Origin of the sequence: Maribacter caenipelagi, assembly GCF_004364175.1 — a bacterium.
Taxonomy (GTDB): domain Bacteria; phylum Bacteroidota; class Bacteroidia; order Flavobacteriales; family Flavobacteriaceae; genus Maribacter; species Maribacter caenipelagi.
This window is the reverse complement of sequence record NZ_SNZW01000015.1, coordinates 191,997-249,667: the sequence shown is the minus strand read 5'-3', so window position 1 is coordinate 249,667 and position 57,671 is coordinate 191,997. Positions and strand designations below refer to the sequence as shown.

At 36.5% G+C, this 57,671-nt stretch carries 47 protein-coding genes (2 of these 47 cut by a window edge); 33 read left to right on the top strand and 14 right to left on the bottom strand.

What is annotated here, in order from left to right:
* The 5 genes in view from DFQ03_RS11620 to DFQ03_RS11600 are tightly spaced (at most 23 nt apart) and all read right to left on the bottom strand, a layout consistent with a single transcriptional unit that may run on beyond the window.
* A protein-coding gene (locus DFQ03_RS11620; RefSeq protein ID WP_133673351.1) for an alpha/beta hydrolase crosses the window boundary here: on the bottom strand, positions 1–913 show its 5' portion. 254 nt of this gene lie to the left of the window's left edge; 913 of the gene's 1,167 nt are visible here — the first part of the coding sequence; its start codon is at positions 911–913; the stop codon falls past the left edge of the window.
* A 21-nt stretch (positions 914–934) separates the two neighbouring features.
* Positions 935–2,041, bottom strand: coding sequence for an alpha/beta hydrolase-fold protein (locus tag DFQ03_RS11615; protein WP_133673350.1), 1,107 nt, complete (start codon positions 2,039–2,041; stop codon positions 935–937).
* Positions 2,042–2,046: 5 nt separating this feature from the next.
* Entirely contained in the window at positions 2,047–3,219 is a 1,173-nt protein-coding gene (locus tag DFQ03_RS11610; protein WP_133673349.1) for an alpha/beta hydrolase, read from the bottom strand.
* A 23-nt stretch (positions 3,220–3,242) separates the two neighbouring features.
* Positions 3,243–4,817, bottom strand: coding sequence for a glycoside hydrolase family 43 protein (locus tag DFQ03_RS11605; protein ID WP_133673348.1), 1,575 nt, complete (start codon positions 4,815–4,817; stop codon positions 3,243–3,245).
* Between the two features lie 2 nt (positions 4,818–4,819).
* Positions 4,820–7,282, bottom strand: a complete 2,463-nt coding sequence (locus DFQ03_RS11600; protein WP_133673347.1) for a glycosyl hydrolase family 95 catalytic domain-containing protein — start codon at positions 7,280–7,282, stop codon at positions 4,820–4,822.
* Between the two features lie 354 nt (positions 7,283–7,636).
* On the opposite strand from DFQ03_RS11600, the gene DFQ03_RS19085 reads away from it, so the two are divergent.
* Positions 7,637–7,978: a zinc-binding dehydrogenase gene (locus DFQ03_RS19085; protein ID WP_262711562.1), complete on the top strand. Its 342-nt coding sequence runs from the start codon at positions 7,637–7,639 to the stop codon at positions 7,976–7,978.
* Positions 7,979–8,708: 730 nt separating this feature from the next.
* The gene (locus DFQ03_RS19080; RefSeq protein ID WP_243834486.1) at positions 8,709–8,924 is read left to right on the top strand and encodes an amidohydrolase; all 216 of its coding nucleotides are present in this window, start codon (positions 8,709–8,711) and stop codon (positions 8,922–8,924) included.
* 511 nt (positions 8,925–9,435) lie between these two features.
* Here DFQ03_RS19080 and DFQ03_RS11585 read toward each other — a convergent pair.
* Positions 9,436–10,128 (bottom strand): NUDIX hydrolase, encoded by a 693-nt coding sequence (locus tag DFQ03_RS11585; protein ID WP_133673346.1) that lies wholly within the window; start codon positions 10,126–10,128, stop codon positions 9,436–9,438.
* Positions 10,129–10,368: 240 nt separating this feature from the next.
* Between DFQ03_RS11585 and DFQ03_RS11580 the strand changes: the two genes are divergently transcribed.
* From DFQ03_RS11580 to DFQ03_RS11540, 9 genes are all read left to right on the top strand, one after another.
* Positions 10,369–11,925 carry an alpha-N-arabinofuranosidase gene (locus tag DFQ03_RS11580; RefSeq protein WP_133673345.1) on the top strand — a complete coding sequence of 519 codons (1,557 nt, stop codon included), beginning with the start codon at positions 10,369–10,371 and terminating at the stop codon, positions 11,923–11,925.
* An 11-nt stretch (positions 11,926–11,936) separates the two neighbouring features.
* Positions 11,937–13,919 carry a glycoside hydrolase family 127 protein gene (locus DFQ03_RS11575; RefSeq protein ID WP_133673344.1) on the top strand — a complete coding sequence of 661 codons (1,983 nt, stop codon included), beginning with the start codon at positions 11,937–11,939 and terminating at the stop codon, positions 13,917–13,919.
* Between the two features lie 20 nt (positions 13,920–13,939).
* Entirely contained in the window at positions 13,940–15,613 is a 1,674-nt protein-coding gene (locus DFQ03_RS11570; protein ID WP_133673343.1) for a ribulokinase, read from the top strand.
* Positions 15,614–15,617: 4 nt separating this feature from the next.
* Entirely contained in the window at positions 15,618–16,319 is a 702-nt protein-coding gene (locus DFQ03_RS11565; protein WP_133673342.1) for an L-ribulose-5-phosphate 4-epimerase, read from the top strand.
* Between the two features lie 15 nt (positions 16,320–16,334).
* Complete coding sequence (gene araA / locus DFQ03_RS11560; protein WP_133673341.1) at positions 16,335–17,846, top strand: L-arabinose isomerase; 1,512 nt, start codon at positions 16,335–16,337, stop codon at positions 17,844–17,846.
* 11 nt (positions 17,847–17,857) lie between these two features.
* A complete protein-coding gene (locus DFQ03_RS11555; RefSeq protein WP_133673340.1) occupies positions 17,858–19,039 on the top strand; it encodes an aldose epimerase family protein in 1,182 nt (393 codons plus the stop codon).
* An 11-nt stretch (positions 19,040–19,050) separates the two neighbouring features.
* Complete coding sequence (locus tag DFQ03_RS11550) at positions 19,051–20,670, top strand: sodium:solute symporter (protein WP_133673339.1); 1,620 nt, start codon at positions 19,051–19,053, stop codon at positions 20,668–20,670.
* A gap of 1,000 nt (positions 20,671–21,670) precedes the next feature.
* Positions 21,671–22,531: an acyl-CoA thioesterase gene (locus tag DFQ03_RS11545; protein WP_133673338.1), complete on the top strand. Its 861-nt coding sequence runs from the start codon at positions 21,671–21,673 to the stop codon at positions 22,529–22,531.
* Positions 22,532–22,836: 305 nt separating this feature from the next.
* Positions 22,837–23,424 (top strand): Crp/Fnr family transcriptional regulator, encoded by a 588-nt coding sequence (locus DFQ03_RS11540; RefSeq protein WP_133673337.1) that lies wholly within the window; start codon positions 22,837–22,839, stop codon positions 23,422–23,424.
* Here the strand turns inward: DFQ03_RS11540 and DFQ03_RS11535 are convergent.
* Positions 23,421–24,287 carry a bile acid:sodium symporter family protein gene (locus DFQ03_RS11535; RefSeq protein ID WP_133673336.1) on the bottom strand — a complete coding sequence of 289 codons (867 nt, stop codon included), beginning with the start codon at positions 24,285–24,287 and terminating at the stop codon, positions 23,421–23,423. The two genes, DFQ03_RS11540 and DFQ03_RS11535, sit on opposite strands and share 4 nt — an antisense overlap.
* A 140-nt stretch (positions 24,288–24,427) precedes the next feature.
* Between DFQ03_RS11535 and DFQ03_RS11530 the strand changes: the two genes are divergently transcribed.
* The 13 genes from DFQ03_RS11530 (at position 24,428) to DFQ03_RS11470 (ending at position 37,698) form a co-directional block, all read left to right on the top strand.
* Positions 24,428–26,242 carry an acyl-CoA dehydrogenase gene (locus DFQ03_RS11530; RefSeq protein ID WP_133673335.1) on the top strand — a complete coding sequence of 605 codons (1,815 nt, stop codon included), beginning with the start codon at positions 24,428–24,430 and terminating at the stop codon, positions 26,240–26,242.
* A 269-nt stretch (positions 26,243–26,511) separates the two neighbouring features.
* The gene (locus DFQ03_RS11525) at positions 26,512–27,288 is read left to right on the top strand and encodes a glucose 1-dehydrogenase (RefSeq protein ID WP_133673334.1); all 777 of its coding nucleotides are present in this window, start codon (positions 26,512–26,514) and stop codon (positions 27,286–27,288) included.
* Positions 27,289–27,402: 114 nt separating this feature from the next.
* Positions 27,403–28,617, top strand: coding sequence for an acyl-CoA dehydrogenase family protein (locus DFQ03_RS11520; RefSeq protein ID WP_133673333.1), 1,215 nt, complete (start codon positions 27,403–27,405; stop codon positions 28,615–28,617).
* A gap of 31 nt (positions 28,618–28,648) precedes the next feature.
* Positions 28,649–29,716 (top strand): phosphotransferase family protein, encoded by a 1,068-nt coding sequence (locus DFQ03_RS11515; protein ID WP_133673332.1) that lies wholly within the window; start codon positions 28,649–28,651, stop codon positions 29,714–29,716.
* 4 nt (positions 29,717–29,720) lie between these two features.
* The gene (locus tag DFQ03_RS11510) at positions 29,721–30,104 is read left to right on the top strand and encodes a DUF1330 domain-containing protein (RefSeq protein WP_133673331.1); all 384 of its coding nucleotides are present in this window, start codon (positions 29,721–29,723) and stop codon (positions 30,102–30,104) included.
* A gap of 122 nt (positions 30,105–30,226) precedes the next feature.
* Positions 30,227–30,982 carry an SDR family NAD(P)-dependent oxidoreductase gene (locus DFQ03_RS11505; protein ID WP_133673330.1) on the top strand — a complete coding sequence of 252 codons (756 nt, stop codon included), beginning with the start codon at positions 30,227–30,229 and terminating at the stop codon, positions 30,980–30,982.
* A gap of 6 nt (positions 30,983–30,988) precedes the next feature.
* Positions 30,989–31,759 carry an enoyl-CoA hydratase/isomerase family protein gene (locus tag DFQ03_RS11500; protein WP_133673329.1) on the top strand — a complete coding sequence of 257 codons (771 nt, stop codon included), beginning with the start codon at positions 30,989–30,991 and terminating at the stop codon, positions 31,757–31,759.
* An 82-nt stretch (positions 31,760–31,841) separates the two neighbouring features.
* Positions 31,842–32,843, top strand: coding sequence for an NADP-dependent oxidoreductase (locus tag DFQ03_RS11495; protein WP_133673328.1), 1,002 nt, complete (start codon positions 31,842–31,844; stop codon positions 32,841–32,843).
* Between the two features lie 111 nt (positions 32,844–32,954).
* Positions 32,955–33,932: an NADPH:quinone oxidoreductase family protein gene (locus DFQ03_RS11490; protein WP_133673327.1), complete on the top strand. Its 978-nt coding sequence runs from the start codon at positions 32,955–32,957 to the stop codon at positions 33,930–33,932.
* A 120-nt stretch (positions 33,933–34,052) separates the two neighbouring features.
* The gene (locus DFQ03_RS11485; RefSeq protein ID WP_133673326.1) at positions 34,053–34,790 is read left to right on the top strand and encodes an SDR family NAD(P)-dependent oxidoreductase; all 738 of its coding nucleotides are present in this window, start codon (positions 34,053–34,055) and stop codon (positions 34,788–34,790) included.
* 4 nt (positions 34,791–34,794) lie between these two features.
* Positions 34,795–35,259, top strand: a complete 465-nt coding sequence (locus DFQ03_RS11480; protein WP_133673325.1) for a MaoC family dehydratase — start codon at positions 34,795–34,797, stop codon at positions 35,257–35,259.
* A 76-nt stretch (positions 35,260–35,335) separates the two neighbouring features.
* Complete coding sequence (locus DFQ03_RS11475; RefSeq protein ID WP_133673324.1) at positions 35,336–37,156, top strand: AMP-dependent synthetase/ligase; 1,821 nt, start codon at positions 35,336–35,338, stop codon at positions 37,154–37,156.
* A 272-nt stretch (positions 37,157–37,428) separates the two neighbouring features.
* Complete coding sequence (locus tag DFQ03_RS11470) at positions 37,429–37,698, top strand: two-component regulator propeller domain-containing protein (RefSeq protein WP_243834485.1); 270 nt, start codon at positions 37,429–37,431, stop codon at positions 37,696–37,698.
* Between the two features lie 362 nt (positions 37,699–38,060).
* On the opposite strand, the gene DFQ03_RS11465 is transcribed toward DFQ03_RS11470, so the two are convergent.
* On the bottom strand, positions 38,061–38,537 hold the full coding sequence (locus tag DFQ03_RS11465; RefSeq protein WP_133673322.1) for a nucleoside deaminase: 477 nt from the start codon (positions 38,535–38,537) through the stop codon (positions 38,061–38,063).
* Positions 38,538–38,688: 151 nt separating this feature from the next.
* Positions 38,689–38,976, bottom strand: a complete 288-nt coding sequence (locus tag DFQ03_RS11460; protein ID WP_394346268.1) for a hypothetical protein — start codon at positions 38,974–38,976, stop codon at positions 38,689–38,691.
* A 174-nt stretch (positions 38,977–39,150) separates the two neighbouring features.
* On the opposite strand from DFQ03_RS11460, the gene DFQ03_RS11455 reads away from it, so the two are divergent.
* From DFQ03_RS11455 to DFQ03_RS11445, 3 genes are all read left to right on the top strand, one after another.
* Positions 39,151–41,058 carry an endo-beta-N-acetylglucosaminidase gene (locus tag DFQ03_RS11455; RefSeq protein ID WP_166637465.1) on the top strand — a complete coding sequence of 636 codons (1,908 nt, stop codon included), beginning with the start codon at positions 39,151–39,153 and terminating at the stop codon, positions 41,056–41,058.
* Between the two features lie 421 nt (positions 41,059–41,479).
* Positions 41,480–42,754 (top strand): ribonucleotide-diphosphate reductase subunit beta, encoded by a 1,275-nt coding sequence (locus DFQ03_RS11450; RefSeq protein ID WP_133673320.1) that lies wholly within the window; start codon positions 41,480–41,482, stop codon positions 42,752–42,754.
* Positions 42,755–44,551 (top strand): ribonucleoside-diphosphate reductase subunit alpha, encoded by a 1,797-nt coding sequence (locus DFQ03_RS11445; protein ID WP_133673319.1) that lies wholly within the window; start codon positions 42,755–42,757, stop codon positions 44,549–44,551.
* 221 nt (positions 44,552–44,772) lie between these two features.
* Here the strand turns inward: DFQ03_RS11445 and DFQ03_RS11440 are convergent, their stop codons facing one another.
* From DFQ03_RS11440 to pta, 5 genes are all read right to left on the bottom strand, one after another.
* Complete coding sequence (locus tag DFQ03_RS11440; protein ID WP_133673318.1) at positions 44,773–45,036, bottom strand: DUF6327 family protein; 264 nt, start codon at positions 45,034–45,036, stop codon at positions 44,773–44,775.
* 2 nt (positions 45,037–45,038) lie between these two features.
* The gene (locus DFQ03_RS11435) at positions 45,039–45,383 is read right to left on the bottom strand and encodes a phage holin family protein (protein WP_133673317.1); all 345 of its coding nucleotides are present in this window, start codon (positions 45,381–45,383) and stop codon (positions 45,039–45,041) included.
* A 4-nt stretch (positions 45,384–45,387) separates the two neighbouring features.
* Positions 45,388–45,717, bottom strand: a complete 330-nt coding sequence (locus DFQ03_RS11430; RefSeq protein WP_133673316.1) for a YtxH domain-containing protein — start codon at positions 45,715–45,717, stop codon at positions 45,388–45,390.
* Positions 45,718–45,918: 201 nt separating this feature from the next.
* On the bottom strand, positions 45,919–47,103 hold the full coding sequence (locus DFQ03_RS11425) for an acetate/propionate family kinase (RefSeq protein ID WP_133673315.1): 1,185 nt from the start codon (positions 47,101–47,103) through the stop codon (positions 45,919–45,921).
* Between the two features lie 10 nt (positions 47,104–47,113).
* Positions 47,114–49,207, bottom strand: coding sequence for a phosphate acetyltransferase (gene pta / locus DFQ03_RS11420; RefSeq protein WP_133673314.1), 2,094 nt, complete (start codon positions 49,205–49,207; stop codon positions 47,114–47,116).
* Positions 49,208–49,501: 294 nt separating this feature from the next.
* Between pta and DFQ03_RS11415 the strand changes: the two genes are divergently transcribed.
* The 6 genes from DFQ03_RS11415 to DFQ03_RS11390 form a co-directional block, all read left to right on the top strand.
* Complete coding sequence (locus DFQ03_RS11415; RefSeq protein WP_133673313.1) at positions 49,502–50,269, top strand: LOG family protein; 768 nt, start codon at positions 49,502–49,504, stop codon at positions 50,267–50,269.
* 57 nt (positions 50,270–50,326) lie between these two features.
* Positions 50,327–51,280, top strand: coding sequence for a L,D-transpeptidase (locus DFQ03_RS11410; RefSeq protein WP_133673312.1), 954 nt, complete (start codon positions 50,327–50,329; stop codon positions 51,278–51,280).
* Positions 51,281–51,363: 83 nt separating this feature from the next.
* The gene (locus DFQ03_RS11405) at positions 51,364–51,765 is read left to right on the top strand and encodes a hypothetical protein (protein ID WP_133673311.1); all 402 of its coding nucleotides are present in this window, start codon (positions 51,364–51,366) and stop codon (positions 51,763–51,765) included.
* Positions 51,766–51,843: 78 nt separating this feature from the next.
* Positions 51,844–56,181, top strand: coding sequence for a CusA/CzcA family heavy metal efflux RND transporter (locus DFQ03_RS11400; protein WP_133673310.1), 4,338 nt, complete (start codon positions 51,844–51,846; stop codon positions 56,179–56,181).
* A gap of 11 nt (positions 56,182–56,192) precedes the next feature.
* Positions 56,193–57,335 (top strand): efflux RND transporter periplasmic adaptor subunit, encoded by a 1,143-nt coding sequence (locus DFQ03_RS11395; protein WP_133673309.1) that lies wholly within the window; start codon positions 56,193–56,195, stop codon positions 57,333–57,335.
* Positions 57,336–57,410: 75 nt separating this feature from the next.
* On the top strand, positions 57,411–57,671 hold the 5' portion of the coding sequence (locus DFQ03_RS11390) for a thioredoxin family protein (RefSeq protein ID WP_133673308.1). Its footprint extends 180 nt past the window's final position; 261 of the gene's 441 nt are visible here — the first part of the coding sequence; its start codon is at positions 57,411–57,413; its stop codon lies beyond the right edge, outside the window.

Here is a 57,671-nt window from a genome sequence, read left to right as displayed (position 1 = left end):
CATCACTGCTGGGGTAGTTGGAAGTACCACTGAAACCTCCGTAAGAAGCAAAGGCATCCAAGTTGTTCATACAGATACGCATAGTTTGGTTAGCTCCCATGGAAAGTCCGGCGATAGCCCTTTGCGTACTGTCCGGTTTGGTTCTGAATTCAGCATCGATCATGGGAATGATTTCGGTCATCATTACTTCCTCAAAAGAGGAGGCAGGTCTGCCACCGGACTGACTTTTCTCTAGTTCATCCGGTCTGTAGGCATAACCGTTATCCATCACGATAATCATCGGTTCCGCTTTTTTATCGGCTAACAGATTATCCAAAATCAGATTGGTATGCCCCTGGGAGGCCCATCCCGTTTCATCCTCAAAACTGCCATGTTGTAAATAGAGCACAGGATAACGTTTGTTTGTTTCTTTATGGTAGTTGGGCGGGGTATAGACAAAACAACGCCTCCAAGCCTTGGTAATCTCCGAGAAATAGATTTTCTCTGAAACCAAACCATGCGGTACGTCTTTAAGGGCATAAATTTCTTTATCGCTGGCTGGTATTTCGATGCCGCTTCCCCATCTACCAGCGCCATAATAATACTTGGTGCCTGGGTCTGGAACGGATGCACCGTCGATGTTTAATTGGTAATAATGAAAGCCTTCATCTTGTGGAGCAGATTCCCCCGTCCACATTCCATTTGCATCCTTGGTCATTTCATATTTAACCCCTCCAATATCCAAACGAACATCTATGGCATTGGGAGCCAAAATCTGAGCCCTTATTTTTCCTTCCGAATTGACCTTCGGAAATTCTTTTCCGGGTTGATTGGTCACTGATGGCTGATACCCTTCACTTCTTTTAGATTGGGCAAAACTGTATCCATATCCAAATAATGTGATGAACGCCAGCGTAAAAATGCTTTTTTTCATGTTTTCTTGGAATTGAGCATTTTACTTGGTAAACAACTTAGGAGCCATTTCTTTCAAACTGCGTCGCCAGGTTTGAAATTCATGGGCTGTTCCTTCAGAAATATAAGAAGCTACTGGAAAACCAGCCTCTTTTAATTTTTCAGTAGCCGCTTTAATAGCCTCTGGACGTTCCTTACTACCACAGCTTAGAAATATAAGTTTAACATCTACTTTGTCCACATCTTCAGGAGCATAGGTGCCGCCGCTCAACAAGCCGTAATAAGAGAATACATCAGGTTTGTTCAGGGTAATCATTTTGGTTTCCATACCACCCATTGACAGACCTGCCATTGCTCTATGGGATGCTTCGGCTACCGTACGGAAATTTTTATCTACATAAGGAATAAGTTCATCTACCATTACGGTTTGAAAAGGGGTAATGTCAAAATTCCGTAGTCCCCCAAACTTTATTTCGTTTGTCATTCCGTAGGTCATTACAATGATAAAAGGTTCTATGGTGCCTTCGGCAATAAGATTGTCCATAATTAAATTAGCGTGACCTTGGTTGCTCCATGCGGTTTCATCTTCGCCCCAACCATGTTGCAGGTATAATACTGGATAATTTTTGTTTTGGTTTTGAGCATATCCAGGTGGTGTATAAACAAATGCGCGACGGGAAGTATTTGAACTTGGTGATGGAAATAAAATCTGTTCAACCTTACCGTGAGGAACATCCTTTAACGCATAGAAATCTTGGTCATGGGCAGGAATTTCTATACCGCTTTCCCAGCGTACGGAACCGTAATAGTTCTTGGCTCCTGGGTCGTTAAAAGTACCGCCATCTACATTTATGTGGTAGTAATGAAAACCCTCGTCCATAGGCCCTTCAGTAGTGCCGGTCCAAAAGCCGTCTTCACCTTTTTCCAATTTGGTGCCACCTCGGCCACCCAAGCCTAAACTTACCCTTACGCTATCCGCAGCAGGTGCCTCGATTTTAAAACGGGCATAGCCTTGGGAGTTTACCTGTGGATATTCCTTGCCCGGTTGGTTTTTCGTAGAAGGTTTAAAATCCTCTTTTACTGCTTGACCCAATGCAATAGTCGTACCTAGGCACAAAAATGATAATAATGCAATTTTATAGTGTCTCATGATTTTTAGTTTTTAAATAATAAGGGTGCGAATTCATATAAACTTCTTCTCCAGCTTTGCCATTCGTGGGCCGTATTTGGAGAAACATAGAAGTGGGTGTCCAAACCTTTTTCAGCTAATGCTTGTGTATTGGCCTTGGGATCACCACCAAAACCAGACCTTCTGTTCTCCAATTCAGAACTACCATAACTAATGAACAAGGTTTTTATCTCATCTTTAAAGGCAGGGAACTTTTCAATATCCTCCGGACTTATGCTACCACCGCTGAACATACCCACATACGAAAAGACTTCTGGATGTGCCAAAGTGACTATGCGCGTTTGCATCCCTCCCATAGAAAGACCTGCCATGGCTCTATGATTGGCATCAGGTATGGTTCTAAACTTCGCATCCACCATGGGAATAATATCGTTTAGCAAGGTGTTCATAAAATTACCTGCCCAGCCTTCTGGAGGCCATGTCCCTTTAGATCGGTCTGCTGAAGGCGAGTTTTCGGGCATTCGCCATGTTCCATTGTCCATTACAATAATGAAAGGTTCTGATTTGCCTTCTGCAATTAAGTTATCCATAATGAGGTTGGCATGACCTTGGCTAGACCATCCGGTTTCGTTTTCGCCACCACCGTGCTGTAAATAAAGCACAGGATATCTTTTTTCAAGGTTCTCCTGATATCCCGGTGGGGTATAGATAAAACAACGACGCAAGGCATCATTGGTCTTGGAGTAGTAAATATTTTCCCTGACCTCACCATGAGGTAAATTTTTTAGGGAGTAAAATTCATCATCCTTTGCAGGTATTTCAATACCAGAACCCCAACGGCTTGCACCATAAAAATAAAGACTCCCGGGGTCTGGTACGGAAGCTCCATCAATATTCAATTGGTAATAATGAAATCCTACATCCTGTGGGGCCGATTCACCCGTCCAAACACCATTTTCATCTTTTACCAAATCGTATTTTACAGCCCCAATATCCAATTGGACCTTATTGGCCTCTGGAGCGGAAATCTGTACACGGACCCTCCCTTCAGAATTTACTTGGGGATATTCTTTTTCAGATTGGTTGACCGAAGAAGGTTTAAAATCTTCTATGACTTTGTTGGACTGCTGGCCAAATCCTAAAGGAATATTGCCTGCAAAAGCAACTGCGAGTACTAGTAGCTTTATTTGTTGTTTCATAAGTGTTGTTATTATTAAGGTTGCTAATTCATTTCTGTCAATTCATTTTTTATTCGGAAATAATCGAAATCTACAAAGCCACCCGTTTGGGCAGTAGCGTAGTTAAAGAGTCCAAAACGATAGCCCATAAAGTGGGGTAGGGTATAGGACATTTTCAAAGTGATTCCTATACTACTCCAATTTTTACCGTCCAAACTGAAATAGAATTGGGCCTCATCTTTTTTATTTGTAAAATCGCAAGTCGCTTTTAAATAAATCCTTTTCTGAGTTAACGGAATCGATTCTTGTATTAAAGGCTGGTCATCTTTAGTGTTGACCATGACAATACTTTTTTTACCATTTTCAAATTTTACACCGACTAAGCCATAATTTCTTTGTAGCAATGACAGACCGGCAAAATCACCTTCCTTCATTTGCGAAATATCCAGGGCCGTAGTACCTGCACATACAGGTCCGATTGTTCTTTGCGTTAACGTGTTTCTCGCTTGAACGAAAGTGGAATCTATTCGCCCAGTCATTAATCGTAAATAACCTTTCCTGTCTTTTAGAGACCAAAAATTATCTACCGGATTGTGGTTCCATTGCCAAACCAATGGAAGTTTAGAATCATTTTTTTTACGTTCAAATTCATCGGATGCCACGATATTAGGAATCAATCCTACGCTTGGTGGTAAATTCAAGGTGTCAGGTACTTTCCCATCTACGCCTAATATGGGCCAACCATCTTTCCACTTGACGGGAACTATGTATGGAATACGTCCCACAGATCCATAATCCCTAAATAGATAGGAAAACCATTTACCATCAGGGGTGTCTATCAATCCGCCTTGGGCAACTCCTTTATCCTGTAAGGCAAGTCTACCTTCCCATGGCCCGTTTATATTGTCCGCGCGATGGATTAATACGGTACGCATGCCGCCTTTAGGCCACGTAATATTGAAGAGATAGTATTTTCCGTTGATTTTAAAGAGTTGCGAACCCTCTGCGCCCAACATAATATTGTCACCGGCCGGTGCACTGGCATTTTCAATCAATACGCGCTCCGTTCCTTTTTTTACACCGGAGAAGTCGTTTTCAAGTTCGGCAATCATCAATTTTCCGGCACCCCATATCATGTAGACCTTTTCATCATCATCAAAATGTACTGTGAGGTCATGATAAGAAGGTTCAAAAGTGGTTTCTTTCCATGGACCGTTTTCTATATCCTTGGTAGAAAAGACATAAGTTTTTCCGGTAGTGGCAGCAAACGTGAACACATAAAATGTTCCATTATGGTAACGTATACAGCTTGCCCACGAACCTCTTCCATAGGCATTCTTGCCGTTTTCTAAATTGAGGTCGTCCACTTCACCGAGTCGGTCATAGGCATAGTTCACCAATTCCCAATTGACCAAGTCTTTGGATTTAATGATAGGAACCCCGGGACTCAAATGCATGGTGGTACTGCTCATATAATATGTGTCTCCTATACGCACCATGGATGCATCCGGAACATCCGCAAACAAAATGGGGTTCTGTGCGTTTTGCTCTTGGGCATGAACGGAAAACTGAAGCATCAGTAAAACGAGCAAAAAAGTATGGTTGTAAAATCGGTTCATGCTTACTTCTTCATTATAAAGGTGTACGTTCTTCCTTTTTCGGTTTCCAAATCGTATAGAAACGTGTTTTCCAATTCAAGATTTTCCAAGGTGGCCTCCTTGGAAATTATGGGTACCGCCGTTTCGGGTACATACAAGAGTGGATTCGGATTTTCACCTTCCGCATTTTTTAATGTTCCTGTTCCAACAAGTTCTATGGCATTTGGAACACGAAGTCTCAAGTTTCCTCCCAAATTCGATTTTACCGTGGCGACCAACAAATTTTTATCCTTCCATTCCATACTGACCAGTTCAAAATCCCCTCTGGCTTTTAATCCCCCCACATAACCTTTGGAGAGGGCATCGGGTACGGCAGGAAGTAAATGAACCGCTCCATCTGTGCTTTGAAGGAGCATTTCTGCAATACCGGAAGTGCACCCAAAATTACCATCGATTTGAAAAGGTGGGTGTGCGTCAAAAAGGTTGTTATAAGTTCCGCCACCTCCTTGATTAATACCAACCGGAGTCAATTGATCTGTAATCAATTTATAGGCGTGATTGCCATCCTGCATTTTTGCCCACCAGTTTACTTTCCATCCCATGCTCCATCCTGTGGATACATCGCCACGTTGTAGTAAAGTATTCTTAGAGGCAGCGAATAATTTTGGAGTTCGATAGGGTGATATCTGGTTGGAAGGGAAAAGTCCATACAAATGCGAAATATGTCGATGATGATCTTTGGGCGAATCTACATCATCCAACCATTCCTGTAATTGGTTGTGCTTGCCCACTTGCATAGGGGGTAATTTCCCCAGTAGAGTCTTAAGGGAATTTGCAAAAGCAGCATCTTTTCCTAAAATTTCGGATGCTTTAATAGCCGTATTGAAAACATCAAAAACCAACTGATTGTCCATGGTGGAACCAGCTGTAATCGATGACCCTTGATGCTTTTCTGGTGCGTTTTCCGGGGAGTTTCCAGGAGCGACGACCAAATAAGGATAGTTTGGATGTTGCACCAAAAAATCGGCATAAAACTCCGCGACACCTTTTAAAGTCGGATAAATCGATTGTAAAAATGATGTGTCGCCGGTATATAGATAATGCTCCCAAAGGTGCTGACTGGTCCATGCGCCACCTCCGTTCCAGATGCCCCAAAATGCACCGTCAATGGCTCCGGTTGTTCGCCATATATCGGTATTGTGATGAGCCATCCAACCTTTTGCACCGTACATAACTTTTGCGGTTTCCTTACCCGTTTCCGAAAGCTCTTGCACCATTGTCAAAAAGGGTTCGTGCAATTCCGAGAGGTTGGTACGTTCCGCAGGCCAATAGTTCATTTCCGCGTTGATATTGATGGTGTACTTGCTATCCCACGCAGGTTTCATACTTTGGTTCCAAATCCCCTGAAGGTTGGCCGGCTGTCCGCCTGGTTGCGAAGAGGAGATTAGGAGATATCGTCCATATTGAAAATAGAGGGCTAAGAAAGAAGGATCTTTCGTGTTTCTAAAATTAGCCAAACGTTCATCCGTGGGTGATTTTACAGCATCGGTTGAACCAAAATCCAAAACGACCCGATTGAATAGGGGTTGGTATTTTTTAATATGGTCGGCTTTTAATTGCTCATAGTCTTTGTCGAAAGCAGCATCCAAATAATCCTTCGCTCGTTGCATTTCATCCCCGCCTAAATCATTATACGAATTAAAATTAGTGGCAATCGAAACTATTAGAATAGCCGAATCAGCCTTATCAACAGTAATGGTAGAATCGGTTTTAGTAATTGAGCCTTTAACGGTTTTCAATCGCATTAGAGCATTGAATTCAACCTTACCTTCTACACCCTCATGGTCGCTTGTTTTTCCCCAAAGTGAAAGTTGAGCATCTTCTTGTGTTTCTATTTTTGGGTCAAGATGTGGTGATGTAAAGTTCGCCGTAAACGAAGTTTTGCCCGGTTGGTCGGCTGAAAGTTTAATGACCAAAACCCGGTCGGCCAAAGAGACAAAGGCTTCCCGAGTATAGGTGACGCCATTTATGATATAGGAGGTTTTACTCGTTGCATTACTAATGTCCAAATCCCTATGGTAGTTCTCGAAATTTTCGTGCTTGGGAAAATTGAGTTCTAGATTTCCAACAGGCTGAAACATTTGTCCTTGGGACTTTTTGGACATTATTTTTTCGTTCGCCAATTGCTCGGCTGCTTTGTATTCACCATCAAAAATGAGTTGCCGAACTTTAGGGAGGGCGTCTAAAGCATTCGGGTTATTGTTCCTATTGGGGCTGCCACTCCAAACCGTATGCTCATTAAGTTGAAAAACCTCATTGAATACATTGCCATAAACCATGGCTCCAATGCGACCATTCCCTATGGGCAGTGCATTTTCCCAGGTTTCGCCAGATGGTTCATCGTACCATAGTTTTAAATCAATGGAGTTTTGACTATAGATTATAGTTGTTAACAAAAACATGGTTAGAAAAAATGACTTTTCCATCTATAAAAAGGATAATTAACAATTAAGTGTTGAATATACACATAATCAAATATTTAATTTATATTTTAAGAAACTTTTTTGATTATTTTGAAAAAAGTTCCTTTTAGGTGTTTAAATCCTTAGTAATAAGCACAAATTTCTGAATCTTTGTCAGAAAGTGATATTAATAGGTTAATCGGCTATGATTTTAAAACCTTGATGAAGATAGAGGGCTTGCAATAGTTCAATAATCTTATAAAAATCTCATAATATAATAGCGATTGATGAAATATATAATATGTGCGGAACCACATAACTTTAAATTATTGGAAAAGGATATGCCGCTAAAAAAAGAGAGGGGAAGCATTACTTTAGGTGCGCCGAGTTGGTATTTGTGGAACGGAAGTAAACGATGAACCGTTGAATTATATTAAAAATGAATTCGGTGTCGCCCACGCTATAAATGTGATGTGTCAACCAAAGGAAAAAATAGCAAAAATCACTGGAGGAGATATGGCTACAGCAGTTTTTGATGCCACAGGAAACCGCAAGGCATTGGAGTCGGGAATCGGTTATATGTCACATGGTGGAAAATATATTTTGGTGGATTTGTCTATTGGTGAATTAACTTATAGCCATCCACAGATTCATGCCAAGGGGACAACCGTTTTGTGTAGTAGAAATGCTACGATGGAAATTTTTCAATTAGTCATCTAACATATAAAAGAATTTCCAACTAAATCATTTATTACGCACAAAATTCATTTTTCAGAAATAATAGAAAATTTTGATTCATGGTTGCTTTCAGAAACCGGAGTAGTAAAGGCCATGGTAAATTTTGATTAAAGTAATTAGTAATGATTATAGATTCACATCAACATTTTTGGCGATATGAAAAAGGAGAAACACTCTTGGATCGATGACGAATTGTCTGAAATCAGAAAAGACTTTTTACCGAATGATTTAGAACCAATTTATAAAAAAAATTTGTACATGGTTGTATAGCCGTACAAGCGGACCAAAATATAAAGGAAAATGATTTTTTACTGGAACAAGCTAAGAATCATGACTTTGTAAAAGGAATTGTTGTTTCGGTAGATTTGCGAAGTAATCGATTAAATGAGGATTTGGAATATTACACAATCTATCCTTTGATGAAATGATATCGGCATGTAGCTCAAGGGGAATCGGACCCCTTATTTTTACTTAGAATGGAATTTTTGAGAGGAATAGGCGAATTGCAAAAAAAAGTGGGCTTATTTATGAAAATCTTATGGTACCGCATCAGCTTCCAGTAGTGTTGGAATTTGTAAAGAGGTTTCCGAATATCACATTTGTACTCGGTCACATCGTCAAACCTTCTATTAAGGATGGCTATTTTTCATCTTGGGCCTTATTAATTAAAGAATTGGGAAAGATTTAAAATGTATCTTTTAAGCTATCTGGGTTGATTAATGAAGCAGATTACAAGGCATGGACTCAACAAGAGATTATAGCTTGTATTGATGTAGTTTTAGAATCTTTTGGCCCGAAGCGAATCCTTTATGGTTCAGATTGCCCCGTATGTTTGATGGTTGGAAATTACGGTAAAGTCTTGCAACCGGCTAAAGAATTTCTGAAGAAATTTTCTAAGGAGGACGAGCAACATTTTTTTTTTTTTTAAATGAACAAAGAATTTATGGTTTTAAACTAAATGTTGAATGAACTTGAATTTGACGAATTAGGTAGTGGTGAACGGTGTGGCTGAACTGGAAGGAAGTATTGGGAATTAGATCGTCTTGGTCCTGGCAAAAGAAGGAGCTATTCCTTTATTAATAGATTGCAATAAACATGGTTTAGATTATGGAAAACAACTTCAAGAAATTCATAAGTAGGCACTTAATTAGATTCTATATTTAAGAATAGAATATTTTTCTCATATTATTTCTGGCTAAGTACTTATAATTATATATGGTTTTAAATTTCAAACAATAAATTGCATTGCGAAATTTGTCGGCTAGACAAAAGGAAATTAAGTTCTTTACGATTTTCAACACTAAATAAGTAATCTTTATTATGGAGGAAAACTATTTTATATTTAAAATCTCGGATAGCTTCTGCTATTAAGTTCAGATATTTTAATTGGATATTTTGAATTGTAATTAAAAATTAAATCTTAATAATTAAATTTTAACTCAAAGTTTAAAACTAAAACCATCTTCCACCTTACTATTATACTTTTCTTCATCAAACTGAAAAAGATAGGCACCTTTTTTTGAAGAGCTCATGTCCTTTTCGTCGAGTTTAATTAGAATATCCAAGGAATTAAATTTATTGATAAAATTTCGTTTGTCCAGTTTTTTCTCTAAGATAGCTTCGTATAATTTCTGTAACTGGCGCATTGTAAATTTTGTAGGAAGAAGTTCAAAACCAATAGGTTTGCTCAACGCTTTTCTTTGTAAACGTGCCAAACTTCTTTCAACCATTCTATTATGATCAAATATTAAATTAGGAGCGTCTTTAAGATTAAACCATTTTGAAGATTCACGTTTTAATAAACTACTATCGTGATTTTTAATGTCAATTAGTGCATAATAGGCAACGGACAATGCTCTATCTGCAGGATCGCGATCCACCTTACTAAAAGTGTAAAGTTGCTCCATATAGATGTCATTTAACCCTGTTAGATGATGTAATACTCGAATTGCGGCTTCATCAAGATTTTCCTCTTTTTTAAGAAAACCTCCTATAAGAGACCATTTTCCCTTTTCGGGTTCAAAGTCACGTTGAATAAGTAAAATTTTTAATTCTTCTTTATCAAAACCAAATATTATACAGTCTACAGCTAATAATACTTTGTCTTCGTTACTATAATTACTTAGTGTCATTTGGATGAGAAATCAATAAAGTGAACAATCTACTTATTTTATTAGATTTTTCAGTATTGATAAAAATATTTTTTAAAGTGTTTAAAACACACTTTTTTTAATTATTATTGTTTTTTATTTCAAGTATAAAGTTTTCGAGCGAATTCATATAATTATATAAATTGATTCAGCTTACAAATATTTAATTGACATTTTTAAAAATTATTTTGATTTATTTCAATAATACTAATATCTTTTTTTATGTGTAGAAAAATCTTACTATCAATTTTAACGGTGATTATTTGCTCTTATTCTCAAATATCCACATGTCAAGAAATTACGACTATCAAGCTTGATGCTTCAGACAACGCGCCAACTATCAGTAAACACATCTATGGTCATTTTGCAGAGCATTTAGGACGTTGTATATATGAAGGCTTTTATGTTGGGGATTCTAGCGCTATTCCAAATTCTGCTGGTGTACGTCTTGATATTATAGATGCCCTAAAAGAATTACAGATTCCAAATCTGAGATGGCCTGGAGGTTGTTTTGCCGATACTTATCATTGGATGGATGGTATTGGTGACTTGGATAAAAGACCGACCATAGTCAACACTTGGTGGGGTGGGGTTACCGAGGATAATAGTTTTGGTACTCATAATTTCTTAAATCTTTGCGAAGAGCTAGGGGCCGAACCATATTTATCTGGAAATGTTGGTAGTGGAGGTGTTCAAGAATTAGCAGATTGGGTCCAGTACACCAATTTTAAAGGAAAAAGTCCTATGTCCGATTTAAGACGCGAAAACGGTCGTGAAGAGCCTTGGGGAGTAAAGTATTGGGGCATAGGTAATGAAGCTTGGGGTTGTGGTGGTAATATGCGCCCGGAATACTATGCAGATATCTATAAAAAATATGTAACATTTATGTCCGATGCCGATGTAGAAGGTGGTATTTACAAAATTGCTTCAGGCGCTAGTAACGATGATTACAATTGGACAGAAGTTTTGATGAAAAATATTCCGAAAAATATGTTGCAAGGCGTTGCACTTCATCATTATTCGGTAATTGATTGGGATGCAAAAGGTCCGGATGTGAATTTTAATGAGGACACCTATTTCAAAACTATGAAAGAGTCTTGGTTAATGGAGGAGCTTATCGTTAAGCATACGGCAATTATGGACAAGTATGATAAGAATATGGAAGTTGACCTTATCGTTGATGAATGGGGTGGTTGGTATGAAGTATCGGAAGGTACAAATCCTGGATTTTTGTATCAGCAAAATACAATGCGTGATGCCATGATTGCAGGAATGAACTTGAATATTTTCAACAATCATGCAGACCGAGTAAAAATGGCGAATTTGGCTCAAGCGGTAAATGTTTTACAGGCAGTTATTCTTACGGATAAGGAAAAAATGATTTTAACGCCTACCTATCATGTGATGAATATGTACAAAGTTCATCAAGATGCCACGTTAATCCCATTATCTTTTGATTCGCCTATGTATGCGTATAATAAGGAATCCCTACCTGCATTAACGGTTTCTGCTTCCAAAGATGCAAACGATAAAGTCCATATTTCCTTCACCAATATCGATACAAAAAATGGTACTCCAGTTTCCATTGATTTGAACGAGCTGGGACTAAAGAATATGACAGGGTCGCTATTGAGTTCTGAAAATTTACAAGACCATAATTCCTTTGAAAATCCAAATAAGATAGAGCCTAAAAATTTCAAGGATTTTAAGTTTAAGAAAGGAATGTTAGAAGTCACCATTCCTCCTTTTTCAGTATTGGTTTTAGAAGGAATTAAGTAAAAAACTCTAAAATGAAACGAGCGATTCCCATAGTTGTTCTTGCAACTTCTGTAATAAGTTTTTTTGGCTTCAAGCAGGATGTTACAGCGGAAGATGCAGAAAATGCTTCCTCTGAATCTACAATTGGTTATGAAATTTCGCCTGTTAATATTCAAAATGTTCAACTTACCGATGATTTTTGGTTGCCAATAATTAAACGTGTTCAGGATAAAACAATAGTTTATGCCATAAAGAAATGTAAGGAAGAGGGAAGGTTTGATAATTTTTTAATTGCGGGTGGTAAAATGGATGGTAAAGTAAGAGGTGTTATGCCTTTTGACGATTCCGATGTGTTTAAGGTTATAGAAGGCGCCTCTAATTCCTTGATAAGTTCACCTAATCCTCCTTTAGAGAAATTACTGGATTCTTTAATAGGTATTGTCGAGGTAGGGCAAGAGCCAGATGGTTACTTAACTACCTGGCGAACTATAAATCCAGCAGAACCGCCTGCGGAGTGGGTTGCCGTTAAAGAAGGTAAACGCTGGGAGTCACTAGCTACAAGCCATGAACTATATAATGCAGGTCATATGTATGAGGCCGCTATAGTACATTACAAAGCCACGGGTAACCGGAACTTTTTGGATATCGCTTTAAAGAATGCGGATTTAATGGTGGATACATTTGGTGACGAGGAAGGTAAAATAGCAATAGTGCCGGGTCATCAAATAATTGAAACCGGATTGATTAAATTATACGAAGTTACCGGAAAAGATGCATATTTGGATTTAGCCAAATATTTTTTGGATAATCGCGGTAACCCTGATAACCATGAACTTTTTGGGGAGTATTCTCAGGATCATGTTCCCGTTGTGCAACAGGATGAAGTAGTAGGTCATGCCGTAAGGGCAGTTTATATGTACGCTGCCATGACCGATATTGCCACTTTAAAAGATGATTCCGCTTACCACGAGGCCATTGATGATTTATGGGACAATATGGTAGATAAGAAAATGTACATTACCGGTGGTATTGGTGCCACCCATGAAAATGAAGCCTTTGGGGAGAATTACCAGCTACCTAATTTAACCGCTTACAATGAAACTTGTGCGGCAATTGGCAATGTCTATTGGAACCAAAGACTGTTCAATATGACAGGTGACGTTAAATATTATGATGTAATCGAAAGAACGCTTTACAATGGTTTGATTTCTGGCCTGTCTTTAAGTGGTACAGAATTTTTCTACCCAAATCCTTTGGAATCCGATGGTAAATATGAGTTTAACCAAGGGTCTGTAACCAGAAAATCATGGTTTGATTGTTCTTGCTGTCCTACAAATGTTGTTCGGTTTATCCCTGCATTACCAGGACTAATTTATGCTAAAAATGACAGCGATGTGTATGTGAATTTATATGCCTCCAATAATGCCGTTATCGATTTGCCAAATAACAAAATCGATATTTCGCAAAAGACTGCTTATCCTTGGGATGGAACTGTCAATGTGGACATCAACTCGGATAAAGGAACAGATTATAATTTAAAATTGCGTATTCCGGGTTGGGCCCATAATAAAGTGCTACCGGGTGGACTTTACAATTATGTAAATCCGCCATCGGAGAATGTGGCGGTTTATATTGACGGAGAAAAAGAGGTTATTAATTCCTTAGATGGATACATTACATTATCTGGAGAAAAAGTGAATGGAAAAAATATCGAACTCAAATTCCCAATGGAAGTACGTATGGTAGAAACATCGGATAAAGTTGTGGAGAATCAAGGCAAACTTGCAATGGAATACGGACCATTGGTATATGCGGTTGAAGAAATCGATAATAAAACAGATATTAATGATTTCACCCTTTATAAATCCAATGATTTTGAAGTGCAAATGGAGGAAGAACTATTAGAAGGGGTAAATACGATAACAAGCGGAGATTTTAAAGCGATACCCTATTACGCATGGTCTAATAGAGGTCCGGGTAAGATGAAGGTGTGGTTAGATAGTTCGTTGAAATAATCAAATAGAATTAGGTTAAATTGAAAAATAATTACGTTATAGGATTGGATTATGGTTCGGATTCCGTTAGGGCCGTACTGATAGATTCAGAAAATGGAAAGGAAGTAGCCTCTGAAGTGCACTGGTACCAAAGATGGAAAAAGGGTATGTATTGCGACCCTTCCAGCAATCGGTTCAGACAACATCCTTTGGATCATATCGAAGGATTGGAAAGAACCATATCTGTAGTGGTTTCAAAAGGTAAAATAGAGCCATCGGCCATTAAGGCAATATGTATCGACACGACCGGTTCTTCACCGGTGCCGATAGCAAAAGATGGAACACCGTTGGCCATGGTAGATGGTTTTGAAGATAACCCCAATGCCATGATGGTGTTGTGGAAGGATCATACAGCCATTACCGAAGCCGAAAAAATAAACGAACTGGCAGCTACTTGGGGGGGGGTAGATTATACCAAATTTGTTGGGGGCATCTACTCGTCCGAATGGTTCTGGGCAAAGATTGCCCATGTGGTGGAAGAGGATAAAGCAGTGCTAAAAGAGGCGTATACGTGGATGGAGCATTGTGACCTCATGACCTATTTAATTATAGATAACAAGGATTTAAAGACCTTTAAGCGCAGTCGATGTGCTGCAGGGCACAAAGCCATGTGGCATGAGAGTTGGGGCGGCCTGCCATCAAAGGAATTCCTTGGATTGTTGCATCCTTACGCTGCGGAATTGCGAGACCGATTGTATGACGAAACTTATACTTCCGATGAGGTAGCGGGAAACCTTAGTCAAGAATGGGCGCAGAAATTGGGATTGACCACCGATACCGTAGTTGCCGTGGGCACTTTTGACGCCCATTCCGGTGCCGTTGGTGCCAGAATAGATGAGAATGCTTTGGTAAGGGTTATGGGTACTAGTACCTGTGATATTATCGTGGCCAAAGAAACGGAGTTAGACGGTAAGACCATAAAAGGAATATGTGGTCAAGTAGATGGTTCCGTCATCCCCGGATTTGTAGGGTTGGAAGCTGGTCAGTCCGCATTTGGAGACCTTTTGGCCTGGTTCAAGGACGTCCTTTCCTGGCCTGTGGATAATTTGGTGATGACCTCGGATATTCTTTCAGACCAACAAAAAGAGGATTTGAGAAAGCAAATAGAAAGCGATTTTATCCTGAGATTATCAGATGCAGCAGAGTCCATTCCCTTGTCAGAGAGTATACCAACAGCCTTGGATTGGATTAACGGACGAAGGACCCCCGATGCCGACCAGAATTTGAAAAGTGCAATCGCAAGTTTATCGCTGGGCTCAAAAGCACCACATATTTTCAAGGCATTGATAAATGCCATATGTTTCGGTTCTAAGAAAATAGCCGAAAGATTTCAAGAAGAGGGTGTTAAAATAGAGTCAGTAGTGGGTATTGGTGGCGTTGCTAGAAAATCACCTTTTATTATGCAAACGTTGGCCAATGTAATGAACATGCCCATTAAGGTAGCGGAATCTGACCAAGCCCCTGCATTGGGAGCTGCTATTTATGCGGCGGTGGCAGCAGGTATATACCCCAACGTTAGTGAAGCGAGTAAGAAAATGGGAAGTAACTACGAAGCTGAATACCAACCACAGCCCGAGGCTGTAAAAGAGTATGAAAAGCTGATAGCGTCCTACGAAAGCCTTGGACAATTTATGGAAAGCACATTAAAAAAATAAAGACATGACTTCAAGATATAACCAATTAAAACAGGAGTGTTTCGAAGCGAATATTGAGTTGAACAACCTTGGTCTGGTGATTTACACTTTTGGAAATGTAAGTGCGGTAGATAGGGAGAATGGTATTTTTGCCATTAAGCCCAGTGGAGTTCCCTACGAAAAATTGAAACCTGAGGATATAGTTATCCTAGATTTTGATAATAATATTATTGAAGGAACTATGCGCCCTTCCTCTGATACCAAAACACACGCCTTTTTGTATAAAAATTGGAGCCATATAGGTGGTATAGCGCATACCCATGCAACATATTCGGTAGCTTGGGCTCAGGCGCAAAGGGACATTCCTATATTTGGGACTACCCATGCAGACCATTTAACTGCCGATATTCCTTGCGCGCAGCCTATGAAGGATAGTCTGATAGAGGGGAATTATGAACATAATACGGGGATACAGATTTTGGATTGCTTTCAGGAGCGAGGTATTTCTTCCGAGGAAGTGGAAATGGTACTTATAGGAAACCATGGACCTTTCGCATGGGGTAAATCCGCTGCAAAGGCTGTTTATAATAGTAAGGTTTTGGAGACGGTTGCCCATATGGCATATCTTACCTTGCAGATTAATCCGGACGCACCCAGATTAAAAGATTCATTAATAAAAAAACACTACGAGCGTAAGCATGGTAAAAATGCGTATTACGGACAATAAATTTAGCGTAACAATATGAGTATATCGATGAAGGAAAAGGAAATATGGTTCGTTACAGGCAGTCAACATTTGTACGGACCTGAAACTTTGGAGCAGGTAGCAAAAAATTCTCAAAAAATCGTGGAGGGTTTCAATACATCGGCCCATATTCCAGTAAAGATTATTTATAAGCCAACGGTAAAGACACCTAATGAAATAACGGATGTTTGCCAAGATGCCAGTGCCAGTAAAAACTGTATAGGTATCATTACTTGGATGCACACCTTTTCACCTGCAAAAATGTGGATCAAAGGGTTGTCGGTACTGACCAAACCTTTATGTCATTTACATACGCAGTTCAATGCCGAGGTACCCTGGGAGACTATAGATATGGATTTTATGAACTTGAATCAATCCGCTCATGGTGACCGCGAGTTCGGGCACATGATGACGAGAATGCGCAAAAAACGTAAAATTATAGTTGGTCACTGGGAGGAAGAAAATATTCTGCAAAAAATAGGAAATTGGACCCGAGTAGCTTTGGGTTGGAACGAATTTCAAAATTTAAAGGTTGCACGTATTGGGGATAACATGCGTGAAGTTTCCGTAACCGATGGGGACAAGGTAGAAGCGCAATTACGTTTCGGTTTTTCGGTAAACGGATATGATTCATCGGACGTTACTAATTACATCAAAAAGCTAAGTGATGAACAGGTAAACGAGTTGGTAAAAACTTACGAAGCCGAATATCAATTGGCAGATGAATTGTTATCGAATGGGAATAAGCGTCAATCTTTGATAGATGCAGCTAAAATAGAATTGGGATTACGTTCATTTTTAGAAGAAGGTAGTTTTGGAGCTTTCACCGATACCTTTGAAAACCTAGGCGAATTAAAACAGTTGCCTGGAATTGCCACCCAACGTCTAATGGCCGATGGTTATGGATTTGGTGGTGAAGGAGATTGGAAGACTTCCGCATTATTACGCGCCATGAAAGTAATGGCTATCGGTTTGGAAGGTGGAACTTCGTTTATGGAAGATTACACCTATCATTTCACACCACAAAAAGCCTATGTTATGGGCTCCCATATGTTAGAAATTTGTCCTTCTATTGCTGATAAAAAACCATCCTGTGAAGTGCATCCCTTGGGAATAGGAGGTAAGGAAGACCCTGTTCGTTTGGTGTTCAATTCACCAGCCGGGCCGGCCATAAATGTTTCCTTGGTAGATCTAGGAAATCGTTTTAGGCTTATTGTCAACGAAGTAGAAGCAGTGGAACCCATGGGAAAATTACCTAAATTACCAGTTGCTCGTGTGCTTTGGGATGCAAAACCTGATCTTGAGGTAGCCGCTACTTCTTGGATTTTGGCTGGTGGTTCACATCATACGGTATACAGTCAGGCAGTAACGACCGAGTTCATAGAGGATTTTGCGGAAATGGCAGGGGTAGAGGTTGTGGTCATCGATAAAAATACTACGGTACGTCAGTTTAAGGAACTATTGAACGCCAACGAGGCCTACTACCATTTATTTCAACATAACATGTAAATTCGGATATTATGAAAACATTTAAAACGTCGTTTCCTTCAATCTTAATTATCGCAGTCATATTGGTGAATTTTGCATGTAAAGATGATAAAACGAAAAAAGAAAATCAAGAACCAGAACAAATGGAAAAAGCGGTTAGTATAACATCAGGTGATTTTGGAACCACGGCTGCAGGTGAAAAGGTCACTAAATATTTTTTAAAAAATAAGGATGGTATTCAAGTGGATATTATCACGTATGGTGGCAGAATCACTTCGTTGAGAACTCCGGATAAGGATGGTACTATGAAAAATGTGGTTTTAGGATTTGATTCCCTAGAACAATATGAAAAGGACAATCCGTTTTTCGGTGCTTTAATAGGTAGATATGGAAATAGGATTGCAAAAGGAAAATTTAGTTTAGATGGTACGGAGTATACTTTGGCCCAGAATAATGGGCAGAACAATCTTCACGGCGGTGTGCAAGGTTTTGATAAGAAAGTATGGAAAGCCAAAACGGAAGAGGGTGACGATTCGATTAAGTTGATTCTTACTTATTTGAGTCAAGATATGGAGGAAGGTTTCCCGGGTAATCTATCTACTACGGTCACATATACTTTGAATAGGGATAATACGCTAGATGTATTGTACGAGGCGGAAACCGATAAAACTACGGTGGTGAATTTAACCCAACACGCTTACTTTAACCTTTCTGGAGATTTTTCAAATACCATTCTAGACCACATAGTTGAAATAGATGCCGACACTTTTATCCCAGTTGATGGAGGATTAATTCCTACTGGAGAGCTAAGGCCGGTAAAAGGAACGCCGTTTGATTTTAGGGAACCAAAATTGGTAGGAAAGGAAATCAATACGGATAACGAACAAATAAAATTAGGTGGTGGTTACGACCATTGCTGGGTGTTAAATGACCAAGGCTCAGGTTATAGGTCTGTTGCATCAGCATATCATCCTGAAACAGGTAGGAACTTGGAAGTGCTGACGGATGAACCAGGAATCCAATTCTATACGGGTAACTTTTTGGACGGTACACTTCCTACACCTAACGGTGGAACCTATGCAAAACGTTCAGGTTTTTGTTTAGAAACACAACACTTTCCAGATTCACCCAACCAACCAGAATTTCCATCTGTGACCTTGGAACCAGGAGATAAATATAGAACCAAAACTACCTTTTCATTTACAACCAAATAACAACCATAACCATGCAACCATTAGATACGTTTGATTGGATCAGTATTACCTTATATTTTTTGGTCCTAATAGGAATTGCCATTTGGGTTATTCGGAAAAAGGAAGAAAACACAGAAGATTATTTTTTAGCCGGTAGAAATGTTGGATGGTTCGTTGTAGGAGCATCCGTTTTTGCGTCGAATATTGGATCGGAACATGTGGTTGGTCTTGCTGGTACAGGGGCAAGTGATAAACTTCCGTTATTAATTTATGAGATACAAGCTTGGGTGGTGTTGATTCTGGGATGGGTCTTTTTACCCTTTTATGCACGAAGTGGCGTATTTACAATGCCGGAATTCTTAGAGAAGCGTTTTGACGCAAGATCAAGATGGGTGCTTTCAATTTTTTCTATCATCGCTTATGTATTAACTAAGATTTCCGTTACTATTTACGCAGGTGGTGTTGTAGTAGCAGCTCTTTTGGGAATCGATTTTTGGACAGGCGCCATAGCTACAGTTGTTTTGACAGGTATCTATACAGTTTTAGGAGGTATGCGTGCTGTAGTATATACAGAAACTTTGCAGGCTGTGCTATTGATATTGGGTGCTGCAGTTTTAACCTATATAGGACTGGACAAAGTAGGTGGATGGGGTAGTATGCAGGAGACGTTAGGACCGGAATATTTTAATATGTGGAGACCGGCCACAGACCCTGATTTTCCATGGCCATCATTGCTGATTACGAGTACTATCGTAGGTATTTGGTATTGGTGTACGGATCAGTATATAGTTCAACGAACACTTACAGCACGGAATATAAAGGAAGGTCGTCGTGGTACTATTTTTGGTGCTCTGTTGAAATTATTACCCGTATTTTTATTCCTGATCCCAGGAATTATAGCACTGACCTTGAAAATTAGGGGAGAGTTACATTGGGATAGTCCAGATGAAGCTTTTCCGGTACTAATGAGTAATCTTCTGCCTTCTGGATTACGGGGATTGGTAGCAGCCGGACTTTTGGCAGCCTTAATGAGTTCATTGGCATCTGTGTTTAACTCCTGTTCAACATTGTTTACAGTGGATATCTATAAAAAGTTGAATCCGAATACTCCAGAAAAAAAACTGGTAAGGACCGGACAGATCGCTACTATTTTTGTAGTTGTCGTGGGTATTATTTGGATACCTATTATGGCCAATATCTCGGGAGTTCTTTATGAGTACCTGCAGAGTGTGCAGGCTTATATAGCTCCACCTATTACAGCAGTGTTCATACTAGGTATTTTTTACAAAAGAATCAATTCTACTGGTGCGTTCGCTACATTAATAATGGGTATTATAGTTGCTTTTTTCAGGATTGCCTTGGAATTGGTTAAAGGAAGTTTAGACCCAGATGGGTTCTTGTATCATCTAGGTGCTATGAACTTTTTAAGCTTTGGTGCATGGTTCTTTTTATTCTGTTTGATATTCTTGGTAGTTGTGAGTTTGTTAACGAAAGCACCGGATAGGGAACAAATTGTAAACCTTACATTTGGCACTATAACCGAAGAGGAAAAGAAAAACAATAAAGCTAGTTACAGCTGGGTTGATATCGCTATATCCATTTTAGTTATTATTATTGTTTTAGCGGTAATGGTATTTTTTAATGGTGAGTAGTGGTAACCAGTGATAGAATGTTATTCTAACTGAACTATTGGATTTGAGTTAGTTGATGTAAAATTAGATTCAAGCAAAGTATTTTGCTACAATATGTTGAATTTGAAAATGGATTCAGATATTTATAAGGGATAGATGGATATCTTGAAGTTAATATGACACTTTATTTTCAATAAATGATATGTCGTCTTAGCCACCTTTTTTTTTCTCGATACGGTAAATTCAAAACGTCAATTAACATTGGAGTATTAAATTTTTTTCATCATTTTCTATGAATTAATTCGCTCTGGCGGTAAATATACATTGGCGACCATGTGCGTATGTGTAGGAATGGGCTATACGACGATTGTTGAGAATACTGAAAAGTGACAATTATAAATGTTCAATAAATAAATTTCACTAACATTTTTTATTAATTTATGTGATATGGTTTTAAATTTTGATTTTTAGGAAAATAAAATGTTTGTATCTTTTGTATGTCAGAAAGTAAAGTATTTTACTTTAAGTTCATTTGAAATATAGTCAACAAATCGGTCAACAGTGAATTTTTTAAATTTGTAAATGATTGATATATAAATAATTACAGAGTAGGGTTCGAATCTTGCTAACACGACACAAACCAGTTCAGAAATGAACTGGTTTTTTGCTTTATTTCAACCTTTTGTTCAGATATATTACTAGGTTGTTAATCTTGTTTAAAATCTGAACACCCATTATTCTTTTCAATAAATTTTCTTCACGGTGGACTTATTATCTGCTGAATATTTCTAAAATAGGGTTCTTTTAACATTGTTAGAGCTCCGCTTTCTAAGATTCTGACTCATATGAGGTGGTTGACGAATTATGTGGAGTAATGATTTAGAAATGAGAATACAGCGTTTTACTTGAAGTAGAATGTTTGGTTAAGTGAAGTTCTAATTTATATGAATATTGGTAAAGTGGTTTTTGTTTCATCTCTAAAACTGTACTTTTAGATTCCAAATAAAATAGGTATCCTTAAATGCAAACAATTAAAGAACTGATAGAGTTGATCACTCTTAAAAGAATAGACGAAACCATATTTGAAGGAGAAAACTACAATGCCCCATGGGGCAGGGTCTTTGGTGGGCAAGTATTGGCTCAATCCTTACATGCGGCCTATCAAACGGTTCCCGAGGATCGTATCGCACATTCGCTACATGGCTACTTTATTTTGGGGGGAGATTTAAAATATCCAATTCGCTACGAGGTAGACACCATTAGAAATGGAGGAAGTTTTACCACAAGAAGGGTAGTAGCTAAACAAAACGGTAAAGCTATTTTTAATATGGCTGCTTCATTTCAGGTAAAGTCCGATGGTGTTAATCATCAGTTTCCAATGCCTAATTTAATTCCGCCAGAAAAGTTGACCACCAGTCTTGAGCAATTAGAGGAAATTAAGGATTTACATCCTGGTGCCTATAAAAGATTAAAAGCAATACAGCCTAAAGTGTTTGAATTTAAGCCGGTAGAAAAATTTACCACCCAATTAATAGAAAATGGTTCTCCGTTTTTCAATACTTGGTTACGCACTTCTGATAAAGCGGAAATCGATTTGCCAATGCAACAACAATTGTTGGCTTATGCATCAGATTATAATTTGTTGACTACAGCAACATTGCCACATCGAGAAGTGTTGAATAAAGGCGAAACTTTTTATGCAAGTCTAGATCATGCCATATGGTTTCACCGCAATTTTGATATCCAAAATTGGTTGTTGTATAGTATGGATAGCCCAAGCGCTTCTAACTCAAGAGGTTTTTCAAGAGGTAGTGTATATGACAGAACGGGAGTATTGGTAGCTTCTGTAGCGCAAGAAGGTTTAATGCGACAGAGTGTATAATTTGGCGATTTTTTAATTTACTCTTCAAGAAAAGCTGTAAAAGAAGGTCGCGAGAATTTTATTGTAAAAAGTGAAAGGCGGTTCTGTTGAATCTTAATTTCAAGACTATTTTGCAATTCGTAAAAAGATAAAAGCTGATGTATATCGTTATTTTTCTTGAGCGGTTATATTTTCATATTCTTAAAATTTGAAGCGCAGTTGGTAGAATATGGCAACATTTTGCATTCTATTTTTTGAAATTGCTTATATTTATAATCACCCTGAATTGTTTAGGCTAATTATAAAATAACCTTAAAGTGACTTCTTTGCAAAATCTTAAGAATAAAATTCTCTCTTACAATAAAGTAGATGACCATGTATTAGATTATTGGTTGTCACTCTACGAAAGAATTGATTTAAAGAAAGGTGAAGCACTTATTTCTTGTGGTCAAATGGTCAACTATTTTTATTATTTAGATTCTGGATGTATCTATTATTACAAAGTTCAAGATGGAGAAACTAAAGTCTTGGAATTTTATACCGAAGATGTGTTTTTTACTGACTTACCCGCCTATGTAAAAGGTTCGTCGTCAAGATATTTTTTAACCGCAACTGAAAATTCTACAGTCTTTGCAATTAAAAAATCTAATGCAGAAATGTCTTTTGACAATTCTCATCAACTTGAAAGATTTGGCAGATTATCAATGCAAGAGGCTTTTTTAAAATCATACAGTCGTGTAGAACGTCTTAATAGTCGTACTAATGAGGAACGTTATTTACGATTATTGGAGAAAAGACCTGATCTATTTCAGCGTCTACCTCAATATTTAATTGCATCGTACTTAGGGTTGACACCTGTCGGACTTTCTAAAATTCGAAAGCGTATTGGTCAAAGAGAAAGCGATTGTGTTTAAACAAGTTGTTTTTCAATCTGTTTATTGCTCCAGTAAATAAAAATTCCAGCGGTAAAAAACATGAGAGTTCCATAAATAGCCGGCGAAATAGCATATGCGGTATTATGAAGTAAAATCGTTGCAATGCTAATACCCAATGTTCCATTTTGAATACCACCTTCTATAGCGACAGAAATACGTTGTTTAAGTGGTAAGTTGAAAATATTTCCTAAAAAATATCCAATAGACATTGTAATAATATTAAGTGTCAATGTTACTAGACCAGCTTCTTGAATGTGTCTTATAAGTAAAGACCTTTCTTTAATTAGAATAGCAATTAATACAACCACAAAGAAAATTCCCGATGCTTTTTTTACTGGCTTTTCCATTCTCAATGCAAAGTTTGACTTCTTATATTTTAGTAGCATTCCTAAACCAACAGGTAAAATTACAATGATGAAAACTTGTAAAATGGTCTGGGCAATGTTGAGCTGAATAGTGGTGCCTTCGCCCAAAACTTCTTGTAAGCCTAAATTGATAATAAAGGGAATGGATACCAAGGTTATTAAACTACTTATAGCAGTTAATGAAACTGAAAGTGCAGTGTCGCCGTTGGCTAAGTGTGTAATAAGGTTAGAGGTTGGTCCACCAGGGCAGGCAGATATAATAATGACACCAATCGCTATTTCTGGCGATAGCGTAAAAAAACGTATAAGAATAAAGCCAATTATAGGAAGTATTAGTAATTGACAAGATAGACCAATTAAGATGGCTTTGGGTTTATTGAATATTCGAATAAAATCTTTGAGCTGTAAAGCTAAACCCATGCCGAACATGATAATGATTAAAGAAATGGCAAGAATTGCATTAGAAATATTATCCATAAAATACTAAGGTTTAGAGTAGTAGTTATAAATATAGAAGATTTGACAGTGATAATCGATAGTTTCAATCTTTTATTAAACTAGTTTAATGAGTTTGGGTGAAATATCAACTAACTTGATGTTTCATAAAATACAACGCAATGGCAAATCAATATGTAGACTTAGAAACACTTAAATTCTTATTATATAAAGTAAACAATTTGCAAGATGTTCTTGATCAAGAACGCTATGCAGAATATGATCAAGAATCGGTAGAAATGATGCTGAACTCGGTTAAAGATTTTTCTGATAAAGAGCTTTATCCTTTTTTCAGAGAGATGGATGAGCAACCTGCACATTTCAAAGATGGAGAGATTGTTGTGCATCCTCAAGTGTTGAAATTTATGAAAGCTGGTGGAGAAATGGGTTTGATCGCAAGTTCGTTTTCATATGAGCATGGTGGTATGCAAATGCCTGCCATGGCAGCACATGCTTCTGCATTTATACAAGATGCGGCGAACAACCATTTGCCAGGCTATATTGGTTTAACGGTAGGTTCGGCTGAATTGATTGCTCATTTTGGTAGTCAAGAGCTGAAAGATACATATTTGCCTAACATGTTATCTGGAAAATGGGGTGGTACCATGTGTTTAACCGAGCCACAAGCGGGCAGTTCGCTATCAGATATTACGACGTCGGCTACTCCCGATGGGGATACCTATAAAATTCACGGACAGAAAATATTTATATCAGGTGGCGATTACCAAGGCGCGGACAATATCGTTCATTTGGTTTTGGCACGAATAAAAGGTGCGCCAGCAGGAACAAAAGGTATATCCTTATTTGTAGTGCCTAAAAAGAAACCAACTGCAGACGGTAGTTTAACATCTAATGATGTAACCGTAGTTGCCGATTTTGAAAAAATGGGGCAACGGGGCTATTGCACAACACACTTGTTTTTTGGAGATAAAGAAAATTGTGAAGGTTGGCTTGTAGGTGAAGCTAACAAGGGATTGAAATATATGTTCTTAATGATGAATGGCGCTAGAATTGGTGTGGGTAGAGGAGCGGCGGCAATCGCCTCGGCAGCATACCAAGCTTCATTGAACTATGCCAACGAAAGACCGCAAGGTCGTAAATTAACTAGCACTGGTAAAAAAGATGTAAATCAAGAACAGACCTTGATCATAAATCATGCAGATGTTCGTAGAATGTTATTACTGCAAAAAGTAATTACCGAAGGTGCTCAAAGTTTAGTGCTTTTAACTGCGAAATATCATGACCTTTCTATAGCGAGTGCAACAGCAGAAGAACGCGAAAAATATAGATTGCTATTAGAAATTATGACACCTTTAGTAAAAACATATCCGTCTGAAGCAGGAATTGTTTCAGTTAATAATGGTGTACAAGTACTAGGTGGATATGGATTTTGCTCCGAGTATATTTTACAACAATATTTAAGAGATATCCGTATTTCAGCTATTTATGAAGGTACCACAGGTATTCAATCACAAGATTTATTAGGTAGAAAAGTAACGATGGATAATGGGAAAGCCTTACAGCTGTTATCTGAAGAAATTACAAATACGATAAAAGCCAGTATGGTGCACGATTCTTTAAAACCTTATGCTAAAAAGTTAGGTGATAAATTAGAATTGACACAACAAGTATTACAAAGTTTAATGGGTTTTGCCATGAAGGGGGATTATCAACGTTTTTTGGCAGATGCTACTCCGTTTATGGAGTTCTTTAGTACAATAGTGCAAAGTTGGTTATGGTTGAATATAGGTCTTGAAGCTCAAAACGCTTTAGTAATGGGTAACAAAGACTATAGCTCAGAATTCTACGAAAGTAAAATTCATGCGATGGAATTCTATTTCAAATATGAACTTCCAAAAACATTAGGATTGGCAGAAATACTGATGGATAACGAGAAAGCTTTGACTATCGGTACAGATAAAGAAGTCTTTATTTAACATGAGAGGCTAGTACGACTTGTTGCCAATTATACAGTTCAATACCCATGTAGTAAAGTATTTAATACGGCTTAAAGGTGTGTACTGATAAAGGAATTTTTCTTCCTTTTAAATAAAAGGAGGAAGTAGCTGACTTAGGGAGAAATCTCGAGAAATAGAATACTGAGGTACAGCAGACAATTTAAGATAAATTCACATACAGAATATAGCGCTGGTTCTGTCAATACGCGACATTTAAAAACTAGCAAAGAAAAACGAGATATAAACATATGAATAGCATAAAACAAAAATTTGATCTTACAGGAAAAGTGGCTATCGTTACAGGTTCTAGTAAAGGAATAGGATTATCTATTGCACGAGGCTTGGCAGAAAATGGAGCCAAATTGGTCATCAGTAGCCGTAAGCAAGAAGCTGTTGATGCTGTGGCTGCTGAATTTAATAAAGCTGGATACGACGCCGTAGGTATTGCTTGTCATATAGGTGATTCAGCACAGAGAGAAACTCTAGTAGCAAAGACCATTGAAAAATATGGGCGCATAGATATACTGGTGAATAATGCGGCTATCAATCCTTTTTATGGTCCTTTAGAAACCTCTGGTGAAGAGGTTTTTGATAAAATAATGAATGTGAACGTAAAAGCTCCTTGGTTACTTTCAAATTTGGTTCAACCATATATGAAGGAGAATGGAAGCGGAAGTATTATTAATATCTCTTCTGTAGAAGGTATTCATCCAGGGTTTAGATTGGGCTTGTATAGTATGACCAAATCGGCTTTGATTATGCTAACAAAAAACCAAGCCAAAGAATGGGGGAGATTTGGAATTCGCTCTAATGTGGTTTGTCCCGGACTTATTAAAACAAAGTTTAGTCAAAGTCTTTGGTCTAACGACAAATTAGTTGAAGGCTACAATCAAACCGTACCATTAAAAAGAATGGCCGAGCCAGATGAAATGGCAGGAGTTGTAATGCTATTAGCATCAGATGCAGGTTCGTATATGACCGGTGGCGTATATGCAGCAGATGGTGGATATTTAATTTCGGGCTAAAATTTGTTTTTGCATCTTGGTTATTAATGATATCATCTAAACAACTAAAAGACAATTACAAATTGAAACTCAAAGAAATTAACTCTTAATAAGTATCAACGAAAACGAGAAACAATGAATTTCGAATATTCAGATAAATCCAAAGAACTTCAAGAGAAACTAAAGCAATTTGTAGCTCAAAATTTGGCTCCTGTTGAAAAAGAAGTTGAGACATATCATAAAGATCCAGCAAATGCATGGACGAAGTGGCCGGGCTTAGAAGGTTTAAAACAAAAAGCAAAAGATGCTGGCTTATGGAATCTTTTCCTACCAAAAACTTATGGAGAATTGAGTCCTGGTTTATCCAATATGGAATATGCTCCGTTGGCAGAAATAATGGGGCGCATGATATGGTCATCAGAAGTATTCAACTGTAGTGCTCCTGATACTGGCAACATGGAAGTTTTATCAAAATACGGTACTCCAGAACAGCAAGAAAAATGGCTAAAACCATTGATGAACGGTGAAATTCGATCTGCGTTCTTAATGACAGAACCTGAAGTTGCTTCTTCAGATGCTACCAATATAGAAACATCTATTGTAGCCGATGGAGATGAGTATATAATTAATGGTCTTAAATGGTGGTCATCGGGTGCAATGGATCCTAATTGTAAGATTGCCATTGTCATGGGAAAAACTGATTTTGATGCTCCCCAACATGTACAGCAGAGCATGATTTTGGTGCCTATGAATTCACCTGGTTTAAAAGTGATTAGACCGTTAACTGTTTTTGGTTATAATGATTCTCCTGAGGGGCATGCAGAAATTCAATTAGATAATGTTCGTGTGCCTAAAGAAAATTTATTGGTAGGTGAGGGTCAAGGTTTTGCAATTGCACAGGGAAGATTAGGTCCTGGTAGAATACATCATTGCATGCGTTTAATAGGTATGGCACAACGCTCGTTAGAAATTATGGCGCAACGTACAACGCAACGTAAACCTTTTGGTAGAACTTTAGATACCTACAGTAGTGTTCGTCAAGATATTGCAAATTCAGCCTGTGAAATAGCGCAAACAAGGTTACTGGTTCTTTCCGCAGCCGACAAAATGGATAAGCTAGGTAACAAAGAAGCCAAAGATTTAATAGCTATGATCAAAATAGTTACGCCTAATATGACATTGAGAGTGGTAGATAGGGCAATGCAAATTTTGGGCGGTTTAGGCGTAAGTAGCGATGTGCCGTTGGCTCATTATTATGCTGCTGCAAGAATGCTCAGATTAGCAGATGGACCAGATGAGGTACACATGAGTCAATTGGGTAAGAATGTCATTAAAAAATACACGAAATAAAAAAGAGTTCGACTAACAGATAATAGAAAAAATGAATTTAAAACCAGTTAGAGATGGAGAGGAATTGGACGAACTTAAACTCAAGAAATTCTTGCTTGAGCATAACTTGATTACTACCGCCAAAAGCGAGTTAAAGGTTCATCAATTCTCTAATGGTTTTTCAAACCTGACGTACCTTTTACATATAGAAGATAAAGAATTTGTATTGCGTCGCCCTCCATTTGCCGCTCCCAAAAGAGGTCATGATATGGGAAGGGAATATAAAGTAATTCATAACTTAAATAAGTTGTTCGATAAAGCACCAACTGCATTTGCCTATACAGAAGATGTGGATGTAATTGGTGCCCCATTTTATATAATGAGTAAGGTTTCAGGCGAAATTTTAACTTCAAAAGAAGCACGTGTTAGAAATGTTTCTCCGGTAGAATTCAAAATAGTATCAAATACCTGGCTAGATACGTTTGTGGAATTTCATAAGGTAGATTACAAGGCTGCAGGATTAGAAAATTTAGGTAGACCAGTAGGGTATGTTGAAAGACAGGTTACCAACTGGGGTAAGCAATATTTGGCTGCCGCTACCGATAATGTGCCTACGGCTGAAAAGGTAATGTCATGGATGCAAGACAATCAACCAAAGAAATACGATCATACCTTAATACATAATGATTTTAAGTATGACAATGTAGTTTTTAAAGATGATACATGGAAAGAGATTACAGCCATTCTAGACTGGGAAATGTGTACGCTAGGTGATCCTTTAATGGATTTAGGCACTTCTTTAGGCTATTGGACAACAGCTGCCGATCCCGATTTTATGAAGCAAGGTTTGCAATCACCAACGGTTATGGAAGGTAACCCGTCTAGAACAGAAATAGTGCAGCAATATGCACTTAAAAGCGGGAGAAATATAGATAATCTAACGTTTTATTATGCTTATGGACTCTTTAAAATTGCTGTAATTGCCCAGCAAATATATTATAGGTATAAGCATGGTCATACTAGTGATCCAAAATTTGCATACTTGAACAAGGCATCAGAATTATGTTGTAATACTGCATGGCAAGCCATTCAGAAAAATCAAATTGATAATTTATTTTAAGAGTATGAAAAAGGGAGCATTTCTAGATATCAATGAAAAACAATTTAAGGCTTTTATAAAACTGCCAAAAGATACTTCTGTGGTGATGCTTAACTTATTGAAGTTTAAAGAATTGGTACCTGAAACGGGTTTGTCAGGGTCTGATTCCTATAAAGAATATATGAAAAAAGCGACTCCTTTTTTTATAAATGCAGAGGCAGAAATCTTATTTATGGGTAAAGAAAATACCATGTTGATAGGACCCATAGATGAAGGCTTATGGGATAAAATATTGCTCATTAAATATAAATCCATTTCAGATTTTTTAGAGATGATACAAGCTGAAGGGTATCCTTCACATTTAAGAAAACAAGCACTAGAAGATTCTCGGTTAATACATTGTAGCTGAAAAGTATCAAGTACTAAGTGGACAAAAAATAAAGTGTAGAGAGATAAAAAGTAAAATAGTCTTTGCTGTCATAACAAACAGAATCAAGAATCTGGGAACACTAAAAGTTTAAAAAGAAACAAATGAATTTAAAAGACAAAATTGTAATTATTACAGGTGCTGGTAGTGGTATTGGCGCGGCAACGGCTAAACTTTTTGGAACACATGGTGCAAACGTAATTGTTTCTGATATTAACATGGACAATGCCAATAAAGTAGCCGAAGAAATAAATACTGCAGGAGGTACTGCAACGGCTATTAAAACCGATGTAACCAAATTTGAAGAAGTTGAAAGTTTAATAGCAGATACGGTTTCGAAATACGGTAGTGTAGATGTAATGGTAAATAATGCGGGTATTGGTGGAAAGCACCAAGCAAAAACGGCAGACCATACACATGATGATTGGCATAATGTAATTGCTGTGAACCAAACGGGTGTGTTTTATTGCATGCAGGCGGCTATAAAGCAAATGATTTCTCAAGGAAAAGGAAACATAGTAAACGTAGCCTCACTTGCGGGCTTAAAAGCGTCAGGGAATAATTTGTCTTATAGCGCAAGTAAATTTGCAGTAGTTGGTATGACGAAGTCCGCCGCACTAGAATACGGTAGAAAAAAAATACGTATTAATGCCGTTTGTCCTGGGTTTACTAATTCAGCATTATTAGAACAATTATTGTCTGTAAGCCCAGATATGGGTTCTAAACTAAAACGCTTTATACCTATGGGTCGTTTTGGTGAAGCAGATGAAATTGCAGAAGCAATTTGTTGGTTGGCCTCTGAGAATTCTAAATTTATTACGGGTCAGACCATAACATTAGACGGAGGAACTTCATTATAAAAAGATATGAATACATTAGAAATAACTTATAAAAACGAGTATGCTATAGTTCAAATGAACCGTGGCAAAGTGAACGCGATCAATGCCGAAATGGTTAATGAATTAGCTGATACTTTTCATGATTTAGAAAAAAATGCAGATGTAAAGGGAGTTATTCTAACTGGGCAGCCCCATTACTTTTCTGCAGGTTTAGATTTAATTGAATTGTACCAATACGATAAAGAACAAATCACTCATTTTTTCACAATATTTGGTGCATTATATCTTCAGTTAGTTCAGTTTAAAAAGCCATTTATATCGGCGATTACTGGGCATTCACCTGCAGGAGGATGCGTACTGGCGGTAACTAGTGATAATAGATATATGGCTGAAGGCGATAAGTATGTAATAGGGCTGAATGAGGTCGCGGTGAACATTCAAATAAGTCAAAACTTAACAGAAGCATATGCTTTTTGGATGGACGAAGGTTTAGCGAGTAGGTATATTTTGGAAGGAAAATTACTATCAGGAAAAGAAGCACTATCTGCCGGACTGGTAGATGAGTTAGTGCCTTTAGAAAATGTTTTGGAACGCGCTGAAAAGCAGATGAAAATATATATGAGAGCTGACCAAGAGATTCTTATAAATACAAAAGCAAAACTGCGACATCATCTTTGGGGTAAACTTGACTTTAACGCTGAAACCTCACTAAAAGAGGCTTCTGAGCTTTGGTGGAAACCACAAATAAGAGCTAAGATGAAAGCGTATGTAGAGAGCTTTTCGAGTAAGAAGAAGTAAAGTAGAATTTAAGAATTTGAAAATATTAAATAAAAATTAAAGAGATTTCCTCTAGCGGGAATTTAAAATATAAAACGAATTCATGAACAAACAATTATTATTTGTAAAAAGACCACAAGGTGAAGCTGATGCTTCAACATGGTCGTTAGAAACCAACCCAATCCCTGAAATAGAAGAAGGACAAATTTTGGTAAAACAATATTATGTATCGTTAGATCCAGCCATGCGTGGGTGGATGAATGATGCAAGATCCTATATAGCACCAATGGAAATCGGTTCGGTCATGAGAGCAGGTTCTGTTGGCGAGGTAGTAGCCTCTAAACATTCAAAATTTAAAGTAGGACAATATGTAGCTGGTACCGGTGGTGTTCAACAATATACGGTAACTGATGGAAAAGGATTTTATCCTGTAGACCCAAAATTAGCTCCATTACCAACATATATTGGCTCTTTAGGTATGCCGGGTATGACGGCATTTTTCGGAATTCAGGAAGTTGGAAAGATTAAAGAAGGAGATGTTGTTGTGGTATCAGGTGCTGCTGGTGCTGTTGGTAGTATTGTTGGTCAAATTGCCAAAATTAAAGGATGCCATGTAATTGGTATTGCCGGTGGTGCAGAAAAATGTAAATATGTTGTTGACGAACTTGGTTTTGATGCTTGTATCGACTATAAAAATGAGGACATCAAAGCACGTTTGAAAGAAGAATGCCCGAAGGGATTAGACGTTTATTTTGATAATGTAGGTGGAGAAATTTTAGATGCCGTTCTAGGCAGATTAAGACTTCATGCAAGAATTGTTATTTGTGGTGCCATTTCTCAGTATAACAATAAAGAAGCGGTAAAAGGTCCGAGTAATTATTTGTCATTATTGGTCAATAGAGCGAGTATGACAGGTATCGTCGTTTTTGATTGGGCAGATAGGTATAAAGAAGGAGCCGAGCAATTAGGCATATGGATGGCGCAAGGAAAAATAAAGAGTCGTGAAGATATTTATGAAGGAATTGAAAACTTCCCAGAAACTTACAACCGACTTTTCTCAGGTGATAAAATGGGGAAATTGGTGTTGAAAGTAATAGAGGAGTAAAAATATAAACACATACATAAATTCAAAAGTCAAATACAAAAATAGCAATGCCTAGAAATTGAATTTGGATTTAAAAAATAACCATCAACCAAGAATCAACAACCAAAATAAATGAAAGCAATACGATGTAATACATATGGTCCGCCATCTTCTTTGGTATTAGAAGAAGTTGCTAGTTTAAAACCAAAAGCGAAGGAAGTTTTAGTGGCGGTCAAGGCATGCGGACTAAATTTTCCTGATACACTGATAATACAGGGTTTGTATCAATTTAAGCCAGAATTGCCTTTTACACCAGGTAGTGATGTAGCGGGTGTTGTTAAGGAAGTAGGTGAAGGAGTAACCCATTTAAAAGTAGGTCAAGAAGTATTTGGATTTGTAGCTCACGGAGGTCTGGCAGAAGAAGTCGTGGTACCTGCAAATGCTTGTTTTCCAAAGCCACCACAAATGGATTTTCCAGTAGCTGCTTCATTTTTAATGGCATATGGTACTTCTTACCATGCACTAAAAGATAGGGGTGTATTGGCAGAAGGAGAAACCCTTTTGGTATTGGGAGCATCAGGTGGCGTTGGACTTGCAGCTGTAGAGTTAGGCAAGTTAATGGGAGCAAAAGTTATTGCAGCCGCTTCCACAGATGAAAAACTTTCATTATGTAAAGAATATGGTGCTGATGTAACTATAAACTATACAAAAAAAGATTTAAAAGCAACAATTAAAGAGCTGACTGAAGGCAAAGGTGTAGATGTCATATACGATCCAGTTGGCGGCACGTATTCAGAAGCAGCGTTTCGTGGTATTGCCAGAAACGGTAGGTATTTAGTGGTTGGCTTTGCTGCAGGTGATATTCCAAAAATACCTTTGAATCTTCCATTATTAAAAGAAGCGGCAATAGTTGGTGTTTTTTGGGGAGCTTTTGCAATGAAGAATACTAAAGCCAATATGGAAAATACAATGACCCTTATGAAATGGCATGCAGAAGGAAAATTGAAACCACACATTCATGCTATTTATAATTTAGAGGACACTTCAAAAGCATTGGAAGAAATGACCAATAGAAAAGTGCGGGGCAAGCTGATTGTGAAGGTAGATTAATGTTTTTTTATTACCGTACAAAGTACAAAGTTGTAATATAGTTGATTTTGGTATTTACCAACAACCAACAACCAACAACCAACAACCAACAACCAACAACCAACAACCAAAACAAAAAAAATGAGATTAGAAAATAAAGTAGCTGTAGTTACAGGTGGATCAAGAGGAATTGGTCAAGCAATATCCGAATTATTTGCAAAAGAAGGTGCAACGGTAATCATAGTAGACCTTTTACCACAGGGGCAAGAAGTTGCCGACGGAATCAATTCGAATGGAGGTAAAGCAGAATTTCATTCCGTTTCAGTAACAGACAAAGCTGCAATTGAAACGTTGTTCGCATCGATAAATAAGAAGTATGGTAAGTTAGATATCTTAATAAATAATGCGGGAATTACCAGAGATAGAACGCTTGAAAAAATGAGCGAAGCAGAATTTGATTCTGTTGTTGAGGTAAACCTGAAAGGAGTCTTTTTATGTACACAAGCAGCAGCAGTTTATATGAAAGCAAACAAATATGGAAGAATTGTTAGTGCTGCTTCTAACGTTGGTTTACGTGGTAATTTTGGGCAAACAAACTATGCAGCAACTAAGGCAGGTGTCATTGCAATGTCAAAAACATGGACGATGGAACTGGGTAAATACAGTATAACTGCAAATGCCATTGCGCCAGGTTTTACAATGACTAATATGGTAGATAAGATTCCGAAAGAGCATTTCGCAGCTATTGAAGCTAGTATTCCTTTAAAAACAGTTGCGCAACCTATTGATATTGCCTATGGTTATTTGTACCTGGCTTCAGACGAGGCTCGTTTTGTTTCAGGTATTTGCTTAACCATTGATGGTGGAACTTCAAGATAAGATTATGGGAAAGTTAGAAATCGAAAATTTTGAGGAATTTAGAAAGCTGGAAGGCAAACAATTACCAGAAAGTGATTGGATGATTGTTACCCAAGAAATGATCAATGACTTTGCGAAAGCAACTGGAGATTTTCAATGGATTCATGTAGACCTAGAAAAAGCAAAAAAACACTCGCCCTTTAAAAAACCGGTAGCCCATGGTTTTATGTCGGTATCACTACTTTCAAAAATGCTAGGTGATTCCATTCAGGTAAAATCAGCACAAATGGGAGTAAACTATGGGTTGAATAAAGTCCGTTTTCCTAATCCGGTTTTAGTAGATAGCCGACTTCGATTAGTGTGTCGTATTTCGAAAATAGAAAATTATGGCGACACCGGGTTAAAAGTGACATGGAACTGTACTGTAGAAATAGAAGGTTCTGAAAAACCGGCATGTGTTGCTGAGTTTTTGAGTTTAATGTTCGAATAACCCTATTTATAAAGGGTTTTTTTAAGAGATACCTATTGTAATATTTAAATGATTAACTTAAACAAAATAACAAACAATGACTAGACTGTTCGATCTTCTTTACCATCAATTAGAAAATCATCCACTTGATAAATCGTTAAGTGGTCGAGATGTAAATGGAAATTGGCAATCGTACAGTTCGCAAGCGGTCGTTGAGGCAGTAGAGCAAGCTGCATCAGGTTTGTTAAGTCTTGGTTTAGAGCCAGGTGATAAGGTCGGTATTGTAGTGTATAAAAATAGACCGGAGTTTGCAATCATGGATTTCGCCATTCAGATATCAGGGATGGTAAGTGTTCCGTTATACCCAACTATTAGTGTAGGTGAGTATGAATATATCTTAAATGAGGCAGAGGTAAAAGCAGCATTTTGTGGAACAGGTGATTTGCTTGATAAGCTGACCGAAACAAAAAAAAAGGTAAAAAGTTTAGAACATATTTTTACATTTGATGAACATCCAAAAGGGACATTTTGGAAGACTATTTTCGATTCAAAAAATAGCGATAGAATTAAAGAAATAAAGAAAGGCATAGAAGGGCAAGACTTAGTCACTATTATTTATACATCTGGTACTACAGGGAACCCAAAAGGAGTGATGCTAACACATAATAATGTTATGCATGTGGTTAGAGAAACCGAGCCTCATATGGCTGCGAAAACCGGAGATCAGGTATTAAGTTTTTTACCGATGTGTCATATTTTTGAAAGAGCCGTTCTATTCGTATATACTTTAAAAAGCACAAAAATATTCTTTGCAGGAACTGATAACTTAAGTGGTCCGGAAGGAGACTTGGCGTCTGTAAAACCAGTCACTTTTGCCACGGTACCTAGGTTGCTGGAAAAAATTTATGAAGCTATTTATAACAAAGGATTATCACTTGAGGGAACAAAGAAAAAACTGTTTTTTTGGGCATTGGCATTAACTGACGAATGGGAACCAAATCAAAAATTGTCCTTTGGAAAAAAAATAAAATGGAAGATAGCCGATAAGCTGATTTTTAGCAAATGGCGAGAAGCTATGGGAGGTAATATAAATGCTATTGTTACCGGTGCAGCTCCTTGTCCTGTTAAGATTATGCGTGTTTTCTGTGCAGCGGGAATCCCGATTCGTGAAGGATACGGATTAACCGAAACTTCACCAACTTTGACCGTAAATACTATGGAAATTGATGGTGTAATGCTAGGTACCGCGGGACCAATTATTGATGGAGTTCAAATACTAATAGATACAGAAAATGGAGATTATCAAGAAGGCGAGGGTGAAATTTTAGCTCACGGTCCAAATGTCATGCTAGGCTACTATAAAAAACCAGAAGTTAATGCAGAGGTTTTTTGTGAGATAGATAATAAACGATGGTTTCGAACAGGTGATATCGGTAAATTGGTAAAAGGTCCTACGGGGCGTGAGTATTTAAAGATTACAGATAGGAAAAAAGAACTTTTAAAAACTTCGGGGGGCAAATATGTGGCTCCGGCACCAATAGAAAATAGATTGCGAGAAGAGTTTTTGGTAGAGCAAATGATGGTTATTGGAGATAAGCAAAAATTCGTATCGGCGCTTATTGTACCGGCTGAAGAAGCACTAAGGAACTATTGCCATAAAAAAGATATTTCTTGGACGAGCTTAGAAGAAATTATTCAACATAAAAAAGTGATAAAAAAATATCAAAAAATAATTGATAAATATAATCCGGAGTTTAGTCACGTAGAGCAAATTAAAAAATTTAAGCTTATTTCTACGCCGTGGCTTCCGGTTCATGAAAATGGTTCAGCTGCAGAATTAACACCTACACTTAAATTAAAGCGAAGGGTAATAAGAGAAAAATACAAAAAAGAGATAGCAGAAATCTATTCAGAATAAGAGTATCAATTTGATTTAAAGAAGTAGTTACGAAAACTATATACTCATAGATGAAAATATAATTTTTCCGCAATTTTGCGTATTCAAAAATCATGTTTAGCTTAAATTTTGTTACAAGGCTTCTATACCTGAATTTAATAACTAGCAATTTCTGATCAAAATTTTGATATTTTGATTATCAAATATATATGGACAAAATGGAAATTATTATAAGTTGCGGCGGTTGAATTATAATGAATTTAAGGATATTCTTTCTCGTCCTGTGTTGCTTAATGAGTTTATTGTGCCAAGCACAGTTTAAAAATTTTAAGTTCGAGAATTTATATACAGTAGACGGTTTATCTAGTAGCACCTGTTTAACCATTTTTCAAGACTCGGAAGGTTTTATGTGGTTTTGTACCATTGATGGTCTCAATAAGTATAATGGTTATGAGTTTGAAGTCTATAAATCCATATTAAATGATAAAAGTTCTATTAGTAATAATAGAATTAATGCCATTGTAGATGGGGCAGATGGTAATTTATGGATGTTTAAAACATAGTTGCATGTAACTCATTCTGCCAAAATAATTACACTCAAAAAACCTTAATAATGTAATTGAAGGAAAAATCGACACATTAATGAGTCTTATGACTTTAGAGGAAAAGGTTGGTGAAATGAACTAGTTTAAAGGTTTTTGGAATCTTACAGGTCCTGTACCCGAAGAATGTGATTTTAAAGAATCTATAGGGGGAAGTTCAAATACTGTTCTTGAGTCTGATTTTGTTTTATAAAATTGAAAGCTGATGAAAGCTAAATATATTTAGAGATATATTACATAAAATAAAGCGTATAGTCTCTGTATTCAGAAGCTATACGCTTTATTATTTATAGATGTAATTAACTTACACAACCTTTTAAGGTTTAATACTTCGTCTTATCATTTTTAGAAGCCCAGTTATTAAACACTTCTACAGCTTCTTTTTGTAACATTTGTTTAAAGTAAATTTGTCTTTCTGGCATTTCAACTTCTAATTCATCATAAATAAACTGGTCATCAAAATCGATCGCTTTTGCATTTGCTTTATCGCAACCGTAATATACAGCCTTTGGTCTTGCCCAGTAAATAGCACCAAAACACATAGGGCAAGGTTCACAAGAGGTGTAGATAATACATTCGGTTAATTGAAATGTATTAAGTTTTTTACAGGCATCTCTAATAACGACCATTTCTGCATGCGCCGTAGGATCATTTGTTGAGGTAACTTTGTTATGACCTTCGGCAATAATTTCTCCATCTAAAACAACAACGGCACCAAATGGTCCGCCTGCGTTTGAGTTCATTCCCTTTGCCGCCATTTCAATGGCTCTTCTCATAAAAAACTCATGGTCTTTCGTCATAGAAACTTTTTTAAAATTGTGGATGCAAAATTAAAGGAATAAAATGGTATAAACTTTAGTTTTTTATTGTAGACGTTCATCAGTTTAACTGCATAGGGTTTGCCTTTATTCTAAAGCAGCGCTCTTCTCCTAAATAGAGCGGATTTCCATGTTACTCGGACCAAAATCCGTCTAAAATATCTTTAGTTACACACTGATAGACAGCAACACCTTTGTAAATGTTTTGGTCTTCACCTACATATTTAAAGTTGATGACGAGTATATTGTTTTTAAAGAAACCCGTACCAGTTTGTTGCTGTGATTGGTTGATGGTCCAAAGGGCTACAATTCTTTTGTATGTATCTAAGGTGAGTACAAGTTTACCTTTGTAGTTATGTGATTCCTCATCTTGGTTGCTGCCAATAATAGTATACTCACCAACTAATTCTTCAATTTTCATATACGGCTTTATTCAAGGCGAAAGTATTCAAAATTTCATTTTCTGACTATTAAAGAAGGTTTTAACTCCAAAAGCTACTTTGGTTGTTTAAAACTACAAGCCATATTATGGCAACTTGGTTGTAGATTCACTAGAAAAGAACAATCTTTAGCTTTTAATAATATGAAAACGATTATGAAGAAAGTAATTTTACTAAGCCTATTGGTCTTAAGTTTTGTATCAAAAAGTAATGCCCAAAAATCGGAATTTGGAGATAACCAGCCTTATTCTTCATTTTGGTTTGTAGAAGAACTATTGCAATGGTCGGTAGAAAGTGATAAAGAGGCTAAGTTCAATATAAGTCAAGTAGCACTGGCAGATCGTTTTTTAAATGATTCAACTGAATTAAATGACAATGCTCCAAAAATTCCGGGTATCATAGCATTAATGGCGCCACATACGACTAATTTTCATCCGTCTCAAGGATTTTCTACCGTAAAACAATATGCTTTCCCCTTTTGGCAATACATAGATTATTTTGTACAATGGGGCGGGTCGGCCAATGAAGGTATTATAATACCGCCCACGGCATTTTGGACTGATGCTGCACATAAGAACGGAGTAAAGAGTATAGGCACCGTATTTTTTCCGCCTAATGTATATGGAGGTAAAGAAGAATGGGTCTATGAATTTTTAGTACAGAACGAAGATGGAAGCTTTCCTGTTGCTGATAAGTTGATAGAAGTTGCTACAACCTATAATTTTGATGGATGGTTCATTAATCAGGAAACCTACGATTTGGTGGGTGAAATGGGCGAGTTAATGAAGCAGTTTATAGCTTATTATAGAAAGCAATCAAATTTAAAATTGGTGTGGTATGACGCTATGATCGATGATTCTAGGGTCATTTGGCAAGATGAATTAAATGAACATAATCAAATGTATTTTCAAGATGGAAATACCAATATGTCTGATGTCTTTTTTATCAACTTTAGATATCATGAAGTTAATTTAGAAGATAGTAAGATTTTGACTAAAGAATTAGGAAGAAGCGAATGGGATTTGTTTGCAGGTATAGACGTACAATCTAAAAGTTTTATGACTCCCGTAAAGTGGGATGCATTATATAAGGATGGAAAACCAAAGAATACCTCTATAGGTTTATATTGGTCAAATTCAACGTTCGATATATCAGAAACCAAAACGCCTGAAGAGGTTTATAATAACGAACAAAAGTTCTGGAATGGCGGTACAACGGTTGAAACAAGATTTGGCTCAAGTACTTGGAAGGGTTTTGCAGATTATTTTGAGCCACGTAGTGTACTAAACGAATTACCTTTTAAAACGAACTTCAATTATGGCTTAGGTCGTTTTTATAATGAAAAGGGTAAGACTGTTTCTGATAAAGAGTGGCATAACCTAAGTATTCAAGATGTGTTACCTACATGGCAATTTCATGTTGATAGCACAAAAGTAAATGCTAATATCAGTTTTAATGAGAGTTATAATGGTGGTAGTAGTTTATTTTTTGAAGGATTTTCGGATGCTGAAATTCCACTATACAAAACAAAATTTAGTTTAGATAAGTCATTAAAGCTTCAGGTGGTAATGAAGACATTTGGTAATATAGATATGCAAATCTATTGTAAGTTATCAAACGGGGAGACTTTGATGTTTCCTTTAAAGAAATCAAGTTCATGGTTTACGAATACCATTTCTATTCCTGCACAAAAAAACAGCATAATATCTAAAATAGGAGTACTGACAAAAGGAAAAGGTACCGCATTTCTTGGCGAGTTATCATTAAATAATAAAAAAGAAAAGAATCCTACTACTTCATCTTTTTCTATGGAGACATTTGTTAAGAATCATACCGCTGAATTATACATTCATTTTAATGAAAAATCAGTGGGCGTGTATCATAATATTTACTATTTAAATGCTAAAAATGAAAAAGTTTGGCTAGGTAAAACTCCTTCGCAAGATTTTTATATATCCAACATTCTTACAAAAAAAAGCATTATTAACTTAGAAGTGCAATCAGAAAGTTTTGGAGGCCTGAAGGGGAGAATAATACGGAAAAAGGTGAATTTTTCACAATAGCTAAAGTTGTTCTTTAAATAAAAAATATAATGCTAAGGTTGATGTAGTTTTAGCTATATAATTGATAAAAAACTACTTAGGGAACTACAAATTTGATTCAAAAAAATACCTCAAGGTTAATAGTATGTTATCTTCAAAATTTACCTATGATATTTTTGATAAAAAATAATTTATAAAAGTTTTAGGTAAAGTATTTCTTTAAACAAATCTAATTTTTGTCTTCAGATAATTTATTGTAAATAACTGTTTATTAGAATTTTATAAGATTTTTTGGTCAATGCTTATAACAAGGTGTTTTGTCTCAAAAATGAAATTGTTGATAACCCTGTTAAAAGCTTAAAGAGGTTAATGTGAAATTAAGGTGATTAATTTTCGACCTTTACATCTCTCTTAATATCCACATCATTAACTTTAAATTAACATGAAAATCACAGAAGTCATAAAAAGGGATTTTTCAACAAAACCTTTTCATTTACACAAGATAACTAATGCCATTTTGAAGGCTATGACAGCTGTTGAACATGGTGGCCCCGGTGAAGCCGAAATAATCTCTAATAATGTTCAATTAGCATTGTTAGAAAGAAAGCAAGCTGATGCAAATTATATTCCTACAGTAGAGGAGGTTCAAGATTTCGTTGAAAATAAATTAATGGAAGGTGGCTATTTCGATGTAGCTAAGGCGTATATCATTTATCGAAATGAACAAGCGCAAAGAAGAAAGTCTAATGTCTTTGAAAAACGTGTAAATCTTAAACCGTATGAATACCCTGCATTGTATGATTATGTATCTGCGATAAGACATTCATATTGGATCCATACAGAGTTCAATTTTACAAGTGATATTCAAGATTTCAAAACAGGATTGACCGATATTGAGAGAAATGCAATAAAGAATACCATGTTGGCAATTTCTCAAATAGAGGTTGCGGTTAAAAGTTTTTGGGGAGATATTTATCACAAGATGCCTAAACCAGAAATTGGTTCTGTTGGTGCAACTTTTGCAGAAAGTGAAGTAAGACATCATGATGCATACTCACACTTATTAGAAATATTAGGTTTAAACGAAGAGTTTAAAAACTTGAAAAAGAAACCTGTTATAATGAAAAGAGTTCATTATTTAGAAACGGCTCTTAAAAATTCTAAGAGTGAGGATAATCAAGAATATGCAGAGTCCGTTTTATTGTTCTCATTATTTATAGAGCATGTTTCTTTATTTTCTCAGTTCTTGATCATCATGGCTTTCAATAAACATAAGAATATGTTCAAAGGTATCTCTAATGTTGTAGAGGCTACTTCTAAAGAGGAGCAGATTCACGGTGATTTTGGTATCGATATTATAAACATCATCAAAGATGAAAACCCTACATGGTTCAATAAAGAATTTCATGGTTCTGTACAAGAAATGTGTAAAGAAGCATTTGTTTCGGAAAGTGATATTATAGATTGGATTTTTGAAGCCGGCGAAATTGACTTCTTACCTAAGAAATTAGTGAAAGAATTCATTAAAAAGAGATTTAACGATTCTATTGAAAGTATTGGAATCGAAAAAATATTTGACGTAGACGAAGAATTATTATCGCAAACAGAATGGTTCGATGATGAAATTATCGGAACCAAACATGGCGATTTCTTCGTAAAACGCTCTATCAACTATAGCAAAAGAACACAAAGTATAACCAGCGACGACTTATTTTAAATGAACGATTCAAAAATTAATTTAGAGACTAGTATTCAAGAAGAAGTAAAATTGAATGGTTCAGATGAACTTGTTCAAGCTAGAAAAAAAGCACTTGATAGCTTAAAGAAAGACAAAGAAGAAGGTTTTAAGTGGTTAAATGAAGATAGCCGTAACTTTTTAGGTTCTGGTTATTTATCTCCGGGAGTTTCAGCAGAAACACGTATTCGTGAAATTGCAGATAGAGCTGAGAAGATATTGGGAATGCCTGGTTTTTCAGACAAGTTCTACGGGTATATGAGTGAAGGTTTTTACTCGTTGGCATCGCCGGTTTGGTCTAACTTCGGAAAAGAAAGAGGACTGCCAATTAGCTGTTTTGGATCTAATATATCTGATGACATGGGTAACATTTTGTATACGCAGTCAGAAGTAGGTATGATGTCTAAATTAGGTGGTGGTACATCTGGTTACTTTGGTAACATTAGACATAGAGGAGCAGAGGTAAAGAATAATGGTAAAGCTTCTGGAGCGGTACATATTATGCAACTTTTCGAATCTATGGTAGATGTAGTAAGCCAAGGTTCTGTTCGCCGTGGTCGTTTTTCTCCATATTTACCTGTAGAGCATGCGGATATCAAAGAATTCTTAGAAATAGGTACCGAAGGTAACCCGATTCAAGAACTGACTCATGGTGTAACCGTAACCAATGAGTGGATGCAAGAAATGGTAGATGGCGATAATGAAAAGCGTTCTATCTGGGCAAAAGTATTACAGAGAAGAGGAGAAATGGGGTATCCTTATATTTTCTTTAAAGACAATGCCAACAATGGTGCTTCGGATGTATACAGAGAAAAAGGACATAAAATTCATGCAAGTAACCTTTGTACAGAAATCATGTTACCATCAAGTGACGAATGGTCGTTTGTATGTGTATTATCTTCTGTAAACGTTCTTCATTATGACAAATGGAAAGATACCGATGCTGTTGAAACAATGGTATTCTTTTTAGATGCAGTTATTACTGAGTTCTGTGAAAAATTAGAAGTATATCGTGATTCTGAAAGCCGTGAAGATCGTCAAACGTTCATGTTTATGGAACGAGCTTACAACTTCGCAAAAGATAACCGTGCTTTAGGATTGGGTGTTTTAGGATGGCATTCATTATTACAATCTAAAATGTTGCCTTTTAACAGTCAAGAAGCATACAATTTGAATAGTGAAATATTCAAAACGATAAAAGAAAAGTCATACAGTGCTTCAGAAGAATTAGCCGATAAATTTGGTGAACCAGCAGTACTGAAAGGCTACGGTAGAAGAAATGCCACGTTGAATGCAATTGCACCAACAACATCTTCTGCGTTTATCTTAGGTCAAGTATCTCAAGGTATCGAGCCAATTTGGTCTAATACTTATGTAAAGGATATCGCTAAAGTTAAAACTACGATTAGAAATCCTTTCTTGGTAGAACTTTTAGAAGATAAAGGAATGAACACTACCGAAGTATGGCATAGTATTCGTGATTTTGACGGTTCTGTACAACATTTAGATTTCCTTTCAGACTTAGAGAAAGACGTATTTAAAACATATTCTGAAATTGACCAGATGGATATTATCTATCAGGCAGCGAACAGGCAAAATCATATTGATCAGGGACAGTCGGTTAATATTATCGTTCACCCAGATATGCCAGTTAAAGAAATCAATAAGATTCACGTAACTGCCTGGAAATTAGGTTTGAAGTCGTTGTATTATCAACATAGTATGAACGCTGCACAAAAATTCAAACAAAAGAAAGATTGTGCTAGTTGTGAGGCATAAGCCTTAAAGGAACTAGAATAATATTTATAATATAATCTGGTGTTTTAACAAGCAAATAATGTTTGTTAAAACGCCAGATTTTTTTTATATCAATGTGGTATACGTTACGAACATGTAGATAGGTGTGGAAATAAAAATGTTATAAACGCAGGTAGTTAACTTGAATAGTTAAGATGAGATAACTGCTCATATGAAATTGCCAGGTGAGCTATGAACAAACTTCATGAACGGTCTCTATTTTTAGGTTTACGTTTACTTTTTATGAAATCAAGTAGTTTACCAGAAAGGAAAGTGATGACTAAGCTTTTAATAGTTCCTTTTTGACTAAAAGTAGCTCCTAGTCCCTGTCTTAGTTGACGAGGTACTAAATCTGTTTTAGCGCTATTAAATTGAAATTTAATGCTTTCTTGATCAATTTGACGTTGAAGATTAAGTACTTTCAAGCGGTCATCTATTTCTTCAAAAGAATGGTATTGCTTGCTCATAATCAGTCAAAATAATATTTAGATAATTTTTTAAGTACAGGTTTGTTTAGTTGTTCTCTAAATATATAGAGCATAACTGCTATAATAATATAAGACCCTGCTATTATTAGAAACCCAATGAAATAACTGTTCATTAATTCAGATAGCCACAAACAAGCTGCGAATGACAGAAACAATAAAGCAAACAGACTACTGATAGCTATTAAAAGAAGCTTTAATACACCAGTAGCATTTTTTGATAAGACTTTAAATATTTTAAGTCTATAGTATTCGTCGCTATGTTCTAAATATGACCCCATATCGGTTTTTAGTCCCATGAGGTCATTTTTTAATTCTTCAAAAGCCATACTGTTATTTTTGAAGTTGGGCGTTCTTTGCCTTGAGATCTTCTAGTTTTTGTTCTAACTTATCGATGATATCATCAGCTTTGTAGCTCATAGTCGAAATAGCTTCGTCTAATTTTCTGTCAAAAGCATCCTTTTGTTCATTGGCGGTTTTAGTAAGCTCATCTTTTGCATGAGAAACTCTTTCAGCTATGTCATGGCTAGTATCCTCTACTTTTCTTCTAATTTTATGACGGGTTTCAATTCCTTTATCAGGTGCGTACAAAATACCTATTCCCGCCCCAATTGCAGCACCAGTTAACAGCGCAAGTAAAGTGATTCCATTATCGTTTTGCATAATATTGAATTTAAGTGTTTATAAAATTTTTATTATAAGATAAATTTATACACTTAAAAACGCTTTGCATATGATATGCGTCATATACGGTCATTTTGTATGTAATAGCAGTTTTACTAAAAACTTTATTAGACGCTTAAATTCGACACCTATACTGACTATTGTAACGTAAGATATTATTAAAGAATTATTTAGTATAAATTAGGTAAGTAGCTCATATACCTGCTTTGCAATTTCTAATTCTTCATTTGTAGGTATGACTAAAATTTTAACCTTAGAATCTGTTGTATTTATTTCTCTAAAATTTTTTGATCTTAGGTCATTTTTAGAATCATCTAATTGAAAATTAAAATAATCCATATCCTTACAGACTAATTGGCGCATTAAACTTGAGTTTTCACCAATACCGGCAGTGAAAATTATAGCATCTAAACCGTTCATGGTAGCGGTATATGCACCAATGTATTTTTTAATTCGATATGCATTCATTTCTAAAGCTAGAATACAGTCTTTATTACCATTGCTAGCTTCTTCTTCGATATCGCGAAGATCATTAAAACCGGTAAGACCAAGCATACCACTTTTTTTGTTCAATAATTCGTTGACATCATCTAAGCTATACCCTAAGGTATTCACCATATAATAAATGATAGAATGATCAATATCTCCACTACGGGTACCCATTATTAGTCCGTTCGAAGGAGCAAATCCCATACTGTGATCAATACTTTTTCCATTTTTAATTGCGGTAATACTGCATCCGTTTCCTAAGTGAATAGAAATAAGCTTTGTGTTTGCTTTATTCAGATACTCATTGGCAATTTCAGAAACATATTTATGACTGGTACCATGAAATCCATAAGCCTGAATTCCTTTGTCGTGATATAGATTATTAGGTAAGGCGTATTTTTTTGCTTTAACAGGAACGGTACCATGAAATGCGGTGTCAAAAACAACAATCTGCTTTGCTGTAGTAAAGATTTCTTCTGCCATTACAATACCTTGCAAATTAGCAGGGTTGTGCAATGGTGCTAAAGTAGAGAGCATTTTAATCTTTCTCTTAACCTCTTCATCAATTAAAGTTGTTTCTGTATAATCACTACCGCCATGAACCACACGATGCCCAAAAGCATCAATTTCTTCGGTACTCTTAAGTACACCAATTTCAGAATCTAATAAAAGGGAAGTAATTCGTTCTAGACCGGCTTTATGGTTTGCTATTTCATAAATCTTTTCAACCTTATTATTGTCCGTTTTATAATTAGATATGGCATCTGTACTACCAATACGCTCTATAGCACCGACGCAAATAACCTTGGTCGAAGGCATTTCTAAAAGTTGATATTTTATGGAAGAACTACCAGAATTTATAATTAAAATATTCATGAAAATTGGTTTAAAATCCTTCTGCTTGAATAGCAGTAATTATTACGGTATTAAAAATATCATCTACTGTACAGCCACGGCTTAAATCATTAACAGGTTTGTTTAAACCCTGTAACATAGGTCCGATAGCCAATGCACCCGTTTCTCTCTGTACCGCTTTATAAGTGTTGTTACCTGTATTTAAATCAGGAAATATAAACACACTAGCTTGCCCCGCTACTTCAGAATCTGGCAATTTACTGAGTCCGACTTTAGCATCTACCGCAGCATCGTATTGAATAGGACCTTCAACCTTCAAATCTGGTCTTTTCTCTTTAATGATTTCCGTAGCCTTACGTACACGGTCCACATCTTCACCTACACCAGAAGCACCCGATGAATAAGATAACATGGCTATTTTTGGTTCTATACCAAAGGCAGCGCTTGTAGCTGCCGATGAAATAGCAATTTCAGATAACTGCTCAGAATTAGGGTTGGGGTTAATGGCACAATCTCCAAAAACGGTAACCCTGTTCGGTAGGCACATGAAAAATATAGAAGATACTATAGATACCCCTGGCTTAGTTTTGATAAACTGTAATGCAGGTCTTATAGTATGTTGGGTAGTATGAATGGCGCCCGATACCATACCATCGGCATGACCTTTATGTACCATCATTGTACCAAAATACGATACATCTTCCATTAAATCTTTAGCCATTGCCAAGTTTACATTTTTATGTTTACGCAATTCGAATAGGGTAGTGGCGTAATCTAAGAAATGGACAGATGCGGTTGGGTCGATGATATTGATATCGTTGGTATTTAAATCGATATCCAATTCTTTTAATTTAGAAATAATCTGCTCTTTATTTCCCAAAAGTGTAATGGTAACAGCATCGGCATCGATTAACTTTTTGGTCGCCAATAGAATACGTTCATCTAAACCTTCGGGTAAAACGATATGCTTCTTCGAAGATTTTGCCTTTTGTAGCAGGTTATATTGAAACATTCTAGGGGTAATGCCTTTCGCTTTAAACGTAATTAGCTTTTCAGCCAATTCTTCTGTAGGTACATACTTCTCGAACTCTTGAATAGATGTTTGTATTTTCTCAGTGTTTTCAGCGTAAATACGAGGTCTAATAGTACCGATTTTATTGGTAACAAAGAAAGTTCCTCGAGCAACCGATAGAATAGGAATGATGTCAGAAAGACCTTCTATTAACTTAATAATTGAATCTTCGGGTATTAGACCACCTGTTAGAACAATACCAGAAAGGCTAGGGTAATTTGTTGATATATTTGCCTGTAAAGCACCTAAAATAATATCTGCACGATCACCGGGAGTAATCACCAGACTATCTTTTTTTAAATGCGTTAAGTAGTTTCTCAATTGCATGGCGCCAACACTAAAACTACCTACTTGATTGTTTATGTAATCTTCACCAAAAAGAACTTGGGCATCTAATTCTTGTGCAATCTCTTTTAATGTGGGGCTACCTAGAATGGTGTTTACGGGAATAGTACCAACCAATACATCATCTGGTAATTTTTCTTTTAATTCGTTTGAAACAATAGTAACATTTTCAGGTTGTACTTTGTTGGCAACAATAAGTAGAACATCAACACCTTTCTCTTTAAATGAATCGTAAGCCATGTAAAGATTGCCGACCAATTCATCTAGAGTTTTATTCTTTCCGCTTGCGAGAATTACTGCTGGTATACCTAAGTTTTTAGCAATAAGTACGTTTATGTCCCACTCGATAATTGCACCTTCTCCAGAAAAATCGGTTCCTTCTACTAAAACAAAATCGAATTTATTTTCGATGGTTTTATACTTATGTATAATGTGACCTACAATTTCATCATCTTTGTCCTGGTTTTTTAATTGAACCACTTGGCTACGTGTGTATGCATAAGCCTCTTCTATTTTCATATCTACATTAAAGTAGCTGAGAACAGTATCAATGTGATTATCTGTTTTACCATTGGGGACATCGTCGATAATAGGTCTGAAATAGCCAACTTTGGCAGTTCTACCCAAAAGAAGTTGCATAAGACCTAGTGAAACAATAGATTTTCCACTATTGGGTTCTGTAGTAACGATATATATAGCTTTACTCACGTGTAAAAGGGATTGGTGTTTAACAAATTTATAGGATTCTTTACGGATTAGGGCTTACAATGTAAAAAACTGACACTTTAGTTTAAGGTCTGTAGCTCTAAAGTGGCATTCGATGTCATCGTTTCTTTGATTTAAATATATAAATAAGCTTGAATAACGCATTTTAAGTGCCAAAAATAACTTGGATACTCACGCTTAAAAATGACATGTCTCATATTACAAACATGAGATAAGTCATTTTCATCTTTGCTGGTAACAACTACATTTGGTTCGATTATTAATTCAATGAGCCAAATGCAGAATGAAACAAAAACGAACTCTAGTTCTTTCTTTTTAAGCGAAGAACGTGCTTTTCTTGATGGTCCAAGAAGTAGGTTTAAAGAGCTTTGGTTTACGTTTAAGGTACAGTATCAGTTTGTTAGAGCATTTAGAAAATTACATTTTATAGGACCTTGTGTTACCGTATTTGGTTCTGCTCGTTTTAAAGAAGATAATACATATTATAAACAAGCAGAGGAAGTTGGTAAAGCTTTATCTGAAATGGGTTTTGCAATAATGACTGGTGGCGGACCCGGTATTATGGAAGCTGCAAATAAAGGCGCTTATCTTAATAATGGATATTCAATAGGATGTAATATAATATTGCCACATGAACAAAAACCGAATCCGTATCTACATAAATGGATAGATATTCCCTATTTCTTTATTAGAAAATTTTTACTGCTTAAGTACTCTTTTGCTTTTGTGGTTTTGCCTGGCGGCATTGGTACGTTAGATGAACTTTTTGAAGCGGTTACCTTAATTCAGACAAAAATGATACAAGATTTTCCGGTGGTCATTTTTGGAAAAGAGTATCATAAAGAATTGTATCATCATATACAGACGATGGCAGAAAATGAAAGCATTTCTAAAAAAGATATGGACTTAATGTTCTTGACCGATTCTGTTGATGACATGAAAGAACATCTAAAAGAACATGCCGTAAAAAGATTTAAACTTATAAAAAGACCAATGAAGACCAAGTGGTGGTTCGGGGAGAAAAAGTCAGTTAGAACTACTTAAAAACGCTATTCAAATCTCAATTATAAATTATAGGAATAGAAAAAATAGGAGTGCAATATGCTTAAAATCAATAATATAAAAATAGTTTTATTCATTTTAATTTCAGTGGTGATTACTTCTTGCCAGTCTAAGAGGCAAGTTGATATTGGATCTTTACAGATAGATAGCACAGCGGTACTATTAGCAACTAAAGAAGAGATAAAAAAGATGGAGAGAATAAAAGTTTCCAATGATATTAAGGTTGGCAGCTATTTTCAATTCATGGATTCTGTAGTAAATAGATACGATTCTCTGGTACCATATGCACTATCAGAACATGTATTGGTGCGTAATAACCCTTGGATCATTGATACTTTGGTAAATACAGATTATTATAGAATGATGGCGCGTGATTCTTTTGTTTATGACCAAAAGCAAATGGTTGTATTGCCAAAGGGTAGTGAGTTGATACTGCCAGATTCAATTTCTGCATGCAAAATATTAGAAGAGTTTTCAACCACTGAAATTGATGTTAATATTCCGGAATATAAGTTGCGCATTTTTCAAGATTCTGTTTTATTGGAAACTTTTCCGGTTAGGGTGGGGCAATATAGAGAGCGGTATTTAAAGTTTGGGGATCGTGTAACAGATTTAAGAACAAAAACAGGAAAAGGAACCATAGTAAGGCATGCAAAGCATCCAGATTTTTATAATCCGGTTGATGGAAAACGATTTTACGTAACCAGACGAGATGATGGTAAAACAACCATGATGCCTCAAATACCTTGGATAGAAACTGAAATAAATAATATTAGAAATGGACAAATGATTCATCCAACTACAAATCCTAAAACTTTAGGTAAAGCATATTCTAATGGGTGTATTGGTCTTGGTGAGGGTGATGCTTGGCGGGTGTATTATTATTCGCCATTAGGCACTAAACTTAAAATTAGATATGATTTAGAAACGTATGATGAGGGTATGGTTATTTCTGTGCTACGAGATGTTTATCATTTATCGAATGATAACTGAACTTAAACTATTTTTTCAAATCACCATTTAGTTTAAACTGAATTTAAATAATTGACACTTATAATTTTATTAATTTTACTAACGTGAACAAACTGTTTTCCATATTGTTATCATCGCTCATCATGCTACAAAGCTTTGGTGTTCATTATGATGATATTGTTCAGCTAGATGAATTAATTGAGCACGCCAAATTTCATAATGAACAATATGGGGATAATGTCATTGTTTTTCTTTCTAAACATTATGGTGAGTTAAAAGCAGACCATCAACGAGAACATCAAGAAGAAAAGAAAGATCACGAAAAGTTACCTTTTAATCATAATGGAACATCTCATACTTGTGTTGCAGACGTAATTTTCAACACCTATAAGTCAGAATTAAACGAAGTAGAATTTTCAGATTTTTCAGACGGCAATTTCTATTACCAAGCACCATCTTCTTCGTTACACTCACAAGGCATTTTACAACCGCCCCGCATTTCGTAATACAATCGATTTTTTATTTTTTTTAGTTCAGATTCATAGTTATGAATTTGAGCGCTTAACATTGATTTATTTGAAAAGATGCTATCACATATCATTAATTTCAGTTTAAAGAATAAGCTTGTTATTCTTTTGTTTACCGTATTTATTATTGGGTACGGTCTATTTGCACTTTCACAAATACCTATTGGGGCTGTGCCAGATGTCACCAATAATCAGGTTCAGGTAATTACAACGTCGCGTAATTTATCTACACAAGATATGGAGCAATTTATCACATATCCGGTTGAACTTGAAATGGCAAACTTACCAGGAGTCAAAGAAATTCGTTCGGTATCTAAGTTTGGTTTGTCCGTTGTTACTATTGTTTTTGAAGATGATTTAGGTACGTATTTACCTAGGCAGCTTATTGCCGAGAAAATTGCTTCTGCTTCAGAGAAAATACCGGCAGGTTTTGGTACGCCACAAATGGGACCGATAACAACTGGGTTGGGTGAAATTTATCAATACGTTTTAGAAGTAGAACCAGAATTCAAAAATGAGTATACGACTACCGAATTAAGAACCATACAAGATTGGATCGTAAAACGTCAATTATCGGGAATACCCGGAGTGGTTGAGGTAAATACCTGGGGCGGATTTTTAAAACAATATGAGGTCGCCATAAATACGCAGAAGTTAAATGCAATGAATATTACTGCCAGTGATGTTTTTAAAGCATTAGAAACTAATAATAGTGTTTCGGGTGGTGGTTATATAGAAAAGGTAAATCAGGCTTTCTTCATTCGCGGCGAAGGATTGGTCTCATCACTTGAGGATATTCGAAATATTGTTATTACCACAAAAGGCGGACTACCAATTTATATAAAAGATGTCGCTATGGTTGATTTTGGTAGCGCGGTTCGTTTTGGTGCTATTACTGGTAATGGTGAAGGCGAGAAGGTATTGGGTCAGGTGATGATGCTGAAAGATGCGAACTCTAAAAAAGTGATTGAAGCGGTAAAAGAACGCGTTGCCGAAATTTCAACTTCGTTACCAAAGGGAGTTTATATTAATCCGTTTTTAGAACGAAGCGAACTTATTGCCAAAACAACTTTTACGGTCAGCGAGAACCTAATTTTAGGATGTTTAATTGTTATTTTTGTAGTGGTATTACTGCTCGGTAATTTTCGATCAGGTTTGGTAGTCGCGTCTGTAATTCCCCTGTGTTTGTTATTTGCATTATCGCTTATGTACCTATTTGGGGTTGATGCTAATTTAATGAGTTTAGGTGCTATAGATTTCGGTATTATTATAGATGGTGCGGTAATTATTGTTGAATTTATAGCCTTTGAAATCACAAGAAAACAGCACGAGATAAACGGGGCGCCCAAAATAGAACAGCAGCGGTTAAAAGATGAAATCACTTTTGGCGGAGCATCTAAAATGATGAATTCTGCTATTTTCGGACAGTTGATTATATTAATCGTTTTTATTCCAATACTTTCTTTAAGCGGGGTAGAGGGTAAAATGTTTAAGCCTATGGCTTTGACTTTTAGTTTCGCATTAATTGGAGCGATGATTTTGTGTTTTACCTATGTACCAGTGGCTGCATCGATATTCTTAAAACCATTAAAAGCTTCGGACAAAAACATATCTGTTCGTTTAATGAAATGGTTGAATAAGAAGTATGAACCCCTAATAAACTGGGCATTACAAAGCAAGAAATTGGTTTTAGGTATTGCAGCAATACTACTTATAGGCGCAGCAATTTTATATACGACTATGGGCGGCGAGTTTGTACCAACTTTAGATGAAGGTGATTTTGTTATTCAACCCGTATTAAAAACTGGAACCTCATTAAGTAAAACGGTAGAGATTACTACCGAGATAGAGAAGATTTTACTCGATAATTTTCCAGAGGTACAACAAGTGGTGACTAGAATAGGAGCTGCCGAAGTACCGACCGATCCTATGTCTATGGAAGAAAGTGATGTCATCATAAAATTAGCGCCAAAAGGGGAGTGGACAAGTGCAAAATCTAAAGATGAGCTTGCAGATAAATTCAAAGAGGCATTATCGATTATACCGGGGATGGAAGTAGAGTTCACACAGCCCATAGAAATGCGTTTTAATGAACTGATTACAGGTGTTCGTGCAGATATTGCTATAAAAATCTTCGGTCCTGATTTAGACGTTTTAGCTAAAAAAGGAAATGAAATCGGAGCATTGATTAAAGATGTTGAAGGTGCTGCAGATATTAGTGTAGAGAAAATAGCGGGTTTGCCCGAAATGAGTGTTGATTATGACCGAGCTAAAATTGCCCGCTTCGGATTAAATATTCAAGAACTGAACGATATGGTTTCTATGGGTTTTGCGGGTAAAACGGCAGGTAATGTTTTTGAAAGTGAAAAGCGGTTCGATTTAGTCGTGCGTTTAGATAAAGCTAAACGACAAGATATTGACGACCTTAAAAACCTGTATGTTGATTTGCCTAATGGAGGAAAGATTCCGTTAAGCGAGCTGGCAGATATCAGTTATAAAAAAGGTGCTGCAAAAATTTCTAGAGATGATACTAAAAGACGCACGGTAGTAGGTATAAATGTCCGTAATCGTGATTTACAATCGGTTGTAGATGATGTCCAAAAATTAATAAATGAGAACGTGAAATTACCAGTAGGTTATACGATAACTTACGGCGGTCAATTTGAAAACTTACAAAGTGCCCGAGACCGGCTTTTAGTTGCGGTACCTATAGCATTAGTGCTCATTTTTGTATTACTATATTTTGCATTTAAATCGGTAAAAGAAGCCCTTATGATATATTCTGCAATTCCGCTGGCAGCAGTTGGTGGTGTGCTGTTATTATGGATGCGAGGCTTACCGTTCAGTATATCTGCAGGGGTAGGTTTCATAGCATTGTTCGGTATCGCAGTATTAAATGGAATTGTGTTGATAGAACATTTTAAAGAGTTGAAAAAGTATTCTTTTGATAGTTTAGATGATTTAATAAAACAAGGCACAAAAGACCGCTTGCGAGCGGTATTATTAACAGCATCGGCTGCAGCACTTGGTTTCTTGCCAATGGCAATATCTACCAATGCAGGGGCAGAAGTTCAGCGACCTTTGGCCACAGTGGTTATAGGTGGTCTGTTTACGGCAACTATATTGACCTTGGTAGTATTACCAGTGTTATATTCCATATTCGATAAACATGAAATCTCAAGAAAACCAATACCAAAAACAACTTTACAAAATGGTATTGCATTTATAGCATTGCTTCTATCTATTGGGGCTTCGGCACAAGAATCAAATAGTCAAAATCTTGATGAATTAATTCCCCTAGCTATTGAGAATAACATGGGTTTAAAAGCAGGTCGACTAAAGGTTGATGAATCTGAAGCATTGATCAATAGTGCATTTATGTTCAATAAAACACATGTGTATTATGAATATGATGAAAATAATCTAGCCATCAACAATGTACCTTTAAAGGTATTTGGCGTACAGCAAGATTTTCGTTTTCCGACTGCTTATTTTTCTGAAAAGAAACTCTATAAGGTGAAGACTACATTGGTGCAAAGTGAATATGATATTCAACGTAAGGCAATAAAAAGAGATGTTACCAGAGGTTATTACGAGTATCAAATTACACGAGAAAAAGTTAGGGTCTATAAAAGGCTAGATAGTTTGTATGCCAATTTTTCACAAGTAGCAGCGCGAAGGTTTGAACTGGGGGAAACCAATTATTTGGAGAAAATAACGGCAGCTTCTAAACAGCGACAAATCAATCTGGACTATCAGCAAGCTATTCAACAAAAATCCGCTGCGTATGCCAATTTGTTGCAATTAATTCAGGTAGAAGATAGTTTAATTATTTCTGAAGAAATGAACTTGAAAATTGACATTCAAGATCTAAATGTAGATGCTTCTCCTGAGTCCGTGTATTATGAAAATAATATGCAATTAATGGCTGCAGAGCGTAAACTAGAAAAGCAGCAGCTATTGCCAGATATCAGTTTAGCCTATTTTCAAGGATCCAACTCAGAATTGAACGATAATCTTTTTGGCTATCAATTAGGGTTAAAAATTCCGCTAATATTCAGTGGAAATACCTCTAGAATAAAGGCGTCTAAAATTGCCAAAGAAAGAGCGGTAGCTGAGTCCGTCGCATATAAAATCCAGATAAAATCGAAGCAAGAAATTTTAGCACAACAAATCGTGCAAATTCAAAACTCACTGAATTACTATGAGAATGAAGGTGCTGAGCTATCCGATGAAATATTGAAGACCGCGAACATCAGCTTCAGAAATGGTGAAATTGATTTCTATCAATATATACAAAGTTTAGAAAGTGCCTATGATATTAAATTGGGCTATCTAGACAAGTTAAAAGCGTATAACGAAACCGCTACAGACATTAATTTCTTAACATTATAAATAAGGGCATCATGCAAAAATATATATTCAAAATAATAACACTTTTAATGTTCACCATAATTTCAAGTTGTGGAGATACAGATAATAAATCAAGTGAGAATGGTGCATCTGAAATACAAAAAGATAATCGCATTCAAATTACGCAAGCACAATTCGATCAGAATAAAATGGAGATTGCTGGTATGACTGAAAGTGATTTTCCAGTTATGATAAACACTTCGGGTATGATAGACGTACCACCAGAAAATAGAGCGGTGGTTAATGCAACTATGGGTGGCTATATTAAAACCACACCTTTGTTAATAGGAGATAAAGTACGTAAAGGACAGTTGTTGGTAACAATAGAAAATCCGGAGTTCGTATCCTTACAACAGCAGTATATGGAGGTGAATGGGCAGTTGGGTTATTTAAAGGCAGAGTACGAACGTCAGCAAACAATGGTAGCCGAAAACATAACATCGAAGAAAAGCTTTTTAAAAGCAGAGAGCGATTATAGAACAGCGGTAGCAAAGTACAACGGACTTCGAAAGCAATTAATCATGTTGAATATATCACCTGAGCAGGTAGAAAAAGGAAATATAAGTTCTGTAGCTACCATTTTTGCGCCTATTGCCGGCAGTATAACGAGTGTAAATGTTTCAAAAGGAACCTATGTTTCTCCCGCAACTTCTATTATTGAGATTATTAATAATGATCATATTCATCTAGAACTTTCAGTTTTTGAAAAAGATATTATGAAGGTCAAAAAAGATCAGGTAGTAGAATTTAAAATACCAGAAGCATCAAAAGAGGTATATATGGCAGAAGTCCATTTGGTAGGTACCTCAATAGGGGAAAATAGAACGATAAAGGTTCACGCACATATAGCAAATGAAGACGAAGCTAATTTTCTTACGGGTATGTTCGTAGAGGCGAATATAATAACAGACACATCAAAACAAATATCGCTGCCTTCAGATGCTATTGCAGTGGTTGATAACGAGTCATATGTGTTGGTTTTAGACGAAAAAAAGGAGGGTATTTATTATTTTAAGCAATTACCAGTCGAGATTTTAGGGAGTTATAAAAATAGAACCTCGTTTAATAATTTGTCATCTTTTCAACAAGATGCACAATTTTTAACAAAAGGTGCGTTTAGCCTGATAGGAGAGTAGCATTAAGAAAGTAGAGAATAAATAAAGATATTGGTACAGTAATTGACTTAGTATGAGTCTATTTAATTAATAGATATGAAAAAATATTTAGTGTTTCTGTTATTTACAGTGATTAGTGTTGGTTCAATAAATGCACAAGACTGGAATACAGATTTTACAATAGCCAAAAATCTTGCTAGAACAAATAATTTACCAATTGTACTTGTATTTCAAGGTTCAGATTGGTGTGCGCCATGCATAAAATTAGACAGGGCAATATGGTCTACAGATGAGTTTAAAAGCTATGCTGAAGAGCATTATGTAATGTTGCAGGCAGATTTTCCTCGTAGAAAGAAT

Excerpts from the sequence above, each read along its gene's own strand:
- DFQ03_RS11615 (WP_133673350.1), bottom strand. The coding sequence starts at position 2,041 with ATGAGACACTATAAAATTGCATTATTATCATTTTTGTGCCTAGGTACG.
- DFQ03_RS11415 (WP_133673313.1), top strand. The coding sequence starts at position 49,502 with ATGCAGAATGAAACAAAAACGAACTCTAGTTCTTTCTTTTTAAGCGAA.
- DFQ03_RS11450 (WP_133673320.1), top strand. The coding sequence starts at position 41,480 with ATGAAAATCACAGAAGTCATAAAAAGGGATTTTTCAACAAAACCTTTT.
- DFQ03_RS11465 (WP_133673322.1), bottom strand. The coding sequence starts at position 38,537 with ATGACGAAAGACCATGAGTTTTTTATGAGAAGAGCCATTGAAATGGCG.
- DFQ03_RS11500 (WP_133673329.1), top strand. The coding sequence starts at position 30,989 with ATGAATACATTAGAAATAACTTATAAAAACGAGTATGCTATAGTTCAA.
- DFQ03_RS11485 (WP_133673326.1), top strand. The coding sequence starts at position 34,053 with ATGAGATTAGAAAATAAAGTAGCTGTAGTTACAGGTGGATCAAGAGGA.
- DFQ03_RS11505 (WP_133673330.1), top strand. The coding sequence starts at position 30,227 with ATGAATTTAAAAGACAAAATTGTAATTATTACAGGTGCTGGTAGTGGT.
- DFQ03_RS11425 (WP_133673315.1), bottom strand. The coding sequence starts at position 47,103 with ATGAATATTTTAATTATAAATTCTGGTAGTTCTTCCATAAAATATCAA.
- DFQ03_RS11410 (WP_133673312.1), top strand. The coding sequence starts at position 50,327 with ATGCTTAAAATCAATAATATAAAAATAGTTTTATTCATTTTAATTTCA.
- DFQ03_RS11490 (WP_133673327.1), top strand. The coding sequence starts at position 32,955 with ATGAAAGCAATACGATGTAATACATATGGTCCGCCATCTTCTTTGGTA.
- DFQ03_RS11535 (WP_133673336.1), bottom strand. The coding sequence starts at position 24,287 with ATGGATAATATTTCTAATGCAATTCTTGCCATTTCTTTAATCATTATC.
- DFQ03_RS11530 (WP_133673335.1), top strand. The coding sequence starts at position 24,428 with ATGGCAAATCAATATGTAGACTTAGAAACACTTAAATTCTTATTATAT.
- DFQ03_RS11565 (WP_133673342.1), top strand. The coding sequence starts at position 15,618 with ATGACTTCAAGATATAACCAATTAAAACAGGAGTGTTTCGAAGCGAAT.
- DFQ03_RS11520 (WP_133673333.1), top strand. The coding sequence starts at position 27,403 with ATGAATTTCGAATATTCAGATAAATCCAAAGAACTTCAAGAGAAACTA.
- DFQ03_RS11575 (WP_133673344.1), top strand. The coding sequence starts at position 11,937 with ATGAAACGAGCGATTCCCATAGTTGTTCTTGCAACTTCTGTAATAAGT.
- DFQ03_RS11440 (WP_133673318.1), bottom strand. The coding sequence starts at position 45,036 with ATGAGCAAGCAATACCATTCTTTTGAAGAAATAGATGACCGCTTGAAA.
- DFQ03_RS11555 (WP_133673340.1), top strand. The coding sequence starts at position 17,858 with ATGAAAACATTTAAAACGTCGTTTCCTTCAATCTTAATTATCGCAGTC.
- araA (WP_133673341.1), top strand. The coding sequence starts at position 16,335 with ATGAGTATATCGATGAAGGAAAAGGAAATATGGTTCGTTACAGGCAGT.
- DFQ03_RS11435 (WP_133673317.1), bottom strand. The coding sequence starts at position 45,383 with ATGGCTTTTGAAGAATTAAAAAATGACCTCATGGGACTAAAAACCGAT.
- DFQ03_RS11610 (WP_133673349.1), bottom strand. The coding sequence starts at position 3,219 with ATGAAACAACAAATAAAGCTACTAGTACTCGCAGTTGCTTTTGCAGGC.
- DFQ03_RS11550 (WP_133673339.1), top strand. The coding sequence starts at position 19,051 with ATGCAACCATTAGATACGTTTGATTGGATCAGTATTACCTTATATTTT.
- DFQ03_RS11525 (WP_133673334.1), top strand. The coding sequence starts at position 26,512 with ATGAATAGCATAAAACAAAAATTTGATCTTACAGGAAAAGTGGCTATC.
- DFQ03_RS11585 (WP_133673346.1), bottom strand. The coding sequence starts at position 10,128 with ATGACACTAAGTAATTATAGTAACGAAGACAAAGTATTATTAGCTGTA.
- DFQ03_RS11475 (WP_133673324.1), top strand. The coding sequence starts at position 35,336 with ATGACTAGACTGTTCGATCTTCTTTACCATCAATTAGAAAATCATCCA.
- DFQ03_RS11430 (WP_133673316.1), bottom strand. The coding sequence starts at position 45,717 with ATGCAAAACGATAATGGAATCACTTTACTTGCGCTGTTAACTGGTGCT.
- DFQ03_RS11600 (WP_133673347.1), bottom strand. The coding sequence starts at position 7,282 with ATGGAAAAGTCATTTTTTCTAACCATGTTTTTGTTAACAACTATAATC.
- DFQ03_RS11510 (WP_133673331.1), top strand. The coding sequence starts at position 29,721 with ATGAAAAAGGGAGCATTTCTAGATATCAATGAAAAACAATTTAAGGCT.
- DFQ03_RS11445 (WP_133673319.1), top strand. The coding sequence starts at position 42,755 with ATGAACGATTCAAAAATTAATTTAGAGACTAGTATTCAAGAAGAAGTA.
- DFQ03_RS11455 (WP_166637465.1), top strand. The coding sequence starts at position 39,151 with ATGAAGAAAGTAATTTTACTAAGCCTATTGGTCTTAAGTTTTGTATCA.
- DFQ03_RS11495 (WP_133673328.1), top strand. The coding sequence starts at position 31,842 with ATGAACAAACAATTATTATTTGTAAAAAGACCACAAGGTGAAGCTGAT.
- DFQ03_RS11605 (WP_133673348.1), bottom strand. The coding sequence starts at position 4,817 with ATGAACCGATTTTACAACCATACTTTTTTGCTCGTTTTACTGATGCTT.
- DFQ03_RS11400 (WP_133673310.1), top strand. The coding sequence starts at position 51,844 with ATGCTATCACATATCATTAATTTCAGTTTAAAGAATAAGCTTGTTATT.
- DFQ03_RS11545 (WP_133673338.1), top strand. The coding sequence starts at position 21,671 with ATGCAAACAATTAAAGAACTGATAGAGTTGATCACTCTTAAAAGAATA.
- DFQ03_RS11480 (WP_133673325.1), top strand. The coding sequence starts at position 34,795 with ATGGGAAAGTTAGAAATCGAAAATTTTGAGGAATTTAGAAAGCTGGAA.
- DFQ03_RS11470 (WP_243834485.1), top strand. The coding sequence starts at position 37,429 with ATGAGTTTATTGTGCCAAGCACAGTTTAAAAATTTTAAGTTCGAGAAT.
- DFQ03_RS11515 (WP_133673332.1), top strand. The coding sequence starts at position 28,649 with ATGAATTTAAAACCAGTTAGAGATGGAGAGGAATTGGACGAACTTAAA.
- DFQ03_RS11395 (WP_133673309.1), top strand. The coding sequence starts at position 56,193 with ATGCAAAAATATATATTCAAAATAATAACACTTTTAATGTTCACCATA.
- DFQ03_RS11580 (WP_133673345.1), top strand. The coding sequence starts at position 10,369 with ATGTGTAGAAAAATCTTACTATCAATTTTAACGGTGATTATTTGCTCT.
- DFQ03_RS11460 (WP_394346268.1), bottom strand. The coding sequence starts at position 38,976 with ATGAAAATTGAAGAATTAGTTGGTGAGTATACTATTATTGGCAGCAAC.